Annotated in this window: 57 protein-coding genes and 5 tRNA genes (2 of these 62 cut by a window edge); 42 read left to right on the top strand and 20 right to left on the bottom strand. The window is 68.8% G+C overall.

Going from position 1 to position 55013, the window contains the following annotated elements:
- Positions 1–763, top strand: partial view of a YafY family protein gene (locus RAB71_RS17975; protein ID WP_010341069.1) — the 3' portion only. 209 nt of this gene lie to the left of the window's left edge; only the last 763 of its 972 coding nucleotides appear in the window; the start codon falls outside the window, past its left edge; its stop codon occupies positions 761–763.
- Positions 764–1004: 241 nt separating this feature from the next.
- Here RAB71_RS17975 and RAB71_RS17970 read toward each other — a convergent pair whose 3' ends face one another.
- Both RAB71_RS17970 and RAB71_RS17965 read right to left on the bottom strand, forming a co-directional pair.
- A complete protein-coding gene (locus tag RAB71_RS17970) occupies positions 1005–1421 on the bottom strand; it encodes a helix-turn-helix domain-containing protein (RefSeq protein ID WP_029561846.1) in 417 nt (138 codons plus the stop codon).
- A gap of 194 nt (positions 1422–1615) precedes the next feature.
- Positions 1616–2161: a lipocalin family protein gene (locus RAB71_RS17965; protein ID WP_234006666.1), complete on the bottom strand. Its 546-nt coding sequence runs from the start codon at positions 2159–2161 to the stop codon at positions 1616–1618.
- 167 nt (positions 2162–2328) lie between these two features.
- Between RAB71_RS17965 and RAB71_RS17960 the strand changes: the two genes are divergently transcribed.
- Positions 2329–2628, top strand: coding sequence for a hypothetical protein (locus RAB71_RS17960; RefSeq protein WP_104609526.1), 300 nt, complete (start codon positions 2329–2331; stop codon positions 2626–2628).
- Positions 2629–2697: 69 nt separating this feature from the next.
- Positions 2698–4803: a prolyl oligopeptidase family protein gene (locus RAB71_RS17955; RefSeq protein ID WP_010341221.1), complete on the top strand. Its 2106-nt coding sequence runs from the start codon at positions 2698–2700 to the stop codon at positions 4801–4803.
- Positions 4804–4965: 162 nt separating this feature from the next.
- On the opposite strand, the gene RAB71_RS17950 is transcribed toward RAB71_RS17955, so the two are convergent.
- Positions 4966–5193, bottom strand: coding sequence for an N-acetyltransferase (locus tag RAB71_RS17950; RefSeq protein ID WP_010341222.1), 228 nt, complete (start codon positions 5191–5193; stop codon positions 4966–4968).
- 14 nt (positions 5194–5207) lie between these two features.
- Between RAB71_RS17950 and RAB71_RS17945 the strand changes: the two genes are divergently transcribed.
- Positions 5208–5561, top strand: a complete 354-nt coding sequence (locus RAB71_RS17945; protein WP_234006602.1) for a hypothetical protein — start codon at positions 5208–5210, stop codon at positions 5559–5561.
- On the opposite strand, the gene RAB71_RS17940 is transcribed toward RAB71_RS17945, so the two are convergent.
- Complete coding sequence (locus tag RAB71_RS17940; protein WP_010341223.1) at positions 5486–6697, bottom strand: pyridoxal phosphate-dependent aminotransferase; 1212 nt, start codon at positions 6695–6697, stop codon at positions 5486–5488. The two genes, RAB71_RS17945 and RAB71_RS17940, sit on opposite strands and share 76 nt — an antisense overlap.
- Before the next feature lie 258 nt (positions 6698–6955).
- On the opposite strand from RAB71_RS17940, the gene RAB71_RS17935 reads away from it, so the two are divergent.
- The 10 genes from RAB71_RS17935 (at position 6956) to RAB71_RS17890 (ending at position 16748) form a co-directional block, all read left to right on the top strand.
- Positions 6956–9046 carry a S9 family peptidase gene (locus RAB71_RS17935; RefSeq protein ID WP_010341224.1) on the top strand — a complete coding sequence of 697 codons (2091 nt, stop codon included), beginning with the start codon at positions 6956–6958 and terminating at the stop codon, positions 9044–9046.
- Positions 9047–9576: 530 nt separating this feature from the next.
- Complete coding sequence (locus RAB71_RS17930; RefSeq protein ID WP_010341225.1) at positions 9577–9957, top strand: YbaN family protein; 381 nt, start codon at positions 9577–9579, stop codon at positions 9955–9957.
- A 61-nt stretch (positions 9958–10018) separates the two neighbouring features.
- On the top strand, positions 10019–10270 hold the full coding sequence (locus RAB71_RS17925) for a lipoprotein (protein WP_010341226.1): 252 nt from the start codon (positions 10019–10021) through the stop codon (positions 10268–10270).
- Positions 10263–11120, top strand: coding sequence for a diaminopimelate epimerase (dapF, locus tag RAB71_RS17920; RefSeq protein WP_010341227.1), 858 nt, complete (start codon positions 10263–10265; stop codon positions 11118–11120). Before RAB71_RS17925 ends, dapF begins: the two co-directional genes overlap by 8 nt.
- Positions 11117–11782: a DUF484 family protein gene (locus RAB71_RS17915; RefSeq protein ID WP_010341229.1), complete on the top strand. Its 666-nt coding sequence runs from the start codon at positions 11117–11119 to the stop codon at positions 11780–11782. The genes dapF and RAB71_RS17915 overlap by 4 nt, the downstream gene beginning before the upstream one ends.
- Positions 11783–12002: 220 nt before the next feature.
- A complete protein-coding gene (gene xerC / locus RAB71_RS17910) occupies positions 12003–12875 on the top strand; it encodes a tyrosine recombinase XerC (RefSeq protein ID WP_010341230.1) in 873 nt (290 codons plus the stop codon).
- A 40-nt stretch (positions 12876–12915) separates the two neighbouring features.
- Complete coding sequence (locus tag RAB71_RS17905; protein ID WP_234006601.1) at positions 12916–13215, top strand: DUF3079 domain-containing protein; 300 nt, start codon at positions 12916–12918, stop codon at positions 13213–13215.
- Positions 13216–13263: 48 nt separating this feature from the next.
- Complete coding sequence (gene hslV, locus RAB71_RS17900; RefSeq protein ID WP_010341232.1) at positions 13264–13815, top strand: ATP-dependent protease subunit HslV; 552 nt, start codon at positions 13264–13266, stop codon at positions 13813–13815.
- Between the two features lie 100 nt (positions 13816–13915).
- On the top strand, positions 13916–15283 hold the full coding sequence (hslU, locus tag RAB71_RS17895) for an ATP-dependent protease ATPase subunit HslU (RefSeq protein ID WP_010341233.1): 1368 nt from the start codon (positions 13916–13918) through the stop codon (positions 15281–15283).
- A gap of 385 nt (positions 15284–15668) precedes the next feature.
- A complete protein-coding gene (locus RAB71_RS17890; RefSeq protein WP_010341234.1) occupies positions 15669–16748 on the top strand; it encodes an NAD(P) transhydrogenase subunit alpha in 1080 nt (359 codons plus the stop codon).
- A 293-nt stretch (positions 16749–17041) separates the two neighbouring features.
- On the opposite strand, the gene RAB71_RS17885 is transcribed toward RAB71_RS17890, so the two are convergent.
- From RAB71_RS17885 to RAB71_RS17875, 3 genes are read right to left on the bottom strand one after another with little or no spacing between them, the layout of a single operon-like run.
- Positions 17042–17545, bottom strand: coding sequence for a DUF3106 domain-containing protein (locus RAB71_RS17885; protein ID WP_010341235.1), 504 nt, complete (start codon positions 17543–17545; stop codon positions 17042–17044).
- Between the two features lie 5 nt (positions 17546–17550).
- Entirely contained in the window at positions 17551–17958 is a 408-nt protein-coding gene (locus RAB71_RS17880) for a hypothetical protein (protein WP_010341236.1), read from the bottom strand.
- The gene (locus tag RAB71_RS17875; RefSeq protein WP_010341237.1) at positions 17955–18530 is read right to left on the bottom strand and encodes an RNA polymerase sigma factor; all 576 of its coding nucleotides are present in this window, start codon (positions 18528–18530) and stop codon (positions 17955–17957) included. Before RAB71_RS17875 ends, RAB71_RS17880 begins: the two co-directional genes overlap by 4 nt.
- 165 nt (positions 18531–18695) lie before the next feature.
- Here RAB71_RS17875 and RAB71_RS17870 point away from each other — a divergent pair, with 165 nt between their 5' ends.
- On the top strand, positions 18696–19007 hold the full coding sequence (locus RAB71_RS17870) for an NAD(P) transhydrogenase subunit alpha (RefSeq protein WP_010341238.1): 312 nt from the start codon (positions 18696–18698) through the stop codon (positions 19005–19007).
- A 104-nt stretch (positions 19008–19111) separates the two neighbouring features.
- Positions 19112–20581, top strand: coding sequence for an NAD(P)(+) transhydrogenase (Re/Si-specific) subunit beta (locus RAB71_RS17865; protein WP_029561863.1), 1470 nt, complete (start codon positions 19112–19114; stop codon positions 20579–20581).
- Positions 20582–20777: 196 nt separating this feature from the next.
- Here the strand turns inward: RAB71_RS17865 and RAB71_RS17860 are convergent, their stop codons facing one another.
- Positions 20778–21197, bottom strand: a complete 420-nt coding sequence (locus RAB71_RS17860) for a hypothetical protein (RefSeq protein ID WP_010341240.1) — start codon at positions 21195–21197, stop codon at positions 20778–20780.
- A 105-nt stretch (positions 21198–21302) separates the two neighbouring features.
- Between RAB71_RS17860 and sufT the strand changes: the two genes are divergently transcribed.
- The 3 genes from sufT to RAB71_RS17845 all read left to right on the top strand — a co-directional run bounded on the left by sufT (position 21303) and on the right by RAB71_RS17845 (position 25406).
- Positions 21303–21854, top strand: coding sequence for a putative Fe-S cluster assembly protein SufT (sufT, locus tag RAB71_RS17855; protein WP_010341241.1), 552 nt, complete (start codon positions 21303–21305; stop codon positions 21852–21854).
- Positions 21855–21963: 109 nt separating this feature from the next.
- Positions 21964–23064: a branched-chain amino acid aminotransferase gene (locus RAB71_RS17850; RefSeq protein WP_010341242.1), complete on the top strand. Its 1101-nt coding sequence runs from the start codon at positions 21964–21966 to the stop codon at positions 23062–23064.
- Between the two features lie 572 nt (positions 23065–23636).
- The gene (locus tag RAB71_RS17845) at positions 23637–25406 is read left to right on the top strand and encodes a S8 family peptidase (protein ID WP_081481910.1); all 1770 of its coding nucleotides are present in this window, start codon (positions 23637–23639) and stop codon (positions 25404–25406) included.
- A gap of 315 nt (positions 25407–25721) precedes the next feature.
- Here RAB71_RS17845 and ybaK read toward each other — a convergent pair whose 3' ends face one another.
- The 4 genes from ybaK to wrbA form a co-directional block, all read right to left on the bottom strand.
- Positions 25722–26195: a Cys-tRNA(Pro) deacylase gene (gene ybaK / locus RAB71_RS17840; RefSeq protein WP_010341244.1), complete on the bottom strand. Its 474-nt coding sequence runs from the start codon at positions 26193–26195 to the stop codon at positions 25722–25724.
- A 9-nt stretch (positions 26196–26204) separates the two neighbouring features.
- Positions 26205–26690: an asparaginase domain-containing protein gene (locus RAB71_RS17835; RefSeq protein WP_010341245.1), complete on the bottom strand. Its 486-nt coding sequence runs from the start codon at positions 26688–26690 to the stop codon at positions 26205–26207.
- 79 nt (positions 26691–26769) lie between these two features.
- Positions 26770–27126, bottom strand: coding sequence for a DUF2069 domain-containing protein (locus RAB71_RS17830; RefSeq protein WP_010341246.1), 357 nt, complete (start codon positions 27124–27126; stop codon positions 26770–26772).
- A complete protein-coding gene (wrbA, locus tag RAB71_RS17825; protein ID WP_010341247.1) occupies positions 27123–27719 on the bottom strand; it encodes an NAD(P)H:quinone oxidoreductase in 597 nt (198 codons plus the stop codon). The genes RAB71_RS17830 and wrbA overlap by 4 nt, the downstream gene beginning before the upstream one ends.
- Before the next feature lie 76 nt (positions 27720–27795).
- On the opposite strand from wrbA, the gene RAB71_RS17820 reads away from it, so the two are divergent.
- Positions 27796–29070, top strand: a complete 1275-nt coding sequence (locus RAB71_RS17820; protein WP_010341248.1) for a YihY family inner membrane protein — start codon at positions 27796–27798, stop codon at positions 29068–29070.
- Between the two features lie 5 nt (positions 29071–29075).
- Positions 29076–29708 carry a TlpA disulfide reductase family protein gene (locus RAB71_RS17815; RefSeq protein ID WP_234006642.1) on the top strand — a complete coding sequence of 211 codons (633 nt, stop codon included), beginning with the start codon at positions 29076–29078 and terminating at the stop codon, positions 29706–29708.
- Positions 29709–30162: 454 nt separating this feature from the next.
- On the opposite strand, the gene ppk2 is transcribed toward RAB71_RS17815, so the two are convergent.
- The 8 genes from ppk2 to hemA all read right to left on the bottom strand — a co-directional run bounded on the left by ppk2 (position 30163) and on the right by hemA (position 37269).
- On the bottom strand, positions 30163–30951 hold the full coding sequence (gene ppk2 / locus RAB71_RS17810) for a polyphosphate kinase 2 (protein ID WP_010341251.1): 789 nt from the start codon (positions 30949–30951) through the stop codon (positions 30163–30165).
- Complete coding sequence (locus RAB71_RS17805) at positions 30948–31292, bottom strand: helix-turn-helix domain-containing protein (protein ID WP_010341252.1); 345 nt, start codon at positions 31290–31292, stop codon at positions 30948–30950. Before RAB71_RS17805 ends, ppk2 begins: the two co-directional genes overlap by 4 nt.
- Before the next feature lie 13 nt (positions 31293–31305).
- Positions 31306–31824 (bottom strand): molybdenum cofactor biosynthesis protein B, encoded by a 519-nt coding sequence (moaB, locus tag RAB71_RS17800; RefSeq protein WP_010341253.1) that lies wholly within the window; start codon positions 31822–31824, stop codon positions 31306–31308.
- A 54-nt stretch (positions 31825–31878) separates the two neighbouring features.
- Entirely contained in the window at positions 31879–32454 is a 576-nt protein-coding gene (locus tag RAB71_RS17795) for an antibiotic biosynthesis monooxygenase (RefSeq protein WP_029561865.1), read from the bottom strand.
- 266 nt (positions 32455–32720) lie between these two features.
- Complete coding sequence (locus tag RAB71_RS17790; protein WP_010341255.1) at positions 32721–34433, bottom strand: tetratricopeptide repeat protein; 1713 nt, start codon at positions 34431–34433, stop codon at positions 32721–32723.
- 40 nt (positions 34434–34473) lie between these two features.
- The gene (locus RAB71_RS17785; RefSeq protein WP_010341256.1) at positions 34474–34926 is read right to left on the bottom strand and encodes a GNAT family N-acetyltransferase; all 453 of its coding nucleotides are present in this window, start codon (positions 34924–34926) and stop codon (positions 34474–34476) included.
- Positions 34923–36008: a peptide chain release factor 1 gene (prfA, locus tag RAB71_RS17780; RefSeq protein ID WP_010341257.1), complete on the bottom strand. Its 1086-nt coding sequence runs from the start codon at positions 36006–36008 to the stop codon at positions 34923–34925. Before prfA ends, RAB71_RS17785 begins: the two co-directional genes overlap by 4 nt.
- Complete coding sequence (hemA, locus tag RAB71_RS17775) at positions 35986–37269, bottom strand: glutamyl-tRNA reductase (RefSeq protein WP_041499938.1); 1284 nt, start codon at positions 37267–37269, stop codon at positions 35986–35988. The genes prfA and hemA overlap by 23 nt, the downstream gene beginning before the upstream one ends.
- 66 nt (positions 37270–37335) lie before the next feature.
- Between hemA and RAB71_RS17770 the strand changes: the two genes are divergently transcribed.
- The 21 genes from RAB71_RS17770 to rpoC form a co-directional block, all read left to right on the top strand.
- Complete coding sequence (locus RAB71_RS17770; RefSeq protein WP_010341260.1) at positions 37336–39006, top strand: tetratricopeptide repeat protein; 1671 nt, start codon at positions 37336–37338, stop codon at positions 39004–39006.
- Positions 39007–39068: 62 nt separating this feature from the next.
- Positions 39069–39653, top strand: coding sequence for a lipoprotein insertase outer membrane protein LolB (gene lolB, locus RAB71_RS17765; protein ID WP_236614876.1), 585 nt, complete (start codon positions 39069–39071; stop codon positions 39651–39653).
- Positions 39650–40516 carry a 4-(cytidine 5'-diphospho)-2-C-methyl-D-erythritol kinase gene (gene ispE, locus RAB71_RS17760; protein WP_010341262.1) on the top strand — a complete coding sequence of 289 codons (867 nt, stop codon included), beginning with the start codon at positions 39650–39652 and terminating at the stop codon, positions 40514–40516. Before lolB ends, ispE begins: the two co-directional genes overlap by 4 nt.
- 13 nt (positions 40517–40529) lie before the next feature.
- A tRNA-Gln gene (locus tag RAB71_RS17755) sits at positions 40530–40606 on the top strand.
- A gap of 135 nt (positions 40607–40741) precedes the next feature.
- Entirely contained in the window at positions 40742–41701 is a 960-nt protein-coding gene (locus tag RAB71_RS17750; protein ID WP_010341263.1) for a ribose-phosphate diphosphokinase, read from the top strand.
- 167 nt (positions 41702–41868) lie between these two features.
- Entirely contained in the window at positions 41869–42516 is a 648-nt protein-coding gene (locus RAB71_RS17745; protein WP_010341264.1) for a 50S ribosomal protein L25/general stress protein Ctc, read from the top strand.
- Between the two features lie 54 nt (positions 42517–42570).
- The gene (gene pth, locus RAB71_RS17740) at positions 42571–43155 is read left to right on the top strand and encodes an aminoacyl-tRNA hydrolase (protein ID WP_010341265.1); all 585 of its coding nucleotides are present in this window, start codon (positions 42571–42573) and stop codon (positions 43153–43155) included.
- A 73-nt stretch (positions 43156–43228) separates the two neighbouring features.
- Positions 43229–44320, top strand: a complete 1092-nt coding sequence (gene ychF, locus RAB71_RS17735; RefSeq protein WP_010341267.1) for a redox-regulated ATPase YchF — start codon at positions 43229–43231, stop codon at positions 44318–44320.
- A gap of 159 nt (positions 44321–44479) precedes the next feature.
- Positions 44480–44565, top strand: a tRNA-Tyr gene (locus tag RAB71_RS17730).
- 32 nt (positions 44566–44597) lie between these two features.
- Positions 44598–44671: transfer RNA gene (locus RAB71_RS17725), tRNA-Gly, on the top strand.
- 30 nt (positions 44672–44701) lie between these two features.
- A tRNA-Thr gene (locus RAB71_RS17720) sits at positions 44702–44777 on the top strand.
- Between the two features lie 45 nt (positions 44778–44822).
- A complete protein-coding gene (gene tuf / locus RAB71_RS17715) occupies positions 44823–46013 on the top strand; it encodes an elongation factor Tu (protein WP_043093035.1) in 1191 nt (396 codons plus the stop codon).
- A 165-nt stretch (positions 46014–46178) separates the two neighbouring features.
- Positions 46179–46254 (top strand) — tRNA-Trp (locus RAB71_RS17710).
- A gap of 50 nt (positions 46255–46304) precedes the next feature.
- Positions 46305–46718, top strand: a complete 414-nt coding sequence (secE, locus tag RAB71_RS17705) for a preprotein translocase subunit SecE (protein WP_010341346.1) — start codon at positions 46305–46307, stop codon at positions 46716–46718.
- A 13-nt stretch (positions 46719–46731) separates the two neighbouring features.
- A complete protein-coding gene (gene nusG, locus RAB71_RS17700) occupies positions 46732–47289 on the top strand; it encodes a transcription termination/antitermination protein NusG (protein ID WP_010341344.1) in 558 nt (185 codons plus the stop codon).
- A 200-nt stretch (positions 47290–47489) separates the two neighbouring features.
- Positions 47490–47918, top strand: a complete 429-nt coding sequence (gene rplK / locus RAB71_RS17695) for a 50S ribosomal protein L11 (RefSeq protein ID WP_010341342.1) — start codon at positions 47490–47492, stop codon at positions 47916–47918.
- Between the two features lie 3 nt (positions 47919–47921).
- Positions 47922–48620 (top strand): 50S ribosomal protein L1, encoded by a 699-nt coding sequence (gene rplA, locus RAB71_RS17690; RefSeq protein ID WP_010341341.1) that lies wholly within the window; start codon positions 47922–47924, stop codon positions 48618–48620.
- A 481-nt stretch (positions 48621–49101) separates the two neighbouring features.
- Positions 49102–49644 carry a 50S ribosomal protein L10 gene (gene rplJ, locus RAB71_RS17685; RefSeq protein WP_010341340.1) on the top strand — a complete coding sequence of 181 codons (543 nt, stop codon included), beginning with the start codon at positions 49102–49104 and terminating at the stop codon, positions 49642–49644.
- 63 nt (positions 49645–49707) lie between these two features.
- Positions 49708–50076, top strand: coding sequence for a 50S ribosomal protein L7/L12 (rplL, locus tag RAB71_RS17680; RefSeq protein WP_010341338.1), 369 nt, complete (start codon positions 49708–49710; stop codon positions 50074–50076).
- Between the two features lie 303 nt (positions 50077–50379).
- Positions 50380–54531, top strand: a complete 4152-nt coding sequence (gene rpoB / locus RAB71_RS17675) for a DNA-directed RNA polymerase subunit beta (RefSeq protein ID WP_010341337.1) — start codon at positions 50380–50382, stop codon at positions 54529–54531.
- A 130-nt stretch (positions 54532–54661) separates the two neighbouring features.
- Positions 54662–55013: the beginning of a DNA-directed RNA polymerase subunit beta' gene (rpoC, locus tag RAB71_RS17670; protein WP_010341336.1), read on the top strand. Its footprint extends 3866 nt past the window's final position; the window shows 352 of its 4218 coding nt (coding positions 1–352); its start codon is at positions 54662–54664; its stop codon lies off the right edge, out of view.

Genomic DNA, 55013 nt, shown 5'->3' with positions numbered 1-55013 from the left:
CGAGCTGCCGGGCCTGTGGCTGAGTTCGGAGGAGCTGCACGCGCTGCTGGCCTCGCAGCAACTGCTGGCGCGCACCGGGGGCGGGGTGCTGTCCTCGGTGCTGGCGCCGCTGCAGCAGCGCATCGAAAGCCTTCTCGCCGCCCAGGCCGGGGCGACCCACTGGCCGGTGGAGCGGGTGCGGGTGATCCCGCATCGCGGCCGCAAGCTCGACGAAGCCAGTTTCCGCACCGTCGCCTCGGCGGTGCTGGAGCGCAAGCGCCTGTCCTTCGACTACCGCGCCCGCTCCACCGACGAATCGACCAAGCGCACGGTGTCGCCGCAGCGCATCACCCACTACCGCGACAATTGGTACCTGGACGCCTGGGACCATGGCCGCGACGCGGTGCGCAGCTTCGCCGTGGACCGCATCAACCATGCGCGCCTGCTCGACCAGCCGGCGCAGGACGTGGCCGACGCCGAGCTGGATTCGCAGCTGGCGGCCAGCTACGGCATCTTCTCGGGTGCGCCCAAAGGTTGGGCCACCATTGTGTTCAGCCCCAAGGCCGCGCGCTGGGTCGCCGACGAGCATTGGCATTCCAAGCAGCAGGGCCGGTTCCTGGCCGATGGCCGCTACGAACTGAAGGTGCCCTACAGCGTCTCGCGCGAACTGCTGATGGACGTGCTGCACTACGGCTCCGATGCGGAGATCGTGGAGCCGCGCTCGCTGCGCGAGCAGGCCAAGGCGCTGCTGTCGCTGGCATTGAGCAACTACAGCGACGATTGAGGCGCCGCTGCGCGCGGCGCGATGGCCCGTGCAGGAATGGCTTCATCTGCGACCGGCGCGGCCGACAGGGCGCGTCGCGGCTGAAGCCGCTCCTACGGGGAAATTGGCGTCGCCGCCGAGGCGTGCACTGGTGCGGGAGGCAGTCGCTTGTCGCGCAACGCAGCAGCCGCCGTCGTAGGCGCGGCTTCAGCCGCGATCGTGGCATTGCCGCACCATGCCTATTGCATCCTGGAGGTCTCCCCTACGCCGCATCCAGCGGCGCGCCGCCGCCCAGGATCACGCCGATGTTGCGCTCGATCCAGTCCACCAGCGCGTGCACGTGGGCCGCGGCTTCCGCGCCGAGCGGGGTCAGGTCGTACTCCACGTGCGGCGGCACCACCGGATAGGCGGTGCGCTGCACCAGGCCATCGGCCTCCAGCGCCTGCAGGGTCTGCGACAGCATCTTCTCGCTGACGCCTTCCAGGCTGCGGCGCAGGTCGCCGAAGCGATGGGTGCCCTTGCGCAACGCCACCAGCACCAGCACGCCCCAGCGGCTGGTGACGTGGCTCAACACGGCGCGGGAAGGGCAGTTCTGCGCGAACACCTGGCCGCGCAGCAGGCTTGCGTCCGCGCAACTGCGCGGCGCTTCGTCGAGAGGTTCGGAGAGGACGCTGGCCACGCGATGCACCTGTCTGTGGGGGAGGGCGCTGCCGATCATACGGGCCGCGGCGGGCGCTTCGCTGAGCGAAGGATGATCATGGTGACGGTGCAGGCCACGCCGGTGCGATGGCGCGGCGGGCTCGGGCGTGCCGGAGTGCGTCGGCGCGGCGCGGTTGCGTGCGTGCGGCGCGTTGCCCGACTCTGGCGGCTGCCTCAGGGCTTGTTCGGCACTTCGAAGCCGAGTTTGCCGACCTGGTCGCGGCGCTGCGCCACGCGCTTGAGCTTGTCGATGTTGACCCCGTACTGGTGGTCCAGCTTGTCGACCAGTTCGCGGTACTGCTTGTGGCTCATGTCCGGCGAGCGTGCGAACACCCAGGCCAGGTCGCGGCCGGGGTAGTCGATCAGCGCCCAGGAATAGTCCGGCGCCACTTCCAGGATGCGGTACTTGGTGGGCACCATCCTGAAGAACCAGGTGGTCCAGCGGCGGTTGCCGGTGCCTTCCTTGACCGTGGCGCGCGAGTTGAGCTCCTTGACCGGCTCGTCGAAGCCGTTGCGGTACTCGTAGCGCACCGCGATCTTGCCGTCGTCCTTGAGGGTGTACTCGTCGCTGCTGGCGACGTGGCCGCGCTCGGCAAAGTAGGGGATGTGGGCGATCACATACCAGCGGCCCATGAAGCGCTGCAGGTCGATCGGCGGCTGCGCCGGCTCCTGTTCCGGATCCGGCGCCTTGGCGCGGGCCGTCGGCAATGGGACGGCCATGCCCAGCAGCAGCACGGAAGCGAACAGGGAAAGCAGGCGCATAGGAGATTCCGGGGCGAAGGGCGAACGCCGGTGAAGTATGCGCGTGCGCCATGTCAATGATGCGTCGCAGCCCCTGAGATGTCCCGGCGGCACCCTGCGCGCCTCGACTTCCAGGAGCTGCCGTCATGCCGATCGTTCCGTCCTCCCCGCGCCGCCACGTCCCGCACCCCGGCCTGCGTCGCCTGCTGCGCCAGGCGATCCTGGCCGGGCTGGCCCTGGTTCTGGTGTGGCCGGCTGCGCGCGGCCACAGCGAATGGCTGGGCTGGCGGCCGCTGTGGCTGCTGGGCATGCCGCTGAGCGCCTGGTGGGCCCTGCACCGGTTTCCGTTGCCGCCGCTGCGCCGCCTGTGGGGGCAGTGGCGGGCCCGGCCGCGGGCGCAGGCGCGGCGGCGTGGGCCGGCGGCGCGCGCGGCGCGTCCTGCCTGACCTTCGGCAGGGGAGGGTGGCGAGGACCGCATGCTAGGGTGCGGCGCTGTCCTTCCCGGATCCGAACCAATGTCCCCACTCGCACATGCCTGCCTGCTCGCCGGCCTGCTCACCGCCGGCACCGCCGCGGCCAAGGAAACCGCGATGCCCCAAGATCCCTATGCCTGGCTCGAAGACGTCACCGGCACCAAGGCGCTGGACTGGGTCAAGGCGCAGAACGCCAAGACCGAGGCGCGGCTGACCGAGACCCCGGCGTTCAAGGCCCGCGAGACCGGCATCCGCGAGGTGCTGGATTCTGACGCCAAGATCCCGGCCGTGCAGAAGATCGGCCCGTACTACTACAACCTGTGGAAGGACCGTGCGCACGAGCGCGGCCTGTGGCGTCGCACCACGCTCGAGGAATACCGCAAGCCCGAGCCGAAGTGGGAGACGGTGCTGGACCTGGACGCGCTGAACAAGGCCGAGGGCGAGAACTGGGTGTGGCACGGCGCCAACTGCCTGCGCCCGGACTACACGCGCTGCCTGATCGCGTTGTCGCGCGGCGGCGCCGACGCCGACGTGACCCGCGAGTTCGACCTGGGCAGCAAGCAGTGGATCAAGGACGGCTTCTTCCGTCCCGAGGCCAAGGGCGGGCTGAGCTGGATCGATGCCGACACCGTCTACCTGTACACCGACTTCGGCCCCGGCTCGCTGACCAGCTCCGGCTACCCGCGCATCGTCAAGCAGTGGAAGCGCGGCACCCCGATGAGCAGCGCCACGCTGGTCTACGAGGGCAAGCCGGACGACATGTACATCGCCGCGATGCACGACGACACGCCCGGCTACGAGCGCGATTTCGTCAGCCGCACGCTGGCCTTCTACAACGACGAGATGTACCTGCGCGGCGCCGATGGCCGCCTGACCAAGATCGACGTGCCCAATTCGGCCAACAAGGGCGTGCACCGCCAGTGGCTGACCCTGGAACTGCGCGATCCGTGGACGGTGGGCGGCACGACCTACCCGGCCGGTGCGCTGCTGGCGACCAGGTTCGACGACTTCATGGCCGGCAAGCGCGACTTCCAGGTGCTGTTCACGCCGACCGAGACCGCCTCGCTGGCGTCCTTCGCCTGGACCAAGTCGCGGCTGGTGCTGAACGTGCTCGACGACGTCAAGAGCCGGCTGTGGGTACTGACCCCGGGCGAAGGCGAGTGGGCGCGCACGGCGTTCCCGGTCGGCGACCTGGCCTTCGGCAGCACCAGCGTCGATGCCGTCGATGCCGACGAGAACGACCAGGTGTGGCTGACCTCCACCGACTTCCTGACCCCGACCACGCTGATGCTGGCCGACGTGCAGCGCGGGCCGAAGAGCATCGAGACGCTGAAGGCGATGCCGAGCTTCTTCGACGCGTCCAAGGACGAGATCGAGCAGCACTTCGCCGTGTCCAAGGATGGCACCAAGGTGCCGTACTTCCTGGTCCGGCCCAAGCAGCTCAAGGCCGACGGCAGCGCGCCGACCCTGCTGTACGCCTACGGCGGCTTCGAGATCTCGATGACCCCGTTCTACTCCGGCAGCCTGGGCCGCGCCTGGCTCGACCAGGGCGGCGTGTACGCGCTGGCCAACATCCGCGGCGGCGGCGAGTACGGCCCGCGCTGGCACCAGGCGGCGCTGAAGCAGAACCGGCACAAGGCCTACGAGGACATGGCGGCGGTGGCGCAGGACCTGGTCGCGCGCAAGATCACCTCGGCCAAGCACCTGGGCGTGCAGGGCGGCAGCAACGGCGGGCTGATGGCCGGCAACATGCTGATGCAGTACCCGCAGCTGTTCGGCGCGGTGGTGGTGCAGGTGCCTCTGCTGGACATGAAGCGCTACAGCCACCTGCTGGCCGGCGCCTCGTGGATGGCCGAGTACGGCAACCCGGACACCGACGACTGGAAGTTCATCCAGACCTTCTCGCCGTACCACCTGTTCGACCCGAAGAAGACCTATCCGCCGGTGATCTTCCTGACCTCCACCCGCGACGACCGCGTGCATCCGGGCCATGCGCGGAAGATGGCGGCGAAGATGATCGACGCCGGCAAGGACGTGACCTACTACGAGAACATCGAAGGCGGTCATGGCGGTGCAGCCAACAATGCGCAAGCTGCGCACATGCAGGCGCTGGCGTACAGCTTCCTGTGGGAGCGGTTGTCCAAGTGAGTGGTGCGGTCCGCGTCCCGGCTGGGGCGCGGACCATCTCCTGGCCTGGCGCGCCATCCAATGAGCGGTCGAGCCTGCGCGCAATGCATCGCGTTGCGTCACGATCGCGCCGGCATTGTCCGCGTTCTCAACGTGATCTCAGGCCGTCGCCGCAGCGGGTGCTCAGGCCCCGTCGGCCAACGACTTGACCAGGGTCAGCGAACGGACTTCATAACCCAGTTCTTCGTAAACGTGCAGTGCGTGGGTGTTGAAGGCCCAGACATTCAGGCGCATTTCGACACCGCCGCGCAGCGCCACCCACGCGTGCGCACGCTGCATCAGCGCCGGGCCGATCCCCTGGCCGCGATGGCGTTGGGTGATGCCCACGCTGCCCACCCGGCCGAAGCGCATGGGCTGCAGCAGTGATGCGATTCCGACACCATGCCGACCGTGACGAAACCGACGAGGACGCCCTGCGCTTCGGCGACGATGGTGGTGGCATTGTCCTGGCCGATGCTGCGCTTCCAGTGCGCCACGTCGCGGTCCGCATCACCCGGGCCGGCGAAGATGTGGGGAAACGCGTCATGGTGGACAGCGTTCACTTCCTCGCCGAGCGCGCAGATGGCAGCCAGATCGGATTCGATGGCTTCGCGACAGATGAGCAAGGCTGGCTTCACTCGCGTTTCCCCCGCCGCTGGTCGCCTCAGCGCGCCCAGCGCTCCAGCCCGCGCGCGATCCGCGCCACCGCTTCCTGCAGCCGCGGCAGGCTCTGGGTGTAGGCGATGCGCACGTGCTGGCGAGCGCGGTGGCGGCCGAAATCCACACCTGGGGTGAACGCGACGTGCTCGGTCTCCAGGAAGTGCGCGCAGAAGGCCTGCGCGTCGTCGGTGAAATCCGACACGTCGGCGTACAGGTAGAACGCGCCCTCCGGTTCGACGTCGATGCGGAAGCCGAGCGCACGCAGCGCCGGTAGCAGGTAGTCGCGGCGCTGGGCGAACTCGGCGCGGCGCGCTTCCAGGATCTGCAGTGTTTCCGGCAGGAAGCAGGCCAGCGCCGCGTGCTGGGCGATGCTGGGCGCGCTGATGTACAGGTTCTGCGCCAGCTTCTCCAGCGACGGCACTGCCGCGCGCGGCGCCACCAGCCAGCCCAGGCGCCAGCCGGTCATGCCGAAGTACTTGGAAAAACTGTTGAGCACGTAGGCGTCGTCGTCGACCTCCAGCACGCTGGGTGCGTCGATGCCGTAGCTCAGGCCATGGTAGATCTCGTCCACCACCAGGTGCCCGCCGCGGGCGTGCAGCGTCTGCGACAGTGCGGCCAGTTCGGCGCGCGACAGCACGGTGCCGGTGGGGTTGGCCGGCGAGGCCACCAGCGCGCCGACGCTGTCGGCGTTCCAGTGCCGCTGCAGCAGCTCCGGGGTCAACTGGTAGCGGCTGTCCGGGCCGACCGGCACCAGCTGCGCGGCGCCTTCGACCAGGCGCAGGAAATGGCGATTGCACGGGTAGCCGGGGTCGGCCATCAGCCAGTGGCGGCCGGGATCGACCAGCAGCGCGCTGGCCAGCAGCAGCGCGCCGGAGCCGCCGGGGGTGATCAGGATGCGCGCCGGGTCCAGGTCGACGTCGTGGCGCTGCCGGTAGAAGTCCGCCAGCGCCTGGCGCAGGGCCGGCAGGCCGCGCGCAGCGGTGTAGCGGGTATGGCCGGCAGCCAGCGCGGCCTGGCCGGCGGCGACGATCGGCGCGGCGGTGGTGAAGTCCGGCTCGCCGATTTCCAGGTGGATCACGTCGTGGCCGGCGTGTTCCAGTTCGTTGGCGCGGGCCAGCAAGGCCATCACATGGAAGGGTTCGATCTCGCGGCTGCGCTGGCTGTAGCCGGACGCGGCGGGCGAGGCGCTGAGGGTGTCGCCGGGAAGGGAAGCCATGCCGCCGATGATAGAGGAGCGTGCTTTCGTGCGTGTTAGCGATGTCGGGCGGGTTGCGAAACGGCGGCGCCGTGCCGCATCGCACCCATGCCGCTCGGCACGCTTGCCACGGCGCAGCGTTGCAGGGAGACTCGGCCGGCACTGCGCGGCGTCCGCCCGCTGCCGCTGCCCGCGCGGGTAGCGCGTCCCGTTGCGTTACCGCCGCCGGAGCCCCATTAGATGCCCCACCGCCCCTTGCTAGCGAGCCTTGTCCTGCTCATGACCGCCTCCTTCGCTTCCTCCGCCTCCGCCGCCGCGGCCACCCCGCCGCATCCGGCCAAGCAGCCGCACGCGGTCAAGGCGCCGTTCGGCGCCGTTCGCCAGGACGCCTACTACTGGCTGCGCGACGACACGCGCAAGAACCCGCAGATGCTGGCCTATCTCAATGCCGAGAACGCCTACGCGGATCAGGTGCTGAAGCCGCTGCAGCCGCTCGAAGACCGGCTGTACCAGGAGATCGTCGGCCGCATCAAGCAGGACGACAGCAGCGTGCCGTACCGCGAGCGCGGCTACTGGTACTACACCCGCTACGAGAGCGGCAAGGACTACCCGATCCAGGCGCGCCGCAAGGGCAGCATGGAGGCGCCGGAGGAGATCCTGCTCGACGTCAACGCCATGGCCGCCGGCAAGGGCTACTTCAGCGTCGGCGACGCGGCGGTCAGCCAGGACAACCGCATCCTGGCCTGGACCGAGGACGACGTGGGCCGCCGCCAGTACGTGGTGCGCTTCAAGAACCTGGACACCGGCGAGGTCTATGCCGACCGCATTCCCGGCGTGTCGCCGGACGTGGTCTGGGCCGACGACAACAAGACCCTGTTCTACGTCGAGAACGACCCGGAGACGCTGCTGACCGTGCGGGTCAAGAAGCACGTGCTTGGCACGCCCGCCGCGCAGGACGCACTGGTGTACGAGGAGAAGGACGACAGCTTCTACATGGGCGTGGGCCGTACCCGCGACGACAAGTACATCGTCATCGGCGTCGAAAGCACCGTGTCCTCCGAGCAGCGCTATGCGCCGGCCGCCGATCCGCAGCGCTTCACCGTGCTGGCGCCGCGCGAGCGCGACGTCGAGTACCACGCCGACCACTTCGACGGCCGCTGGGTGATCCGCACCAACTGGAAGGCCAAGAACTACGCGCTGATGACCGCGCCCGACGGCGCCACGTCGCGCAGCCAGTGGCAGAGCTGGCTGCCCTACGACGAGAAGGTGTTCATCGACGGCTTCGAGCTGTTCGACGGCTTCACCGCCATCGCCGAGCGTTCCGACGGCCTGGAGCGGATCCGCCTGCACTTCGCCGACGGCAAGGAGGAGTACGTCAAGGCCGACGAGCCGGCGTATTCGATGGGCCTGTCGATCAATGCCGAGCCGGACACGCCGTGGCTGCGCTACAGCTACACCTCGCTGACCACCCCGGCCACCACTTACGAACTCAACACCCGCACCGGCGAGCGCAAGCTGCTCAAGCAGCAGCCGGTGATCGGCTACGACGCCAGCAAGTACCAGACCGAGCGCGTCTGGGTGACCGCGCGCGACGGGGTCAAGGTGCCGGTGTCGCTGGTTTACAAGAAAGGCTTCAAGAAGGACGGCAGCGCCGCGCTGTACCAGTACGCCTACGGCAGCTACGGCATGTCCACCGATCCGGCGTTCAACCTGCCGGTGGTGAGCCTGCTCGACCGCGGCGTGGTCTACGCCATCGCGCACATCCGCGGCGGCCAGGAAATGGGCCGCGATTGGTACGACCAGGGCAAGCTGCTGCACAAGAAGAACACCTTCACCGACTTCATCGACGTCACCCGCGGCCTGGTGCAGCAGGGCTACGCCGCACCGGATCGCGTCTCCGCGGCCGGCGGCAGCGCCGGTGGCCTGCTGATGGGCGCGGTGGCGAACATGGCGCCCAAGGACTACCGCGTGCTGGTGGCGCAGGTGCCGTTCGTGGACGTGGTCACCACCATGCTCGACCCGAGCATCCCACTGACCACCAACGAGTACGACGAGTGGGGCAATCCGGAGCAGAAGGCGTACTACGACTACATGCTCAGCTACTCGCCCTACGACAACGTCACCCGCCAGGCCTATCCGGCGATGTACGTCGGCACCGGCCTGTGGGATTCGCAGGTGCAGTACTGGGAGCCGGCCAAGTGGGTGGCCAAGCTGCGCGAGAACGACACCGGCAACCAGCCGATCGTGTTCCGCGTCAACATGGAAGCCGGCCACGGCGGCAAGTCCGGCCGCTTCCGTCGCTACCGCGAAATGGCCGAGTCCTACGCCTTCATGCTGGACCAGTTGGGCGTGGAGCAGCCGGCCAAGTGAGGGCTGCAAGCATCGGCTGGCCTGCGGGCCGGCCGATGTACTGGTGGGGCGGCTGACGTCAGGCCTGCCCATCCCCATGCTCGGTCGGATGGCGGATGGCGGATGGCCTGTGGCGTCCCGCGTCGCGGCTGAAGCCGCTCCCACAAGGGAGTCATACGGTGGAGTCGAGCCTGCAACGGTTCGGTCATCGGATGTGCCATGACGTGCAGCAGCGCTGGCGGCATGGCAATGCCTTGTGGGAGGGACTTCAGTCCCGACTGCGCGGAGATCGGATAGCCGAAGGCTTCGATCATCGCGGCTTAAGCCGCTCCTACAGCGGCACATTGCTTGGTTCCACTGCGCGAGAAAGTCGGCACCTGCGCTGATGGCGTGGCAACGCCCTGTGGGAGGGGCTTCAGTCCCGACTGCAGCGAGATCGAACGCCCCGATGGCGCCCCGCGTCGCGGCTGAAGCCGCTCCTGCAGCCACCCAGCGTCGCGCCAGTACCGGGTCGACGTCTGCCTGCACCTGCGCAGGCTTATCATGCCGCGATGCGCACGCACTCCCGTTTCCGCTGGGCCTGGTGGCTGCTGGCCTACGCCAGCCTGGCGACCGGCATCGTCGGCATCTTCGTGCCGGGCTTGCCGACCACGGTGTTCGTGCTGATCGCCGCCTACGCCGCCGCGCGTGGTTCGCCGCGGCTGCGCCGGCGCCTGCTGCGCGATCCGCGCTTCCGCCGCAGCATCCGCGACTGGGAGCGACATGGCGCGGTCAGCCGGCGCGGCAAGTGGATGGCGACGCTGGCCATGGCCGCGTGTGCGCTGGTGTTGCTGCTGTTCGTGCATCGGTTGTGGGTGCAGGTGCTGGCGATCGGCTGCATGAGCGCGGTGGCGCTGTGGCTGTGGTGGCGGCCGGAACCGCCGCGCGCGTGAGCGCGTCGCGGCGTGCGACCGCGGCACAGCCGGTTCATGGCGGTATGGCTATACTCGGGGCATGAGCACATCGTCCTCTTCTCCGATCCGTCTCGTCCTCTCCGCCGCTGCGCTGCTGGCCCTGGCCGGCTGCGGCAACAAGGGCCCGCTGGTGATGCCGCAGAAGCCGGTGCCGGTGGAAGCCGCGCCTGCCACGCCCGCGCCGGACGCGACGCCGCCGGCGACCACCGATCCCGCCGGGCAGGCGCAGCCGGTGGACGGGCAGCGCCCGCCGGCCAACGACACCACCACGCCCACCAATGGGAATGAGTGAGGCCCGCCACGCCGCGCGCCTGCGTTTCAGCAAGATGCAGGGCGCGGGCAACGATTTCGTGGTGCTCGACCTGCGCGACGGCACTCCGCCGCCGGACGCCGCACTGGCGAAGCGTCTGGCCGACCGCCACTTCGGCGTCGGTTGCGACCAGATCCTGACCATCGAGGCGCCGCGCGATGCCGCGGCCGTGGCCAGCTACCGCATCTGGAACACCGACGGCAGCGCCGCCGGACAATGCGGCAACGGCGCGCGCTGCGTCGCGGCCTGGCTGGTACGCGACGGCAATGCGCCGGCCACGGACGATTTCGTCATCGAAAGCCCCGCCGGCAGTCACCACATCACCCGCAGCGCCACCGGCGAATTCGCCGTGGCGATGGGCGTGCCGCGCTTCGCCCCCGAAGATGTGCCGCTGGTCGGCTTCCCGCGTGCGCGCGAGGAGTACGTGCTGCCGCTGCAGGGCGGCAGCGTGCGCTTCGGCGCGGTGTCGATGGGCAACCCGCATGCGGTGCTGGAAGTGGGCCTGGTCGATGCGGCGCCGGTGGAACGCCTGGGGCCGTTGCTGCAGCAGCACGCCTCGTTCCCGGATTCGGTCAACGTCGGCTTCGTGCAGGTGATCGACCGCGGCCACCTGCGCCTGCGCGTGTACGAGCGCGGTGTCGGCGAGACGCTGGCCTGCGGCAGTGGCGCCTGCGCGGCGGCCGCGGTGATGATGCAGCGCGGCCGGGTCGAGCGCGACGTGCGCGTCAGCCTGCCCGGCGGCGAGCTGCGCGTGCAGTGGCCGGACGACACCGCACCGGTGGTGATGTCCGGGCCGGCGACGTTCGTCTTCGATGGAGAATGGATCCGATGAGCGACAGCCACGACAAGCTCGGTGCGCACGAGGTGGCGGCGTGGCTGCGGCGTCATCCCGGCTTCCTGAAACAGTTTCCCGACCTGGCGCTGACCCTGGTGGTACCGCGCGACGACGGCCCGACCGCGTCGCTGGCCAGCTACCAGCTGGAGGTGCTGCGCGACAAGAACCGCGAACTGTCGCGGCGGCTGGCCGACCTGGCCGCCAATGCGCAGGTCAACGAACGGCTGGCGGTGCGTACCCACCAGTTGACCCTGGCGTTGATGCGTCAGCACAGCGCCGCCGACAGCGTGCGCGCGATGGCCGCGTCGCTGCAGGAGGATTTCCAGGGCGACCTGGTCAGTATCGTGCTGCTGCAGCCCTTGCCCGGCCTGGAGCAGGCGCCGTGGCTGCAGGTGCTGGCGGCCGACGATGCGCGGTTGGCGCCGTTCCGCGATTGCCTGAAGGATGGCGAGCCGATCTGCGGCCGCCTGCAACCGGAAAAGCAGGCGCTGCTGTACGGCGAGCGCGTGGACGAGGTGCAATCCACTGCGCTGCTGCCGCTGCCGGGCCTGGGCCTGATCGCGGTGGGCAGCCGCGACCCGAACCGGTTCTATCCCGGCATGGGCACCTTGTTCCTGCGCATGATGGGCGAAGCGCTGGCGGTGGCGTTGCAGCGATGAGCCGGGCCGGGACGCGGAGCCCCGGGCCCGCAACCCGGGACGACCTTGCCGCCGCTGCGGTGCGCCTGCGCTGCGCCGCCGCCGTGGTCCGTCCCGCACGCTGTCCCGCCGCTGCTGTCGCGACATGGCAGCGGGCACGCCAGCGAAACTCCCTCGCAAGGCGATCGCCTTGCGCTGCGAGGACAGCGACCCGACATCCGGCGCACCTCGGTCGCGTCGCATGATCCCGGCTTTCCTCGCCTACCTGCAGGTCGAGCGGCGCATGTCCGCGCATACCCTGGACGCGTACCGGCGCGACCTGGCGGCGCTGGAGGCGTGGGCGGCGGCCAACCTGCTCGGCGAACCGGCCGCGCTCGATGCCGCGCAACTGCGCAACTTCATCGCCGCCGAACACCGTCGCGGGCTGTCGCCCAAGAGCCTGCAGCGGCGCCTGTCGGCGTGCCGCAGTTTCTATGCGTGGCTGCTCAAGCACGGCCACATCGCCACCAGCCCGGCCGCGGCACTGCGCGCACCGAAGGCGCCGCGCAAGCTGCCGCAGGTCCTCGACGCCGACGAGGCGGTGCGCCTGGTCGAAGTGCCGACCGATGCGCCGCTGGGCCTGCGCGATCGCGCGCTGCTGGAGCTGTTCTATTCCTCCGGCCTGCGCCTGAGCGAACTGTGCGCGCTGCGCTGGCGCGATCTGGATTTCGTCGCCGGCATGGTCAGCGTGCTGGGCAAGGGCAACAAGCAGCGGCTGGTGCCGGTCGGCTCGCATGCGCGCAGCGCGCTGCTGGCGTGGCGCGAGGAGAGCCGGGGCGAGGCCGCGGCACCGGTATTTCCGGGGCGCGGCGGGGCGCCGATCGGTGCGCGTGCGGTGCAGATCCGGATCAAGCAACTGGCCGGGCGCCAGGGCCTGTTCAAGCATGTGCATCCGCACATGCTGCGGCACAGTTTCGCCAGCCACATCCTGGAATCCTCCGGCGACCTGCGCGGCGTGCAGGAACTGCTCGGCCATGCCGACATCGCCACCACGCAGATCTACACCCACCTGGATTTTCAGCACCTGGCCAAGGTCTACGACGCGGCGCACCCGCGCGCCAAGCGCAAGTCCTGAGCGCTGCATCGCGACTGCACGGTTGCCATCGCGCCCGCGCTTGTTCTGGATCAAGGCGAGTCGGCAAAAGCGGGACGACACTGCCCTCCCGCGTTGCGAGGGCGCATCGATGGCCAAACCCTTTCCGCTGGCGCCGCGCCACCCCGAACGGCTGTGCTGGGGCTGCGACAGCGATTGCGCGGCTCAGGATCTGGCCTGCGGCAACGGCGCCGGGCGCACCCCGCATCCGATCGAAACCGACGGCGAGGATTGGTACCTCGCCTGGGGTATCGCCGTCGATCTGGCGCGGCCGGCGCATGCCCGGCTCGGCGATGACCCGTCCGCTCACGGCGACGCTTGAACCGCGCGCCGCCAGCCCCCACACCTGAGTCATCGCTCCGGAGGCCGCATGGATCCCAGTCAGAACCCCAATGTTTTCCACGCCACCACGATCCTGTCGGTGCGCCGCGATGGCCGCGTCGCCGTGGCCGGCGACGGCCAGGTGACCCTGGGCCACACCGTGATGAAGGGCAATGCGCGCAAGGTGCGCCGGCTCGGCCGCGAGGGCCAGGTGCTGGCCGGATTCGCTGGCGCCGCTGCCGACGCGTTCACCCTGTTCGAGCTGTTCGAGGCCAAGCTGGAGAAGCACGGCCAACTGACCCGCGCCGCAGTCGAACTGGCCAAGGATTGGCGCACCGAGCGCCGCCTCGGCAAGCTCGAGGCGCTGCTGGCGGTGGCCGACAAGGAGACCTCGCTGATCATCAGCGGCACCGGCGACGTGATCGAACCGGAGGACGGCATCATCGCCATCGGCTCCGGCGGCTCCTATGCCCTGTCGGCCGCGCGCGCGCTGCTCGGCCACACCACGCTGGACGCGCGCACCATCGCCGTCGAAGCGCTGAACATCGCCGGCGACATCTGCATCTACACCAATCGCAATGTGGTGGTCGAAGAGCTGTGATTCGGGAGTCGGGATTGGGGATTCGCAACAGCGCTCCTGTCCCTGTGCCTGACATTGCATCGATCGTTCCTACTCCGCTTCTACGAATCCCCAATCCCCAATGCCAAATCCCGATAGTTCAACCATGACCCCGCGCGAGATCGTGCAGGAGCTGGACCGCCACATCGTCGGCCAGCACGAGGCCAAGCGCGCGGTGGCAATCGCGCTGCGCAACCGCTGGCGGCGCATGCAGTTGCCCGATGCGCTGCGCAACGAAGTGATGCCGAAGAACATCCTGATGATCGGTCCCACCGGCGTCGGCAAGACCGAGATCGCGCGGCGCCTGGCGACGCTGGCCAATGCGCCGTTCGTCAAGGTCGAGGCCACGCGCTTCACCGAGGTCGGCTACGTCGGCAAGGACGTGGAGCAGATCGTGCGCGATCTGGCCGATACCGCGGTCAAGCTGTACCGCGAGCAGGCCAAGACCCGCGTGCGCACGCAGGCCGAGGAACGCGCCGAAGACCGCGTCCTCGATGCGCTGCTGCCGCGGCGCAGCGCCGGCATCGGCTTCGATCCGGAAGCCGCGCGCAACGAACCGTCGGCGCAGGACAGCGACACCCGCAGCAAGTTCCGGCGCATGCTGCGTGCCGGCGAACTGGACGAGCGCGAGATCGAACTGGATGTCGCGGTCAACGTCAGCATGGACATCATGACCCCGCCGGGCATGGAGGAAATGGGCCAGCAGCTGCGGCAGATGTTCTCCAACCTGGGCGGCGGCAAGTCGCAGTCGCGCAAGCTGACCATCAAGGCTGCGCGGCCGCTGCTGATCGAGGAAGAGGCCGGGAAGCTGGTCAACGAGGACGACGTGCGCGCCGCGGCGATCGAGGCCTGCGAACAGCACGGTATCGTGTTCATCGACGAGATCGACAAGGTGGCCAAGCGCAGCGAGGCCGGCGCCACCGGTGGCGACGTCTCGCGCGAAGGCGTGCAGCGCGATCTGCTGCCGCTGGTGGAAGGGTCCAACGTCAGCACCAAGTACGGCACGGTCAAGACCGACCACATCCTGTTCATCGCCTCCGGCGCGTTCCATCTGGCCAAGCCCAGCGATCTGATTCCGGAGCTGCAGGGCCGCTTCCCGATCCGGGTGGAGCTGTCGGCGCTGTCGAAGGACGACTTCATCCGCATCCTCACCGAGCCGAAGGCGGCGCTGACCAAGCAATACGAAGCGCTGCTGCTGACCGAGGGCGTGAGCCTGCGCTTCACCGACGACGCCATCGCGCGCCTGGCGGAGATCGCGTTCCTGGTCAACGAGCGCCAGGAGAACATCGGTGCGCGGCGCCTGCACACCGTGCTCGAGCGCCTGCTCGACACGCTGAGCTACGAAGCCCCCGACCGCGATGGACAGAGCGTCACCGTGGACGCGGCCTATGTCGACGCGCACCTGGGCGAACTGGTGCAGGATCCGGACCTGAGCCGGTACATCCTGTAGGCCCAGGCGCGATCCACAACGGCAGGCGCCTTGCTGGCATCTGCCGGTGTGCCGCCCGACTCAAGTCGGCATGGCGTTGCCGCGTTCGTCTTCCACCGCGACGAGGCGGCAGGTCGCGCCTGCGGTGGTTCCCCGTTGGCGACCGCATGTCGCCGCTGTACATGTTCCCGGCCGGCCAGTCCCATCCCGATGCGGTGATGCGCCCGGGTGCATCGGGAGATGTCTCGCCCTCAAACATCCGCGTGGAGCGCGGCTGATGCCAGCGCATCCGAGTTTCCGACATGCCGACCCGCCGACCCGCGCCGCCTGGCGGGGGCGAGCCTCCACCCGGCGTGCGGACGCTGTAGGATCGGCGCGGACGACGGACTCAGGCACGGGGATTCGCATGGCAGTGCAGGTGCTGGTGGTGAAGGAATCGGCGCAGGGCGAACGCCGCGTGGCGGCCACGCCGGAGACGGTCAAGAAACTGGTCGCGCTGGGCGCGCAGGTGCGGGTCGAGCCGCAGGCCGGCGTATCGGCCGGGTTCGTCGACGACGCGTATTTAGCCGCCGGCGCCAGCCTGGCCGATGCCGACAGCCCGGCGCAGGCGGATCTGGTGCTTTGCGTGCAGCCGCTGCCGGCGCTGGCGCTGGAGCAGTTGAAGGAGGGCGCCGGCGTGGTCGGCATCCTGCAGCCGCAGGCCGATCCGGCGCGCGCGGCGGCGCTGCAGGCGCGGCAACTGGTCGCCTTTCCGCTGGAGCGGCTGCCGCGTACCACCCGTGCGCAGGCCATGGACGTGCTCAGTTCGCAGGCCGGCATGGCCGGCTACAAGGCCACCCTGATCGCCGCGCAGCTGGCGCCGCGCTTCTTCCCGATGCTGACCACCGCGGCCGGCACCATCCGCCCGTCCAAGGTGCTGATCGTCGGTGCCGGCGTGGCCGGCCTGCAGGCCATCGCCACCGCCAAGCGCTTGGGCGCGCAGGTGGAAGGCTTCGACGTGCGCCCGGAAACCCGCGAGCAGATCGAGTCGCTGGGCGGCAAGTTCCTCGACCTGGGGGTCAGCGCCGCCGGCGAGGGCGGCTACGCGCGGCAACTCACCGACGACGAACGCGCGGAGCAGCAGCGTCGCCTGGCCGAGCACCTGAAGGGCATCGACGTGGTGGTGTGCACCGCCGCGGTGCCGGGGCGGCCGGCGCCGAAGATCCTCAGCGCGGCGATGGTCGCCGGCATGAAACCGGGCAGCGTGGTGGTCGACCTGGCCGCCGAGACCGGCGGCAACTGCGAACTGACCCGGCCGGGCGAGACCATCGAACACGCCGGGGTGACCATCGCCGGTCCGCTGGACCTGGCCAGCATGGGCGCGGTGCATGCCAGCGAGATGTACGCGCGCAACGTCTACAACTTCGTCGCGCTGTTCCTGAAGGACGGCGCGATCGCCTACGACTGGAACGACGAACTGCTGGCGAAGACGCGCTGGACGGCGTGAGCGCGGCCGCGATGGTGGGCGCCGGCTCGGTCGGCGCTGATCTGCTGGCACGGTCGCCCGTGTAGGGGCGGCTTCAGCCGCGACGGGCGCTACCGAAACGCCGCGTCGCGACTGGAGGGCGACTTCCGTAGGAGCGGCTTCAGCCGCGACAGCCTTCCCGGTAAACCCGGTCGCGGCTGAAGCCGCTCCTACGCGAGGTGATTTCTGCGGCGCTGGAGTCCATGCGCCCGAACATGGCGACGCGACAACGCGCGCGCCACGCGCATCAGGCCTGGACCGGCGCCGCGGTTCGCTTACCTGGAAGCATCCGGCGGCGGCCGCTCGTCCGGGCCGGCATTGGCGCGGATCCAGGCGGCGCGTTGCGCCGGCGTCATCGCTTCCCAGCGGTCGCGCAGCGCCTTGCGCTGCTCCGGCGGCAGCGCACGCATGCGGTCGAACAGCACTCGCGCCTCCTCGCGCTGTCGCGGGTTCATGTCCTCGTAGCGGCGGGCACCCTTGCGCGCTTGCTCGCGTTGCTCCGGGGTCATCGACTGCCAGCGCTGCGCATGCTCGAACATGCGCCGGCGTTGCTGCGGGGTGTCGTTCCAGCGCTGGCGCAGGGGCGCGATCAGCAACTCGCGCTGCTGCGGGCTCAGGTGTTCCCAGTCGGGCAGCGGCGGACCGGTATCGTCGTCGCGATCTGCGGCGAAAGGCGGTGGCGGAGGCGGCGGCCCCGGCGGGGGCGGCGCGGCGAAGGCCGCGACGGCGCTGCCGGCCAGCAGCGCCAGCACCAGGGAATATCGGATCAGGCGAGTCATCGGGTTCATTCCATTGCCAGCGAGGTATCGGAACCCAGCCACAGGTACAGGTCGGGATTTTCGTCCAGCATCGCGGTCGCGCTCGCGGCCTGGTCGCTGTCGGTGCTTGCGCTGGCGCCCGTCGGCGTCGGCGCCACCGCAGTCGTGCCGGCGACGGCGCTGGCGCTGGTGATCGGTACCGACGGTGCCGGGCGCAGCAGCAGGTGCACGCCCAGCGCCGCACCGAGCAGTGCCGGCACCGCCGCCAGCAGCCAGCCCCGGCGCAGGAATGGCGCCGTGCGCGTCTGGCTGGCCTGCTGGCGCGCGGCGCGCAGCCGCGCCAGGGTCGGCGCGGGCAGGGCCTGCAAACTGGCCTGGTGGACGGCACGCAGGCGCGCGTCGAAGTCCGCGGAGCGGATGGGATCGGATGTCATCGGACGTCCTCCAGTTGTTTCTGCAGCGCCTCGCGGGCGCGCGACAGATGGGTTTTCACCGAGCCTTCCGAGCAGCCCATCGCGCGTGCGGTGGTGGCCACGTCCAGCTCCTCCAGCACGCGCAGGGTGAACGCCTCGCGCTGCCGGGCCGGCAGTGCGCGCAGTGCCGTCACCAGGCGCGCATGGGTCTGCCGACGCTCGTGCTGCTCGGACGGATTGGGGCCGTCGTCGGCCCAGTCCGGCGGGCTGTCCGCGTCGCGTTCGCTGGTCGGTGCCCAGAAGCGCAGGCGGAAATTGCGGCGGCGCTGCAGGTCGATGATGCGCCGGCGCAGGATGCTCCAGAACAGCGGCGTCCATTCCTGCGCCGGGCGCTCGCGGTAGGCCAGCAGCTTGATCATCGCGTCCTGCACCGCATCCAGCGCGTCCTCGCGCTGGCGCAGGCCGGCTTCGGCGAAGCGGAATGCGCGCGGCCCGATCTCGGCCAGGAACGCGTCCAGCGACGCCGGCAGCGGGCGCTGCGCGGTGTCGGCATCGGTCGACGGCGGTGCGAGGGCGGGCGTACTCACCAGCACAGCTTAGCTTCCTGGCGGGGGGATGCCGTGGTTAACGCGCCGCGGCGGCCGCGGTTGACCTGCCTATCGCCGCGGGCCTGGTGGAACGGCACGGCGGCATCGCACAGCGGTTCAGCAGACGGTTATGATGCGGCGGACGGGCGCGGCGCCCGGGAGAACAGTGCGATGAGCGACGGGTTCGTGGCCTTGTACATCTTCATGCTGGCGGCCATCGCCGGGCATGTGATCATCTCGCGGGTGCCGGTGATCCTGCACACCCCGCTGATGTCCGGTTCCAACTTCATCCACGGCATCGTCCTGATCGGCGCGATGGTGGTGCTGGGCCATGCCGACACCACCCTCGAAAAGGCCATCGGCTTCGTCGCGGTGCTGCTCGGCGCCGGCAACGCCGCCGGCGGCTACGTGGTGACCGAGCGCATGCTCGACATGTTCAAGTCCAGCAAGCCGGACGCCGCCAAGACCAAGGCGAAGGATTGAATGCGCGGCAGTGGCGCCTCGCCGCGGCGCTGGCCGTGGCCGCCTTGCTCGCGTTGCTCGGCATCGCACTGGTCTTTCTTTCCTACTTGCTGCCGCTCGGGCAGATGTCCTTTTTCGGAGCACGCCTGCTGATGGAACTGTTGCCGATCCTGATCAAGAGCAGCTACCTGGTCGCCGCCACCCTGTTCCTGCTCGGCCTGCAGCGCATGGCCTCGCCCAGGACCGCGCGCAGCGGCATCCGCTGGGCCGGCTTCGGCATGCTGCTGGCGACCGCCGCCACCTTCCTGCTGCCGGGCCTGCACAACCTGCCGTTGATCGTGCTGGCTATCGCGCTCGGCACCGCGGCGGCATGGATCTCGGCCAAGAAGGTGGCGATCACCGACATGCCGCAGATGGTGGCGCTTTACAACGGCATGGGCGGCGGCTCGGCGGCGGCGATCGGCGCGGTGGAACTGCTGCGCTTCTCGTTCCTGATGCGCCGTGACACCACCCACTGGAGCGAGGCCGCGATCGCCGCGCTGGCCGCGCGCCAGCCGGATGCGACCACGCTGGCGCTGGCGGTGATCGGCTCGGCGATCGGCGCGGTATCGCTGTCCGGCTCGATCATCGCCTGGGCCAAGCTCGACGGGCGCCTGGACAAGCGCGTCACCTTCCCCGGGCAGCAGGCGTTCAACCTGCTGGTGTGCGTGGCGATGCTGGGCGTCGGCGCGTGGGCCGCGATCAGCCTGAGTCCGCTGGCGATCGTGCTGTTCTTCGTGCTGGCGCTGGCCCTGGGCGTGCTGATGACCCTGCCGATCGGCGGCGCCGACATGCCGGTGGTGATCTCGCTGTACAACGCCTTCACCGGCCTGGCGGTGGCGTTCGAGGGCTATGTGCTCGGCAACGAGGCGCTGATCATCGCCGGCATGATGGTCGGCGCGGCCGGCATCCTGCTGACCCGGCTGATGGCCAAGGCGATGAACCGGCCGATCCGCGGCGTGCTGTTCTCCAACTTCGGCGGCGGCGGCCAAGCGCAGGCGATCGCCGGCAGCCAGAAGCCGATCGAGGCCGGCGACGTGGCGGCGATGATGGCCTACGCCGAGCGCGTGGTGATCGTGCCCGGCTACGGCATGGCGGTGGCGCAGGCCCAGCACAAGATCTGGGAGCTGGCGCAGCGGCTGATCGAGCGCGGGGTCAAGGTCAAGTTCGCGATCCACCCAGTGGCCGGGCGCATGCCCGGGCACATGAACGTGCTGCTGGCCGAGGCCGGCGTGCCGTACGACCTGATCGCCGACATGGACGACATCAACCCCGAGTTCGCCAGCACCGACGTGTCGCTGGTGATCGGCGCCAACGACGTGGTCAACCCGGTGGCCAAGACCGACCCGGCCAGCCCGATCTACGGCATGCCGATCCTGGACGTGGTCAATTCCAGGAACGTCATCGTCATCAAGCGCGGCAAGGGCACCGGCTTCGCCGGCATCGAGAACGCGCTGTTCTATGCCGACAACACCCGCATGCTCTACGGCGACGGCGCCGAGGCGGCCGGCGCGCTGGTCAGCGAACTGAAGGCGCTGGACGGCGGCGGCCACTGAGCCGTTGCAGGCGGGCAGGGGTGACGTAAGCCGGAGTCGTAGGAGCGGCTTCAGCCGCGACCGGACCTTACCGGTAACGCCCATCGCGGCTGAAGCCGCTCCTGCAAAAAGCGATGCGCTTCAGCGCGAGGGCGGATGATCGGGATGCCCTCAGGCCGCGCCACGCCAGCGGCGTCCGCTGCGCCCCGGCCTTGGCTCAGCGCGCGCTGAAATACGCCGCGGCCACGCCGATGCCCAGCCACAGCAGATCGCCGGGGCTGTTGGCCAGCAGGGTCAGGGTCCAGGCGTAGTGGGCGCCCATCTTCAGCGACGAGTCCCACACGTTCAGGCCCAGCCCCGCGCCCATCTGCGCGGCGGCGATGCCCCAGTTGGCGGCGACGATCACCAGGACCGTGGCGACCATCGCCACCGCGATGCGCAGCGGCCCGCGCGGCAGGCCGCCCAGGCGCAGCATCCAGGCGATCTCCAGCGCCACCACTACGGCCATCCAGCCGGCCTGGCGACCCAGCGACAGCGCCACCAGCAACCAGGCGATCAGTGCGGTGAAACAGCCCATGGCGAGCAGCAGGGGCCACAGCCAGTGCGAGGACCTGGCCGGCGTGGAGGAAGGCGGCATTCGATGTTCCCGGAGAAGGCGTACAGGATACTTCCGGCGCGCGCCCCGCGCACTCGGATAAACTGCACGACTTGCACCGGCGGGGCCTGGCCCCATATCGCCCCCATGTACTCACGCAGCAGCGAACCTGTCCAATTCGAACGCGATTGCGCCGCGGTGATGGTGCCGCAGGGCGACGCGGTGACCCTGCCGGCCGGCAGCTATGGCTATATCACCCAGGCCCTGGGCGGCAGCTACACGGTGTTCGTGGAGGGCAACCTGTTCCGCATCGCCGGCAAGGACGGCGACGCCATCGGCAAGGAGCCGCCGCCGGGGCTGGAACTGCCCGAGGGCGCCGGCGACGAGCAGGTGGAAGCCCTGATCTGGCAGCAGTTGCGCACCTGCTTCGACCCCGAGATCCCGTTCAACATCGTCGATCTGGGGTTGATCTACGACGTGACCATGCACGCGCGCGACGATGGTCAGCGCACCGTCGAGGTCAAGATGACCCTGACCGCGCCGGGCTGCGGCATGGGCGAGATCCTGGTCGATGACGTGCGCAGCAAGCTGGAGATGATCCCGACCATCGCCGAGGCCGACGTCGAGCTGGTGTTCGATCCGCCGTGGGGCCGGCATATGATGTCCGAGGCCGCGCGTCTGGAAACCGGCATGCTCTGACCCGCGCGCGACGCCTCGCGCGTCGCGGCGGAGCCCGATCGGGCGCCGCCGCTGCCGTCGCCACGACGCTGCGGCCCTGGCCATCCCTCGACTACCACAGGAATTCCCGGTGTCCGCTACCGAGCCGTCCACGCAGTTCCGCCTGACCCCGTCCACCGCCGCGCGCAGCGCCGAGGCGCGCGCGCAGATCCTCGCCGCGCCGGGCTTCGGCAACTATTTCACCGACCACATGGTCGCCATCGAATGGAGCCGCGAGCAGGGCTGGCACGACGCCGAAGTGCGCGCCTACGGCCCGCTGGCGCTGGACCCGGCCGCCTCGGTGCTGCACTACGGCCAGGAGATCTTCGAAGGCATCAAGGCCTACCGCCATGCCGACGGCTCGATCTGGACCTTCCGCCCGGAGGCCAATGGCAAGCGCCTGCAGCGCTCGGCGCAGCGCCTGGCGCTGCCGGAGCTGCCGGTGGAGCTGTTCGTGGAATCGCTGCGGCAGCTGATCGCGGTCGACGCGGCCTGGGTGCCGTCGGCGCCGGAGACCAGCCTGTATTTCCGTCCGTTCATGATCGCCAACGAGGCCTTCCTGGGCGTGCGCGCCGCGCAGAAGGCCGGCTACTACGTCATCGCCAGCCCGGCCGGCGCCTATTTCGCCAAGGGCGTGGCGCCGGTGGCGATCTGGCTGTCCACCGACTACGCGCGCGCCGCCAAGGGCGGCACCGGCGCGGCCAAGTGCGGCGGCAACTACGCTGCCTCGCTGCTGCCGCAGCAGCAGGCGCAGGCACAGGGCTGCTCGCAGGTGCTGTTCCTCGACCCGGTCGAGGGCAAGTACATCGAGGAACTGGGCGGCATGAACGTGTTCCTGGTGATGCGCGATGGCAGCCTGGTCACCCCGGCGCTGTCGGGCAGCATCCTGGAAGGCATCACCCGCGACAGCATCCTGCAACTGGCCCGCGACCGCGGCATGCAGGTGGTGGAGCGCCAGGTCAGCATCGACGAGTGGCGCGACGGCGTGGCCTCGGGCGAGATCGCCGAGGTGTTCGCCTGCGGCACCGCTGCGGTGGTGACCCCGATCGGCCAGCTCAAGGGCAAGGACTTCGCCGTGGGCGACCTCACCGCCCCCGCCGGCCCGGTGACCCTGTCGCTGCGCCAGGAACTGACCGACATCCAGTACGGCCGCGTCGCCGACCGCCACGGCTGGCTGGTGCGGCTGGGCTGAGCCGAACGCCCAACGCTGGGGCGGCTGTCGGCCGCCCTGGCGAATGGACCTCATGCCCCTTGGCGCATGATCCGACAGCGTTGGCCATCACCGGCGAGGTCCGCGCTGGTGCGCCGGGGCGTGCGATGTGTCGCCGCCCCCGCTTCCGCGCCTTCCCGGGAGTCCGCTCCCCGGACATTTGGTGTCCGTCCCGATGATGGGCTGCCATGCAGGCGACCTCTGTCGTCTGTATCCACTGTCTCCTTTTTTTGTCCCGTGTGTCGCGCGGGAGCCAAAAAGCTGCCCCTGATTTGCCAAGTTTGGCGTCTTTCTATGTTGCACCGCAGCAAAAATGAGGTGCAGTTCTCTTTGTGACATCGACGATTGTTGCATTTCCTCGTTTTGTACAACGGATTTCCGTCACGTCCTGCTCCATACGCGCTTGTACTGAGCTAGCGTCGATGAATGGTCGGCAACACGCCATCCGACCGGGCTCGCAACGCACGCCAGGTTCAGGTTTCGACCGGACCGGTGCGGCGCGGAACACCGCCATCAGGCGGCTACTCAACCGAAAGGAAGTCCGAATGTCCGAAATGTCGCATCGTGGGTCGCGCCAGCGTCCGTGGCTGGTCGTGCTGGGCGCCTCCGCTCTCACCTCGCTGCTGTTGGCCACCCCAGCCTTCGCCGGTGACGTGAACCTCTCCGGCCTGTCTTCCGAGCCGACCGTACAGCGCTTCATCGTCAAGACCCGCGATGCCGCGCCGGTCAGCATCTCCAGCGCCTCCGCGGCCGCTGCGGCGCCCTCGGCGGCGCTGCGCGCGACGCTGCAGTCGGCCGCCGCCGCGCTGCCGGCCAAGAACGGCCGTGCGCTCGGCCTGACCCCCCTGCGCCGCCTGGCGGTGGGGCCGGAAGTGGTCAAGGCCAGCCGTCCGCTGGACCGCGCCGAGGCCGAGACGCTGATGCGGCAGATCGCCGCCGACCCGAACGTCGAGTACGTCGAGGTCGACCAGCGCATGACCATCGCGCTGACCCCGAACGATCCGCGCCTGGGCGACCAGTGGGCCTTCGGCACCACCAACGCCGGCATCAACGTGCGCTCGGCCTGGGACAAGGCCACCGGCGACGGCGTGGTCGTGGCGGTGATCGACACCGGCATCACCAGCCACCCCGATCTCAACGCCAACGTCCTGCAAGGCTACGACTTCATCAGCGATGCGGATGCCGCACGCGACGGCGACGGCCGCGACAGCAACCCGGCCGACGAAGGCGACTGGGCTGCCGCCGGCGAGTGCTACTCCGGCTCGCCCGCCTCCAATTCCAGCTGGCACGGCACCCACGTGGCCGGCACCATCGCCGCGGTCACCAACAACGGCACCGGCGTGGCCGGCACCGCGTTCAAGGCCAAGATCCTGCCGGTGCGCGTGCTCGGCAAGTGCGGCGGCTACACCTCCGACATCGCCGATGCGATCACCTGGGCCTCCGGCGGCACCGTCAGCGGCGTGCCGGCCAACCAGAACCCGGCCGAAGTGATCAACATGTCGCTGGGTGGCAGCGGCACCTGCTCGACCACCTACCAGAACGCCATCAACGGCGCGGTCGGTCGCGGCACCACGGTGGTGGTGGCGGCGGGCAACAGCTCGACCAACGTGTCCAGCTCGGTGCCGGCCAACTGCAACAACGTGATCGCGGTGGCCGCCACCACCTCGTCGCGGGCCAAGGCCAGCTACTCGAACTACGGCGCGGGCATCGACATCTCCGCACCGGGCTCGAGCATCCTGTCCACGCTCAACGACGGCACCACCACTCCGGGCAACCCGAGCTACGCCTCCTACAACGGCACCTCGATGGCGACCCCGCACGTGGCCGGTGTGGTCGCGCTGATGCAGTCGGTGGCGCCGACCGCGCTGACCCCGGCGCAGGTGGAGAGCACCATCAAGAACACCGCGGCCAGCTTCTCCTGCTCGCAGGGCTGCGGCGCCGGCCTGCTCGACGCCAACGCCGCGGTCACCGCGGCGCAGAGCGGCGGCAGCGGCGGTGGTGGCGGTGGTGGCAGCAGCAACGAGCTGCAGGACGGCGTGGCGGTCACCGGCCTCAGCGCCAGCAGCGGCTCCTCGCTGAACTACACGGTCAAGGTGCCGTCCGGCGCCAGCAGCCTGGTGGTCACCACCTCCGGCGGCAGCGGCGATGCCGACCTGTACGTGCGCTTCGGCAGCGCGCCGACCGATTCGGCCTACGACTGCCGTCCGTACAAGAACGGCAACAACGAAAGCTGCACCTTCAACTCCCCGCAGGCCGGTACCTACTACGTGCGGGTGAAGGCGTACAGCACGTTCTCCGGGCTCAGCCTGAAGGCCGACTACTGAGGCACTCCGTCGCGGCGGTCGCTTGACGGCCGCCGCGCACCTCCCGGTGCCGGATCGCAGTGGTCGGCCAGGATGATGCCGATGCTGCCACTCTCGGTCGCCCCGCGCTTCGGCGCGGGGCTTTTTTATGGGTGAACGGCGCGCGCTGTCGCATGGCGCGGCATGGCGCTACGTCCTGCCGCCCATCGCTACGGTCGTGGTGTGGATCCGCTCGCCGGCACGACCGCGTGGATCCGGGTACCCGCCAATGCCACGGCGCAGGCGCCGTCCGGCACGGCGATGGGCAAGGTCATGCCACCCGCGCCGACGCTGCCATCACTCGCACAGATCACAGGCACGCGCCTGCAGCGCGTTGAGTACCTGCGCGGCGTCCATCTCCAGCAGCAGGCCGCGTTGCCCGGCGTTGAACCACACGCTGCCCGCACCCAATGCCGATTGCTCGATCAGCACCGGCGCCGGTCGCTGCTGGCCCAGCGGACTGATGCCGCCGACCTTGTAGCCGGTGCGGCGCTCGGCTTCGGCGGCCTCCATCATCCGCGCCGCCTTGCCGCCCGCGGCGGCGGCCAGTTTCTTCAACTGCACGCGGCGGTCGGACGGGACCACCACGCAGACCGCGCGCGTATCGACCCAGGCCATCAGGCTCTTCAGCACCCGCTCCGGCGGCAGGCTCAGCGCCTGCGCGGCCTGCAGGCCCTTGGCGCCGGCTTCGGCTTCGTAGTCGTAGGGATGCAGCCGGTAGGCGATGCCGGCCGCATCCAGCGCCTTGGTCGCGCGCGTGGCCTTGGACATCGCGGTCGCTCAGGCGGCTTCGAAACGATTCGCCGCCACGTTCTTGCGCACCTTCTGCGGATCCCAGATGCGCCCGTTCATGGCGATGTAGACGCCGGCCGGCAGCGACTGCACCGCGCCGACCGCGCAGCCGATGTTGAACTCGGCGTCGGAGCCGCGGAAGCGCGCCGGGTTCAGCGCGCCGGTCATCACGATGGTCTTGCCCTCGATCGCCTGCAGCACCTTGCCGGTCTGCACCATCGAGTCGGTGCCGTGGGTGATCAGCACATGCCGCGCCGACTGCGCGGCGATGGTGGCGCGGATCAGTTCGCGGTCGTCGTCGGTGATGTGCAGCGAATCCTTGCGGATGATCGGGATGACGGTGAAGCGGAAGGTCACGCCCAGTTCCTTGAGGATCTGGCCGATCTGCGGGTCGCCGATCTGGTAGTCGGACTTGTCGTCGAAGTAGATCTTGTCGATCGTGCCGCCGGTGGTGACGATCAGGAGTTCTTCCATTGCCGTTCCTAGAAGCGTGTCGGGACGCGGCGGTGGCCGCGCAGGCCGTCCATGATACCGGGCGCGGCGGGGCGGCCGCTCAGTCGCGCCCGGCCGCGCCGCGGCGGCGGGCGAAGCGTGCGCGGATGCCCGGTGCGCTGGACAGGCCCACCACCAGCAGTGCCAGCAGCAGTTCGGCCCAGCCGTAGCCGCGCTGCGGTGCGTGGCTCCAGGCGGTCATCACCCCGTGGCTGAACCACAGCAGCGCGCCGACGCCGCTCCAGAAGCGCGCCAGCGCCGCGCCGCGCAGCACGCCCACTGCCAACAGCAGCGGCGGCAGCGCGAACACCAGCAGGGCGGCCAGGCGGTGGCGATCGTCGTGGAACCAGGCCGCGAACAGCGCCGCCAGCGCCAGCAGCGTCGTCCCCAGCGCCACCCGCAGGCGCCCGCCGCTCATGGCCCCGCCAGTCGCTGCGCGATCTCGGCCAGGCGCCGGCCGAGCGCACGCGCCAGCTGCGCTTCTTCCTCGCTGGGCTGCGGATCGTCGTCGGCGCCGGCGACGTGGCTGGCGCCGTACGGCGTGCCGCCGCTGCGGGTGCTGCTGAGCAGCGGTTCGGTGTAGGGAATGCCGACGATCAGGCAGCCGTGGTGCAGCAGCGGCAGGTGCATCGACAGCAGGGTGGCTTCCTGGCCGCCGTGCAGCGACGCGGTCGAGGTGAACACCGCCGCCGGCTTGCCGGCGAGGGTACCGCTGGCCCAGTCGGCGCCGAGGCCGTCGATGAAGTGCTTGACCGGCGCGGCCATGTTGCCGAAGCGGGTCGGGCTGCCCAGCGCCAAGCCCACGCACTCGCGCAGGTCGCTGGCGTCCACGTACGGCGCGCCGCTGTCGGGCACCGGCGGTGCGCTGGTCTGGGTGACCGCGGCCACCGGCGGCACCGTGCGCAGGCGCGCGGCCATGCCCGGCACCTCGCCGACGCCGCGCGCGATCTGCCGCGCCAGGCGCGCCACCGAGCCGCCGCGGCTGTAGTACAGGACCAGAATCTCGGCCATGCGGCCCTCTCGTGGATCGAAACGGCCGCCAGTATCGACGATGCCGGCGTCCATGCGCATCGGGTACCCTTGCCCGATGCAGCCGCTGGACACCGTCAATCTCTGGGCCGATCGCCTGCGCGACCGCGCGCGCATGCGCAGCTTCGCCGGTTTCCTGTGGCGGCGCTTCATCGACGACCGGCTGTTCCAGGCCGCGGCCTCGCTGGCCTACACCACCATCTTCGCGTTGGTGCCGCTGGCGGTGGTGGTGTTCGGAGTGCTGTCGGCGTTCCCGGTGTTCGACAAGTGGAGCGACCAGCTCAGCGACTACATCTTCTCCAACTTCGTGCCGGCGGCGGCGCGTTCGGTGGAGTCCTACCTGCGGCAGTTCTCGGCCAGCGCCGGGCAACTGACCACTGCCGGCGTGATCGCGCTGGTGGTCTCGCTGCTGATCACCCTCAACAGCGTCGAGCAGACCTTCAACCAGATCTGGCGGGTGGTGTCGGCGCGGCCGCAGCTGACCCGCTTCCTGGTGTACTGGACCGTGCTGACCCTCGGCGCGCTGCTGGCCGCGGCGTCGCTGGCGGTGTCGGCGCGGTTCTTCGCGCTGCCGCTGTTCAAGACCAGCGAGGGCCGGCTGCTGGCGCAGGTGGTGCTGAGCGTGGCGCCGGTGCTGATCGAGTTCGTCTGCATCACCCTGGTGTACCGGGTGGTGCCGCACCACACGGTCAAGCTGCGCCACGCGGTGCCCGGCGCGCTGCTGGCGGTGCTATTGCTGGAGCTGGTGAAGTGGGGCCTGAGCCTGTACCTGGGCAGCTTCCAGTCGTACCAGCGCATCTACGGCACGGTCGCGTTCGTGCCGATCTTCCTGCTGTGGATCTACCTGAGCTGGATCGCGATCCTGCTCGGCGCCTCGGTGTCCTCCTCGATCGCCGCCTTCCGCTACCAGCCGGCCTCGATGCGCCTGCCGGCCGGCTACGAGATCTATGGCCTGCTGCGCCTGCTCGGGCGTTTCGCGCAGGCGCGCAAGCAGGGCAGCGGACTGCAGGAGGACCAGATCCTGCAACTGGAGCCGATGCTGACCGACTCGCTGATGCAGCAACTGCTGTGCGAACTGGAGCGCATCCGCCTGCTCCGCCGCACCGAGCAGGGCGACTGGCTGCTGGCCCGCGACCTGAGCGACCTGCCGGTGGCCGAGCTGTACGAGAATTGCCAGCTGCGCATCCCTGTCGTCGAGACCTACCTGCCGTGCCGCGACGACGCCCTGGGCCAGGCGGCGTGCCGCGCGCTGGACGAACTGCGACTGCCGTTGCGCGACGTGCTCAAGCGTCGCGTCGGCGACCTCTACACCGAGATCGGAGACCTTGCATGACCGTCATGCGCCTGTTGTTCCCGCTGTTCGCCGCCGCCGCCCTGCTGGCCGGGTGCGACCGCCAGCCCACGCCCAAGCCGGCCGACGGCGCTGCGACCACCGCGCCGTCCACCGCGCCGAACGCACCGTCCGCCCCGGCAACGCCGGAGGCGCCCGCCGCACCGGCGGCCGGACCGTCGGTGGTGCAGGAGACCCGCCCCGAGCCGACCCTGAAGATGAAGGCGGTGGACGGCCGCGAGTACGACCTGGCCGCGCACCGCGGGCAGTGGGTGGTGGTGAATTTCTGGGCGACCTGGTGCGCGCCGTGCCTGAAGGAGATGCCGGAGCTGTCGGCGCTGCACGTGATGCGCGACAACATCGAGGTGGTGGGCCTGGCCTACGAGGACATCGAGCCGGCGGAGATGCAGGCGTTCCTGAAGCAGCATCCGGTCGCCTATCCGATCGTCATCGTCGACACCTATGCGCCGCCGGCCGACTTCGCCACCCCGCGAGGCCTGCCGATGACCTACCTGATCGCGCCCGACGGCAAGCTCGCCAAGCAGTTCCTGGGGCCGGTCACCGCCAAGGACATCGAAGGCGCGATCGCCGCCGCCGGTGGCCCGGCGCCAGGGCAGGGCAAGGGGAAGGCGGCGGGCTGAGGGTGTCGGTGGCCTGGGTGGCGCGGCCGCCGCCCGGGATTGGGCATTCGGGATTTGGGATGCGCGCTTCCGTGCGTGCGCATGGTGTCGCCCTCCGACCGCCGCTGGCCGCGGGGCCGCCGTAGGAGCGGCTTCAGCCGCGACTCGGAAAGCCGACCCGTGCTGGCGCTGCGGGTGCGCCCGCACCGCCCTCCGATGTGTCGGAAGCGCAGAGCTTTCCTTGTGGGAGGGACTTCAGTCCCGACGCCTTTGCGATGAGAGGCTTGGACGGCTTCGCCCGTCGCGGCTGAAGCCGCTCCTACCGGAGGCAGGACCCGCTTTGCATTCGCTGAGCCGCGATCCAGCGTAGGAGCGGCTTCAGCCGCGACCCGTTTCCCCGAAGCGGCTAACCGCGCGCGCCCACAACGTGCGATCACACGACGACCGCACGCACGCTTCACCCAATCCCGACGCCCTAATCCCCATTCCCGACGTCATACGACGGAATCGGCTGCAGCAATCCGAACTTCTCCTTGTGCAGCTTGTGCTTCAGCGGCGGCAGGTCCAGGTCCGGTTCGTGCAGGCGGGTTTCCGGCAACTGGTCGAGCAGGTGCCGGATCAGGGTCAGGCGGCCGCGTTTCTGGTCGTTGAAGTCGACCAGGGTCCACGGCGCGTAGTCGCGGTGGGTGGCTTCCAGCATCGCCTCGCGCGCGCGGGTGTAGTCGGCGTACTGGCTGCGCGATTTCAGGTCCACCGGCGACAGCTTCCAGCCCTTCAGCGGGTCGTGCAGGCGCTCGGCGAACCGCTTTTCCTGCTGCGCCTGGTCCACGCACAGCCAGTACTTGAACAGGCGGATGCCGTCGTCCACCAGCAGCCGCTCGAACATCGGCGTCTGGCGCAGGAAGGCGTGGTATTCGGCGTCGCTGCAGTAGCCCATGACCCGTTCCACGCCGGCACGGTTGTACCAGCTGCGGTCCATCAGCACGATCTCGCCGGCGGCCGGCAGGTGTGCGATATGGCGCTGGAAATACCACTGCGTGGCTTCGCGGTCGGTCGGCTTGGGCAGGGCGACGACGCGGCACTGGCGCGGATTCAGGTGTTCGGCGATGGCCTGGATCGCGCCGCCCTTGCCGGCGGTGTCGCGGCCTTCGAACAGCACCAGCACGCGCTCGCCGCTGTGCTGCACCGCCTGCGCCATCGCGGTCAGTTCCAGCTGCAGCGGTTGCATCAGGGCCTTGTACTGCTTGCGCTTGAGGTGACTCATTTGCTGCTCCGCTTGCGGGTACCGGTGCCGGCCATGCTGCGCGCCACTTCCAGCAGCGCGCCCTGCTGGCGGGCGTCGAGGGCGCGGTAGGCCTGCAGCAGATCGTGTTCGCCGCGGGTGCGCGCCGGGTCCAGTTGGCTGGCCAGTTCGCCGAGCAGGGCACCGGCGGGGACGCCGAAGGTGCGCGCCAGCGCGGTGAGCTGGGCGCGTCCGGGCAGCTTCTCACCGGCCATCCAGGCCTTGACCGTGGCCGCGCCGGCGCGGGGGATGGCCGCGGCGATGTCCGCGGCGCTCATGCCGCTGGCCTTGGCCAGCAGGCGCAACGTGGTGTCCAGGGGCATGCGGGAGTCCAGGTCATTCCTTCAGCCGCGGGCGCAGCGTGGCCAGGTTGCAGGGACGGGTGCGGGCATCCAGTTGCGCGGCGATGATCCGCTCCCAGGCGGTGCGGCAGGCCGAGGTGGAGCCGGGCAGGCAGAACAGGAAGGTGGCGTTGGCCATGCCGGCGAAGGCGCGCGACTGCAGCGAGGAGGTGCCGATCTCCTCGACGCTGATCGCACGGAACAGCTCGCCGAATCCCGGCATCTCCTTGTCCAGCAGTGGCAGCAGCGCCTCGGGCGTGGAATCGCGGCCGGTGAAGCCGGTGCCGCCGGTGACCAGGATGCCGTCCACATCGGGGTCGGCGATCCAGGCCGAAACCGTGGCGCGCATCCGGTAGCGATCGTCCGGCAACAGCGCCCGCGCATGCAGACGATGACCGACGCCCTGGAGGGCGGCGACCAGGTAGTCGCCCGAGCTGTCCTGCTCAAGGGTGCGCGTGTCCGAGACAGTCAGCACGCACAGGTTCAAGGCGATGAAGTCGGTGTTGGCGCTCATGCCGGCAGCCTAGCCGCTCGCCCGGCCGGCGTACAGCCTGCCTGCGCCGGCGCTTCAGCCGCGGCTGCGCTGGGCTAGGTCCATGCCTGGCAGGACCAGGGCACGTGGCCGGAAGCGGCTGACGCGCGCGGCGCGATCGGCGGCCAGCGGCAGGCGCTCGGGTTCGCGTTGCAGTGCACGACGCTGCGCATCCGCGCTGTGCCACTCGGTGCACTCGAGCAGGGTGCGGCCGTCGTCGGACAGGTACAGATGCGCGGCGATCAACCCGCGCAGCGCGTGCGGGCCATCCTGCAGCGCGGCGAAGGCGGCATCGGCGCGAGCCTGCGCCTGTGCGGCATCGCGTATCGGCACGCGTGCGACCACCACACAGGACGCTGGTCGCCGCGGATCGGACACGCCGCTGCGGATGCGCTGGTAGCGGCGCAGCGTCCGTCGCAGCGCCGGCAGGCTTGCATGCAGCAGTCCATGCAGTTCCGGGGCCGCGTCGTAGCAGCAGCGCGCGTACAGCAGGTCGGGGGCATCGCCCAGCGATTCCATCCAGGTCAGGGCCTGCAGGCGGTGGTCGCACAGGCCGCGCACGTAATCTAACAGTGCGGTCCGGTCAGGAATGGGGGCCTCGGCAAGCAGCATGCTGCGCGCGGGTGTGGGAGGAGGGGGCAGGGGAGTGGGAGACGACAGCGACATCGCGGGATCTGCACGGGGAGCGTGCATGCAGTGTCGGACCTCAAGTTAACTAGAGGTCAAGCAGCGAGACCGATCCGAGTGGAAGTGGGCATTCAGACCTTGCGTCTTGCGCTCGCCGCCAGCGCGATGTGTCGTGGCATTGCACGCGCCAAGCGCTCAAGAATGTGATGTCAGGGGGCCATCGGCGGTGCAGCGCATCCGCAAGCGATCGATCAGGCCGAGGCTCCGCCTTGCCAACCGTGGCGGGCCGCGGTGTCGCGCAGCAGCGCGGCGAACTCGTCGGCAAAGCCCTGCATGTCGAACAGGCCGCTGTCCGCGCGCCGTGCGTGCAATCGTTCGCGCAATGCCTGCAGCGCCGCGGGATCGCGCCCCAGGCGCACCGCGGTGGCGACGAACGCCGCGTCGTCGGCGGCATTCATCTCGTCCAGGCCGAGGTGATGGTTGAGGCTGCCGGCCACGCGCGCGGCGAAGGTGCTGCCGGGGCAGGTCAACACCGGGCAGCCGGCCCACAAGGCATCGGATGCGGTGGTGTGGGCGTTGTACGGATGCGTGTCCAGGAACAGGTCGGCGTGCCGGTAGCGCGCCAGATAGTCCGGGTGCGCCAGCTTGGGCATGAAGCGCAGGCGTGTCGGGTCCACGCCGGCCGTCGCGGCGGCCGCACGTAGCCGGTCATCGGCTTGGCCCGGGCCGGACAGCAGCCACAGCACGCTGTCGGGCACCTGCCGCAGCACCTCCAGCATCCGCGCCATGCTGCGCGGGCCGAGCTTGTAGCTGTTGTTGAAGCAGCAGAACACGGTGCCGCGCTCGGGCAGGCCGCAATCGCGGCGCGTGGGCGGGGTGCCGACGACGCGGGTGTCGTCGGAGGGCTGGAACGCGCGCGGCAACCGCAGCACCCGCTCGCTGTAGTGCGCGTCCAGCGCCGGCGGCAGCGCGTAGGCGTCGCCGACCACGTAGTCGATCCATGGCGCGCCGGAGGTGCCGGGGTAGGCCAGCCAGTTCAATTGCACCGGTGCCGGACGCAGCGCCAGTACTTCCGGCGTGCCGCCGCCGCCCCAGCCGCGCAGATCGAACAGCAGGTCGATGCCGGCGTCGCGGATCTGTTGCGCGGTCTGCCGATGCGGCTGCCCGACGACCTCGTGCCACGCGTGTGCGGCCGACTGCAGGCGTGCACGCAGCGCGCTGCGGTCGTCGCCGTTGAGCGCGAACAGGTGCACCTGCAGGTCGGCATGCGCACGCAGGCGCTCGAACAGGGCGACGGTCAACAGCCCGGTGGGATGCGCGCCGAAGCCGTTGGACAGGAAGCCGATACGCAACGCGCCATCACGGCGCACCTGCGCGGCCGGCAGCGGCGCGACGGTGCGCGCCAGCGCCTGGGCGCGGTTGCGCGCGCAGCGCAGTTGTTCGTCCGCGCCCGCGTCCTCGTTGAGGAAGGCGAACGGTTCGATCGCCGGGTGTCCTTGCCGCACCGCGCTGCGCACCTGCTGCGACAGCGCGTCCAGCCCGCGCCAGTCGCACAGCTTGCGGCGCCAGTTCAGCAGGTAGGCGGCGATCGATGGCTCCTGCGGCAGCAGGGCGTGCGCATGTGCGTAGGCCTGCGCCGCGGCTTCGGCCTCGCCGTTGTCCTCCATCGCGTGGCCCAGCCACACCGCGATGCCCGGGTGCTGCGGAGCTTGCTGCAGCGCTTCGCGCAACGCGTGCGCGGCCTCGGCATGGCGGCCCTGGGTCCAGCGCACCCGGCCCAGGCGCGCCAGCGCCTCCGGATGATCGGGGCGCAACTGCAGCGCGCGCAGCGCGGCCTGCTCGCCGGCCGCCACCGCGCCGGCGCCGAGTTCGGCGTCGGCGAGCATTACCCAGGCCAGGAAGTCCTGCGGATCGCGCCGCACTGCGGCCTGCAGTTGCAGGCGTTCGTCGATGCCGCCGTTCATGCCGCCGTGGCGGCCGCGACCGACCGCGGGCGATGCGCGCTCATGGCACCAGCGTCTTGACGTAGTGCTGCGCGCTCAGCTCCTGCTGCCAGCCGCAGGCGCGGTACAGGGCCTGCGCGGCGAGATTGTCCTGCGCCGTCTCCAGCACGATGCGCACCGCGCCGTCGTCCGCGGCGTGGCGTTCGGCGGCATGCAGCAGCGCCTGCGCCACGCCGTGGCGGCGGTGCGCAGGCGCCACGTACAGATCGTTGAGGATCCACAGCCGTGCCGCCCGCACCGAGGAGAAGGACGGATACAACTGCACGAAGCCGGCGGCCTGCGCATCGCGCTCGGCCAGCAGCACGACCGACTCGGCGCGGGCCATGCGCGCGGCGAGGAAGGCGTGCGCAGTCGCCGCATCCGGCGCCTGCCCGTAGAACTGCCGGTAGGCATCGAACAACGCCGCCAGGACCGTCAGGTCGTGCGCATCGGCCTGGCGTACGCGCACGCTCATGGGCTGTCGCTCAGGCGCGCCAGTTCGTCGACCTGGTGCTCGTGGCTCAGGCGCCCGATCAGCGCATCCAGGTCGCCCTCGATCACGTTCGGCAGGTCGTACAGGGTCAGGCCCTCGACGCGGTGGTCGGTGATGCGGCCCTGCGGGAAGTTGTAGGTGCGGATGCGCTGGCTGCGATCGCCGCTGCCGACCTGCAGCTTGCGGTCCTGCGCCTCGGCCGCGGCCTGCTTGCTGCGCTCGGCCTCCAGCAGCTGCGCCTTGAGCCGCTTCAGCGCCTTGTCGCGGTTGGCGTGCTGGCTGCGCTCGGTCTGGCACTCCACCACCACGCCGCTGGGCACGTGGGTGATGCGGATCGCCGACTCGGTCTTGTTGACGTGCTGGCCGCCGGCGCCGGAGGAGCGGAAGGTGTCGATCTTCAGGTCGGCTGGGTTGATCGCGATCTCCTCCACGTCGTCGGCCTCGGGAATGATCGCCACCGTCGCCGCCGAGGTGTGGATGCGGCCCTGCGACTCGGTCGCCGGCACGCGCTGCACGCGGTGCGTGCCGGATTCGAACTTCAGCTTGGAGTAGGCGCCGCGGCCGACGATGCGCGCCACGACTTCCTTGTAGCCGCCGTGCTCGCCGGGGCTGTCCGATTCCACTTCCACCTTCCAGCCTTGGCGTTCGGCGTAGCGGGCGTACATGCGGAACAGGTCGCCGGCGAAGATCGCCGCCTCGTCGCCGCCGGTGCCGGCGCGCACTTCCAGGAACAGGTTGCCGTCGTCGCGCGGATCGCGTGGCACCAGCAGCAGCGCCAGTTCCGCGTCCAGCTCGGCCAGGCGCGCTTGCGCGGCCGCGATTTCCTCCTCGGCCAGCTCGCGCAGTTCCGGATCGGCGCGCATCGCCTCGGCCGAAGCCAGGTCGGCCTTGGCTGCGGCTTCGGCGGCCAGCGCGGCGGCGACCGGCTCCAGTTGCGCGAATTCGCGCGAGTAATCGCGGAAGCGCGTGTTGTCGCTCACCACCTCGGGGTCGGACAGCAGGCGTTCGAGTTCTTCGCGACGCTCGGCCAGCGCCTCCAGCTTACGGCGCAGGGTCGGTGTCATCGGTCTTCAGGATCGGGTGGAAATAGCCCGGCTTCTCCGGGAACAGGCGCTCGGCGGCGCGCGCCAGCTCGGCGTCGCCGCGCAGCGCCGCCTCGCGCAGCGCCGCGGTGGGCGGGTGCAGCAGTCGGTTGGTCAGGGTGTTGGCGAGGAACTCCAGCACCTCGTCGGCCGGCTTGCCGTGCGCCAGTTGCTGCCGCGCCTTGGCCAGCACGTCGTCGCGGGTGCTGTCGCCGTGCGCGCGCAGGCGCTTGAGCGGCGCCTGGCGGGTGCTGGCCTGCAGCGCCTCCATGTAGCGCACCACCTGCAGGTCGATGATCGCCTCGGCCGCCTCGGCGGCCTCGCGGCGGCCGCGACGGTTGTCCTCGACTGCGCGCTCCAGGTCGTCGACGGTGTACAGGTAGGCGTCGGCCAGGTCGGCCACGGCGGCCTCGATGTCGCGCGGCACCGCCAGGTCGAACAGCAGCATCGGCTTGTGCTTGCGTGCGCGCAGCGCCTGTTCGACCTGCGCCCGCGTCACCACCGGCTCGCGCGCGGCGGTGGCCGAGAACACCACGTCGGCTTCGTGCAGGTGGCGCTCCAGCTCGCTCAGTGGCAGCGCCACGCCGCCGTGGCGGCTGGCCAGTTCCTGTGCGTGGGCGAGGGTGCGGTTGGCGATAAGCAGGCGCCGCACGCGGCCCTCGCTGAGATGCTTGGCGGCCAGCTCGATGGTCTCGCCGGCGCCGACCAGCAGCACGGTCGATTCGCTGAGCCGGGCGAAGGAGCTCTGCGCCAGGCGCACCGCGGTGGAGGCGACCGAGACCGGATTGGCGCCGACCCGGGTGTCGGTGCGCGCGCGCTTGGCCACCGAGAAGGTCTGCTGGAACAGCCGGTCCAGGCGGCTGCCCATCGCCCCGTGCTCGCGCGCCAACGACCAGGCGTCCTTCACCTGGCCGAGGATCTGCGGCTCGCCCAGCACCATCGAGTCCAGCCCGGTAGCGACGCGGAACAGGTGCCGCACCGCGTCCGCGTCCTGGTGCTGATACAGATAACCGTGCAGGCCGGCGGCATGCGAATCCAGCCAATCGGCCAGGTGCTGCGCATCGCCGGCGATGGCGTACAGCTCGGTGCGGTTGCAGGTGGACAGTAGCGCCGCCTCGGCGACGTCGGGCAGCGCGCGCAGCGATTGCAGCGCGCGCGGCAATGCGTCGCCGGCGAATGCCACCCGTTCGCGCAGGTCGACCGGCGCGGTCTGGTGGTTCAATCCGAGCACCCACAACGTCATCTGTTCAGTTGCTTGCGATAAGCTGCTGGCCATTCAGGGCCCCATTTTACGGCCCGGCCGCTTCCGATGCCCGCATTGATTCGCATCCGTACCATTCTGCTGCTGTCCGCAATCGCCGCCGTGACTGCACCGGCCGCGGCCAAGGCGCCGAGTCCCGCCCAGGACGTGATGACGCCGGTGCTGGCCGGCGAGTTCGCCCTGCAGGCCGGGCAACTGGCCGACGCCTCGCGCTGGTACCTGCAGGCCGCCAACGACAGTCCCGGCGACGCCGGCCTGGCCGAACGCGCCACCCGCATCGCCATGCTCGCCAACGACAGCGCCGCTGCCACCCAGGCCCTGGCGCTGTGGCGGCAGCGCGCGCCCGAGTCGCTGGCCATGCGCAGCGCCGAGGCCTCGCTCGCCCTGCGCAGCGGCAACCTGCGCCAGGCGCGCAGCCTGCTGGTGGCCCTGCTGCGCGACAAGGACCCGCGCGGCTGGCGTTTCGCGCTGATCGCCCTGGTCAGCGGCAACCGCGATCCGGAGGTGGCGGCCAAGGCCCTGGATCAGTTGCTCGACGCCAATGCCATCCCCGACCAGCTCGAGGCCTGGCAGGAGTTCGGGCGCCTGGCGCTGCGCCTGGACCAGCCCAAGCTGGCCGAGCGCATCGTCGACCAACTGGTCAAGCGCTTCCCGCAGGAGCCGCGGGTGGCGCTGCTGCATGCCACGCAGCTGCAGCAGGCAGGCAAGACCGAGCAGGCGCGTGCGCTGCTGCAGGGCGTGGAGCCCAAGGTGGAGGGCGACCCGGAACTGCGCACCGCGCTGGCCTATGCCTACGACGCCATCGGCGACACCGCCGCCGCAGCGCGGGTCCTGGCGCTGGGGCCGCAGACCACCCAGAACTATGGCCTGCGCGCTTCGATGCTGGCCAAGCTGCAGGACAACGCGGCCCTGACCACGCTGTACGACGAACTGCGCAAGGGCGCCGACCGGCCCGATCCGGAGCGGCGCCTGCTGCTCGGCAAGATCGCCGAGTTCCTCAAGCGCAACCAGGAGGCGGTGGACTGGTACCGCGGCGTGCCGGGCGGCCCGCTGCGCAGCGAGGCGCGGCTGCGCGCCGCCGGCGCGTTGTACGCGCTCGGCCAGAAGGACGCGGCCTTTGCCGAGGCGCGCGCGCTGCAGGACGACGCCGAGGCCGACGATGCCGCGCGCCGCGACGCCTATGTGCTGGAGGCGGAACTGCGCCAGCGCAGTGGCGACGACGCCGGCGAACTGCAGGTGTTCGAGCGTGGCCTGGCCGCGTACCCGGACGACAACGCGCTGCTGTACGCGCGCGGGCTGTCGTGGGAACGCCGTGATCGCATCGATCGCGCCGAGGCCGACCTGCGCAAGATCCTGGTCACCGAGCCGGAGAACGTGGCCGCGCTGAACGCGCTCGGCTACACCCTGGCCGACCGCACCAAGCGCTATCGCGAGGCGCTGCAGCTCATCGACCGCGCGCGCACCGCCGATCCCGACAATGCCGCGATCATCGACAGCTATGGCTGGGTGCTGTACCGGCTTGGCAAGACCCAGGAAGCGCTGGTGCAACTGCGCCGCGCCTGGAGCCTGGTGAAGGATCCGGAGATCGCGGCGCATATCGGCCAGGTGCTGTGGGAGCAGGGCAAGCACGACGAGGCCAACAAGTACTTCGACGAGGCGCGCAAGCTCGATCCGGACAATCGCGCGCTGCGCCGCGCCCTGGAACAGGTGGCACCGTGAGGGCTGGTCTGCGCACCGCCTGGGCGCTGGCCGCCGGGCTGTCGCTGGCCGGTTGCAGCGCGGTGCCGACCCGCACGCCGGCGCCGGCCGTCGCTGCGCCCGATGCCGCTGCGCAACAGGCCGAGGCGGCGCGCGCGCAGTGGCTGCAGGCGCATCCGGACTGGTCGTTCCAGGGCCGGGTGGCGATCACCAAGGGGCGCAACGGCGGCAGCGGTCGCATCGACTGGACCCAGCGTCAGCGGCAGTACGAAGTGCAGCTCAGTGCGCCGGTGACCCGGCAGAGTTGGCGCCTGATCGGCGACAGCCACTCCGAGGCCGGGCGCCTGGAGGGGCTGGAAGGCGGGCCGCGCGACGGCGAGAACGCCGAACAACTGCTGCTGGAGGCGACCGGCTGGGAGATCCCGGTCAACTTGCTGCCGGACTGGGTGCGCGGGCTGGTGGCGACCGACGCGCAGGCGCCGGAGCGGGTCGACTACGACGCGCAGGGCCGGCCGCACACGCTGCGGCAGATGGGCTGGGACATCGAATTCCAGGACTGGTACCCGCCCAGCGACGGCCGTCCGGCGCTGCCGCGGCGCATCGAGGCGCGCAACGGCGACGCCAAGGTGCGGCTGCTGGTCGACGCCTGGAGCGTGCCCGCGCCATGAGCGGGGCCGTCGATGACGGGGGCTGGTCGTCCTGGCCAGCCCCGGCGAAGCTGAACCTGTTCCTGCAAATCACCGGTCGCCGGCCGGACGGCTACCACCAGTTGCAGACCGTGTTCCGCCTGCTGGACTGGGGCGACACGGTGCACCTGCGGCCGCGCGAGGACGGCGTGGTGGCGCGGATCGGGCCCTCCGTCGCCGGCGTCGCCGAGGCCGACGACTTGCTGGTGCGTGCTGCGCGGCTGTTGCAAAAAGCGGCGAACGTCGCGCAAGGTGTCGATATCCGCGTCGAAAAGCGCATTCCGGCAGGCGGCGGCTTCGGCGGCGGCTCGTCCGATGCGGCGACCGCGCTGGTGGCGCTGAACGCGCTGTGGCGCGCCGGGCTGGACGAGGATGCCCTGGCCGAACTCGGCCTGTCGCTGGGCGCGGATGTGCCGGTGTTCGTGCGTGGACGCGACGCCTGGGCCGAGGGCGTGGGCGAGCAACTGACCCCGATCGCCCTGCCCCCAGCCTGGTACGTGCTGGCCGATCCGGGCGTGCACGTGCCCACCGCGGCGCTGTTCCAGTCCCCGGATTTGACGCGGGATGCTGCGCCCGCGAAAATAGCGGACTTCGTTTCAGGTTTCCTGCTCGGTAACGCGTTCGAGCCGGTCCTGCTTCGCCGCGAACCGGCCGTCCAGGCCACGTTCCAGGCGCTTGCGCAGATCGGTACGCCACGCCTGACCGGGTCGGGGAGCGGTTGTTTCGTCGAGTTCGCCGATCGCGCTGCCGCCGTGCGCGCGCTGGCGGACTTGCCGGACGGGATGCGCGCCTGGGTGGCAGGCGGCGTCCCGCGTTCGCCGCTGCTCGACGCGCTGGAGGCTTGACACAGGTTTACGCAGGGGCGTCGCCAAGAGGCCCAAGGCACCAGGTTTTGATCCTGGCATTCGTAGGTTCGAATCCTACCGCCCCTGCCATTATGCGAGTCCCTCGCAAAAGCCCGCACATCCATGTGCGGGGATTCAACAGGTAGAAGCATCGCTCCTCCTGGCTTCCTGATCCACGTCGTTATCGTCGCCACACGCTCTTTGCAGCCACCCGAGAGACCCCTCATGCAAGACCAACGCAACCTGCTGGTGTTCTCCGGCAACGCCAACAAGCCCCTGGCCAAAAGCATCTGCCGCGAGTTGGGCGTGCGCCCCGGCAAGGCGATGGTCTCCAGCTTCTCCGACGGCGAAGTGCAGGTGGAGATCGAGGAGAACGTGCGTCGGCAGGAAGTGTTCGTGATCCAGCCGACCTGCGCGCCCAGTGCAGAGAACCTGATGGAACTGCTGGTGATCATCGACGCGCTCAAGCGCGCCAGCGCCGCCAGCGTCACCGCGGTGGTGCCGTACTTCGGCTATTCGCGGCAGGATCGGCGCATGCGCTCCTCGCGCGTGCCGATCACCGCCAAGGTCGCGGCGAAGATGTTCAGCGCGGTCAACGCCGACCGCGTGCTGACCGTGGACCTGCACGCCGACCAGATCCAGGGCTTCTTCGACATCCCGGTCGACAACGTCTACGCCTCGCCGCTGCTGCTGGCCGACATCTGGCGCGCCTACGGCACCGACAACCTGATCGTGGTGTCGCCGGACGTGGGCGGCGTGGTGCGCGCCCGCGCGGTGGCCAAGCGTCTGGACGATGCCGACCTGGCGATCATCGACAAACGCCGCCCGCGCGCCAACGTGTCCACGGTGATGAACATCATCGGCGACGTCGAAGGCAAGACCTGCGTGCTGGTCGACGACATCGTCGACACCGCCGGCACCCTGTGCGCCGCTGCGGCCGCGCTGAAGGAGCGCGGCGCCCTGAAGGTCGCCGCGTACTGCACGCACGCCGTGCTGTCCGGCCCGGCGGTGAGCAACATCACCAATTCGCAGCTGGACGAACTGGTGGTCACCGACACCATCCCGCTGTCGGAGGCCGCCCGCGCTTGCGGCAAGATCCGCCAGCTCAGCGTCGCCGAACTGCTGGCCGAAACCATCCGCCGCATCGCCTTCGGCGAGTCGGTGAGCTCGTTGTACGTGGATTGATCAAGAGCCGGGATTGGGGATTCGAAATTCGGGATTCGCAACAGCGCCGCTTCGGCCAATCCCCAATCCCGAATCTCCAATCCCGGCTTTCCAACGACTCTTCTGGTCGCGGAAGAGTCCTTCAAACCGCCGCGAGGCGGTTCATTCAACCAAGGTAGTAAACGCAAATGGCAACCACGCATGAAATCAAGGTGCAGCGCCGCGAAGTCGAGGGCAAGGGTGCGAGCCGCCGCCTCCGTCGCGACGGCCTGATCCCGGCGATCGTCTACGGTGGCGATCTGAAGCCGGTCAACATCCAGCTCGACCACAACGAAGTCTGGCTGGCCAGCCAGAACGACTGGTTCTATTCGTCCATCCTCAGCCTGAGCCTGAACGGCGACGTGCAGAAGGTGCTGCTGCGCGATATGCAGCGTCACCCGTTCAAGCAGCTGATCATGCACATCGACTTCCAGCGCGTGAACGACAACGAGGCCCTGCACGCCTCGGTGCCGCTGCACTTCATCAACGAGGACGTGTCCCCGGCCGGCAAGTCGGCCGAAGTGGTCGTCACCCACGAGCTGAACGAAATCCAGGTCGTGTGCCTGCCGAAGGACCTGCCGGAGTTCGTCGAAGTCGACCTGGCCTCGCTGTCGGTCGGCGACGTGATCCACCTGTCCGACCTGAAGCTGCCGGCGGGCGTCGAGCTGCCGGAACTGAAGCTGGGCAAGGAGCACGACGTGGCGGTGGTCATCGCCAAGCACGGCCGTGTCGAGGAGGAGCCGGAAGCCACCGACGCGGCGGCCGCCGCCGAGCCGGCCAAGAAGGACGGCAAGTAATCGCCTGCGCGGCGTCCGGGCCATCGGTCCGGACGCCGCGGCGATGCATTGCGCATGACTGGTCTGCGTCTCATCGTCGGCCTGGGTAACCCCGGCGCCGAACACGCGAACACCCGGCACAACGCCGGGTTTCGTTTTGTCGACGCGTTGGCCGAGCGGGCCGGCGCGCGCTGGAGCGTGGACGCCAAGCTGTTCGGCGAGACCGCCAGGGTCGAGGTCGCGGGGCAGTCGGTGTGGCTGCTGAAGCCGGCCACCTTCATGAACCTCAGCGGCAAGTCGGTGACGGCTGCCTTGCGCTTCTGGAAGATCGAACCGGCGCAGGCGCTGCTGGCGCACGACGAACTGGATCTGGCGCCGGGCACGGCGCGGCTCAAGTTCGACGGCGGCCACGGCGGCCAGAACGGACTGCGCGATACCATCCGCCTGCTCGGGCATGCAGGCTTCCACCGCCTGCGCATCGGCATCGGCCATCCCGGCCACAAGGACAAGGTGGTGCCGTGGGTGCTGGGACGCGCCGGCAAGGACGACCAGGTCCTCATCGATCGCGCCATCGACGACGCCATCGACGTGCTGCCGCTGGCCGTGCAGGGCGACTTCAACGAGGCGATGAAGCGGTTGCATACGAGCAGGGATTCGTGATTGGGGATTGGGGATTCGTGGCCGCGCGGCTGGCGAATCCCCAATCCCGAATCCCAAATCCCGGATCACACACATGGGCATCAAATGCGGCATCGTCGGCCTGCCCAACGTCGGCAAGTCGACCCTGTTCAATGCGCTGACCAAGGCGGGCATCGCCGCGGCCAACTTTCCGTTCTGCACCATCGAGCCCAACGTGGGCGTGGTGCCGGTGCCGGATCCGCGCCTGAACGCGCTGGCGGCGATCATCAATCCGCAGAAGGTCGTGCCGACCGCGGTCGAGTTCGTCGATATCGCCGGCCTGGTCGCCGGTGCGGCCAGCGGTGAGGGCCTGGGCAACAAGTTCCTGGCGCACATCCGCGAGGTCGATGCGATCACCCACGTGGTGCGCTGCTTCGAGCATGGCGACATCATCCACGTGAACAACAAGGTCGACCCGGTCTCCGACATCGAGACCATCGACACCGAGCTGGCCCTGGCCGACCTGGACAGCGTGGAGAAGGCGCTCAATCGCGCCGAGCGTTCGGCCAAGGGCGGCGACAAGGACGCGGCGGCGCGCAAGCCGGTGCTGGCCAAGCTGCAGGCCGCGCTGGCCGAGGGCAAGGCAGGTCGCAACGCCGGGCTGGACGAGGAGGAGAAGGCGCTGGTGCGCGATCTGTTCCTGCTCACCCTCAAGCCGGTGATGTACATCGCCAACGTGCTGGAAGACGGTTTCGAGAACAATCCGCACCTGGACGCGGTGCGCGCGCATGCCGCGGCCGAGGGCGCCGAGGTGGTGCCGGTGTCGGCGGCGATCGAGGAAGAGCTGTCGCAGCTGGACGACGCCGACCGCGACGCGTTCCTGGCCGACCTGGGCCTGAGCGAGCCGGGCCTGAACCGAGTGATTCGCGCCGGCTACACCCTGCTGGGGCTGCAGACCTATTTCACCGCCGGGGTGAAGGAAGTGCGCGCCTGGACGGTCAAGGCCGGGTCGACCGCGCCGCAGGCCGCGGCGGTGATCCACACCGACTTCGAGAAGGGCTTCATCCGCGCCGAAACCATCGCCTACGACGACTTCATCAAGTACAAGGGCGAGGCCGGCGCCAAGGAAGCCGGGCGCCTGCGCCTGGAGGGCAAGGAGTACCGTGTGCAGGAAGGCGATATCTTGCATTTCCGCTTCAACGTCTGATGCGTGCGCGTGTCCTGGCCGGGCGCGCGCGAGCTACGACGATTTCCTGCGACATCGCGTCAAAATACTGTTGACAAGGCGAGGATGTCAGGGAAGAATAGCGGGCTGTTTCACCCCTCTCTGATTTCGGCTTCGCAGCCGGGTTCGAGTGGGTAAGTTGGAGGGATACCCAAGCGGCCAACGGGGGCAGACTGTAAATCTGCTGGCTTACGCCTTCGGTGGTTCGAATCCACCTCCCTCCACCAGTTATTTTGTTGTGGCAGTGCGGCATCCCGTAGCGGGAGTAGTTCAACGGTAGAACCTCAGCCTTCCAAGCTGATGGTGCGGGTTCGATTCCCGTCTCCCGCTCCATTGAACGCGCTTGTGTCACAATAGAACAACGCTCACGTAGCTCAGTCGGTAGAGCACCTCCTTGGTAAGGAGGAGGTCGAAGGTTCGATTCCTTTCGTGAGCACCATATTCAGTCGTCAAATCTTTCTACGATCACCGAGAAGAAGCAGCCATGGCCAAGGGTAAGTTCGAGCGCACCAAGCCGCACGTCAACGTCGGCACCATCGGTCACGTCGACCACGGCAAGACCACGCTGACCGCGGCGCTGACCAAGATCGGCGCAGAGCGCTTCGGCGGCGAGTTCAAGGCGTACGACGCGATCGACGCGGCGCCGGAAGAGAAGGCGCGCGGCATCACGATCTCGACCGCCCACGTGGAATACGAATCCCCGACGCGCCACTACGCGCACGTGGATTGCCCGGGTCACGCGGACTACGTCAAGAACATGATCACCGGTGCGGCGCAGATGGACGGCGCGATCCTGGTGTGCTCGGCCGCTGACGGCCCGATGCCGCAGACCCGCGAGCACATCCTGCTGTCGCGCCAGGTCGGCGTGCCGCACATCGTGGTGTTCCTGAATAAGGCTGACATGGTCGACGACGCCGAGCTGCTCGAGCTGGTCGAGATGGAAGTGCGCGAGCTGCTGAGCAAGTACGACTTCCCGGGCGACGACACCCCGATCATCCACGGTTCGGCCCGTCTGGCGCTGGAAGGCGACCAGAGCGAGATCGGCGTGCCGGCGATCCTGAAGCTGGTGGACGCGCTGGATTCGTTCATCCCGGAGCCGCAGCGCGACGTGGACAAGCCGTTCCTGATGCCGGTGGAAGACGTGTTCTCGATCTCGGGCCGCGGCACCGTGGTGACCGGCCGTATCGAGCGCGGCATCATCAAGGTGGGCGACGAAATCGAAATCGTCGGCATCCGTGCGACGCAGAAGACCACCGTGACCGGCGTGGAAATGTTCCGCAAGCTGCTGGACCAGGGCCAGGCGGGCGACAATGCGGGCCTGCTGCTGCGCGGCACCAAGCGTGACGACGTGGAGCGCGGCCAGGTGCTGTGCAAGCCGGGTTCGATCAAGCCGCACACCGAGTTCGAAGCCGAGGTGTACGTGCTGTCGAAGGACGAGGGCGGCCGTCACACCCCGTTCTTCAAGGGCTACCGTCCGCAGTTCTACTTCCGCACCACCGACATCACCGGTGCGGTGCAGCTGCCGGAAGGCGTGGAAATGGTGATGCCGGGCGACAACGTCAAGATGGTGGTGACGCTGATCAACCCGGTGGCGATGGACGAAGGTCTGCGCTTCGCGATCCGCGAAGGCGGCCGTACCGTCGGCGCCGGCGTGGTGGCCAAGATCATCAAGTAATGCCCTCTGGCGGCTGCGGCCGCCAGGCTCGACGGCAGGACGGCGGCCTCGGTCGCCGGAATCCGACGAGGTGCAGGCGGCTCCGGCCGCCGGGTTCAGCGAAGGGCGGGCCGGAACCTTCGGTCCGCCTTCGCCGTCTCAGGGAAGTGCAGTCGTTCTTACTACACGCCAGTAGCTCAATTGGCAGAGCAGCGGTCTCCAAAACCGCAGGTTGGGGGTTCGAGTCCCTCCTGGCGTGCCAATCTGCCGCTCCCTATCCAGTGACCTCGGTCGCATAGCAGCAAGAGTCGGATGAACAGCAAGATCGAGCATTCCAAAGGCCCCGCCGCATCTTCCGGCGGCGATATCGTCAAGTACGTCATCGCTGCGCTGCTGGTGGTTGCCGGCCTGTTTGTCTGGTTCTGGTTCGGCGAGCCGAGTCGCGCGACGCAGCTGGGTAGCTGGTCCGGGCCGCTGCGTGCGCTGGCGGTGGTGATCGGCCTGGTGGCCGGTGCCGCGGTGTTCCTGCTGACGGCCAAGGGTCGTGAAGGCCGCGAGTTCCTGTCCGAGTCCCGTTTCGAACTGCGCAAGGTGGTGTGGCCGACCCGTCAGGAAGCCATTCGCACCACCTGGGTGGTGATCGTGGTGGTGATCATTCTGAGTCTGCTGCTGGGCGGGTTCGATTTCCTGATCCAGAAGCTGATGCAGTGGTTCGTGAGTCGTTGAGGAGAGTGCAGCAGTGAAGCGTTGGTATGTCGTTCACGCCTATTCAGGCTTCGAGAAGTCCGTGGCGCAAGCGCTGCGCGACCGTATTGCGCGTGACGAGATGCAGGAGCGCTTCGGCGACGTGCTGGTCCCCACCGAGGAAGTGATCGAGATGCGCTCCGGCCAGAAGCGCCGTTCCGAGCGCAAGTTCTTCCCCGGCTACGTGCTGGTCCAGATCGAGACCCACGACGAAGGCGGCATTCCGCGCATCGACAACGAAAGCTGGCACCTGGTCAAGGAAACGCCGAAGGTGATGGGCTTCATCGGCGGTACCGCCGATCGTCCGCTGCCGATCCGCGACGAAGAGGCTGATGCGATCCTGCAGCGCGTTCAGGATGGCGTGGAGAAGCCGCGTCCGAAGGTGCTGTTCGAGCCGGGCCAGATGGTCCGCGTTACCGACGGTCCGTTCAACGACTTCAACGGCGTGGTCGAGGAAGTCAATTACGAGAAGAGCCGCCTGCGCGTGGCAGTGCTGATCTTCGGCCGCTCCACCCCGGTGGAGCTGGAATTCGGCCAGGTCGAGAAGGCCTGAGCCCGCGCCGGCGCGGCTGCGCCGGGCGCCAAAATCTCTGCTATACTGCGCGGCTCCCTGTCCAGGCAAGCCGCCGGGCAGAACGGAAGCCGCCGCGAGGCGGCTTTCTGCGCACTTCAAAAACGTGATGGCGGGACACGTGATTTTCCCGTCGCGATGGGGAGCCTGCGGTTTAGGCGCTAGCACCCGGAGACACTAAAATGGCAAAGAAAGTCGTCGGTTACATCAAGCTGCAGGTGAAGGCCGGTCAGGCCAACCCCTCGCCGCCGGTCGGTCCTGCGCTGGGTCAGCGCGGTCTGAACATCATGGAATTCTGCAAGGCGTTCAACGCCGCCACGCAGAAGCTGGAGCCGGGCCTGCCGACTCCGGTCATCATCACGGCCTACTCGGACCGTACCTTCACCTTCGTCACCAAGAGCACCCCGGCCAGCGTGCTGCTGAAGAAGGCCGCGGGCGTCAGCTCCGGCTCCAAGCGCCCGAACACCGAGAAGGTGGGCAAGGTGACCCGCAAGCAGCTCGAAGAGATCGCCAAGGCGAAGGAAGCCGACCTGACGGCGGCGGAGCTGGAAGCGGCGGTACGCACGATTGCGGGTTCTGCCCGCAGCATGGGCCTGACGGTGGAGGGTTAAGCAATGGCACAGACCAAGCGACAGAAAGCGATCCGTGCTGCCGTGCAGCCGGGCAAGGCGTATTCGATCGACGAAGCGCTGAAGATCGTCAAGACCACCAGCAAGGCCAAGTTCGTCGAAGCCGTCGACGTGGCCGTGCGTCTGGGCGTGGATGCCAAGAAGTCCGACCAGCAGGTGCGCGGTTCCACCGTGCTGCCGGCCGGTACCGGCAAGAGCGTGCGCGTGGCCGTGTTCGCCCCCGCTGGCGCCAAGGCTGACGAGGCGCTGGCCGCCGGTGCCGACGCCGTCGGCATGGACGACCTGGCCGAGAAGATGCAGGGCGGCGACCTGAACTACGACGTGGTCATCGCCACCCCGGACGCGATGCGCGTCGTCGGCAAGTTGGGCACCCTGCTGGGCCCGCGCGGCCTGATGCCGAACCCCAAGGTCGGCACCGTGTCCGCCAACCCGGCCGAAGCGGTGAAGAACGCCAAGTCGGGTCAGGTGCGCTACCGCACCGACAAGGCCGGCATCATCCACTGCACCATCGGCAAGGCCAGCTTCGAAGACGAAGCGCTGAAGAACAACCTGCAGGCGCTGCTGCTGGACCTGGTCAAGGCCAAGCCGGCGACCTCGAAGGGCACCTACCTGCAGAAGATCTCGGTGAGCTCGACCATGGGTCCGGGCGTCACCATCGATCAGGCCTCGCTGTCCCTGAAGTAATCGCAACACGGCGCCGCCCGTCAGGTGCGGCGCCGGTTTCACCCTTTTGAAGGCGTCGCCCGGGGCAACCCGACGCGAAGCCGTCAAAGACCGCAGGCGCGGTCTGCGCATACCGACGACGGGCACGGAAGCTCGACACGGCAAGGAGTCGCCGTCGGTACAGCGGGATCGCTTAATCAGCCCCTCGGGGCCAGCCGGCGTAGATGGTGCCGCCTTTCTGGAGTTTTTCTGGTGCAGGCCAGCCCGGTGTTCCGGGCGCGCTCACTCCAGGTCTGGAACGGCCACCAACTGGGATGCCATGCGGCATCCCCGGCATCCAGGAAGGAGGCCGCCCAGGACCGCAAGCGGCAGGAGCCGCGAGCGGAGTAAGTTTGAAGCAGGGATTCGGGATTCGGGATTGGGGATTGGCAAGAGCGGCGGTATCGCTCCCGACACATCCCAGGTCGCGCATTTCAACTCCCGGCTTTAACGGAGGAGTGCAATGGCTCTCAATCTGTCCCAGAAGCAAGAAGTCGTCGCCGAACTGGCCGACGTCGCCGCGAAGGCCCACTCCTTGGTTGCTGCCGAGTACGCCGGCATCACGGTCTCGCAAATGACCGCGATGCGCAAGAAGGCGCGCGAAACCGGTGTGTACTTGCGTGTTGTCAAGAACACCCTGGCTGCGCGTGCCGTTGCCGGTACCGAATACGAGTGCGTCCAGGACGCGCTGGTCGGTCCGCTGCTGTATGCGTTCTCGACGGAAGAACCCGGCGCTGCCGGTCGTCTGATCAAGGAATTCGCCAAGGGTAACGACAAGCTGCAGGCCAAGGTCGTGTCGCTGGGTGGTCAGCTGTATCCGGCCGCTCATCTCGAGGTGTTGGCGTCGCTGCCGACCCGCGAGCAGGCGCTGGCCATGCTGGCACGCGTGCTGGCCGAGCCCGCGAGCATGTTCGCCCGTGCGGTCAAGGCCGTGGGCGACAAGCAGGGTGGCGGCGACGCCGCGCCTGCCGACGCCGAAGCGGAAGCCCCGGCCGAAACGGCTTAAGTTCGCGACACCTGAAACGGTTCACTAGAACCTCATCCAGAAAAAATTCCAAAGGTAATCACAATGTCCCTGTCTAACGAGCAGATCGTCGACGCAATCGCCGAAAAGACCCTCATGGAAGTGATGGAGCTGGTCAAGGCCATCGAAGACAAGTTCGGCGTCTCCGCCGCCGCCCCGGTCGCCGCTGCCGGCCCGGCCGTGGCCGCTGCCCCGGTCGAAGAGCAGACCGAGTTCAACGTCATCCTGATCGACGCCGGCGCCAAGAAGGTCGACGTCATCAAGGCCGTCCGCGCCATCACCGGCCTGGGCCTGAAGGAAGCCAAGGACCTCACCGAGGCCGGCGGCGTCCTGAAGGAAGCCGTGTCGAAGGAAGACGCCGACAAGTTCAAGAAGGACCTGGAAGCCGCTGGCGCGAAGGTCGAAGTCAAGTAAGCAGTCCCTTGCATCGCCAGCCGTTCAAGGCGATGCACTGAAGGCTGGGGGCGAAAGCCCCCGGCCTTTGGCCGTTTCAGGCGGGAACCGGGAATCGGGAATGGAGAATCGGAACAGCCACGCTACGTGCGCTCCACGATTCCCCTTTCTCCAGTCCCCATTCCCCGCTTCACCACCGAGTTGGTAGTTGGAAGTAGCGGGAGAAGGCGTGCTGGTGCCGGCAATACCAGCGACTTCCAACTGACAATTTATGTTCACTCAGGGCCGCGGACGCGTGGCCCGCATCAGCCAAGGTGATACCTCATGACGTCTTATTCGTTCACCGAAAAGAAGCGTATCCGCAAGGACTTCGGCAAGCAGCGCTCGATCCTCGAAGTGCCGTTCCTGCTCGCCATCCAGGTGGATTCCTACCGCGAATTCCTGCAGGAGAACACCGACCCGAACAAGCGTTCGGACCACGGCCTGCACGCGGCCCTGAAATCGGTGTTCCCGATCTCCAGCTACAGCGGCAACGCGGCGCTGGAGTACGTCGGCTACAAGCTCGGCGAACCGGTGTTCGACGAGCGTGAATGCCGCCAGCGCGGCATGAGCTACGGCGCGCCGCTGCGCGTGACCGTGCGCTTGGTGATCTACGACCGCGAGTCCTCGACCAAGGCGATCAAGTACGTCAAGGAGCAGGAGGTCTACCTCGGCGAAATCCCGCTGATGACCGACAACGGCACCTTCATCGTCAACGGCACCGAGCGCGTCATCGTCTCGCAGCTGCACCGCTCGCCGGGCGTGTTCTTCGATCACGACCGCGGCAAGACCCACAGCTCGGGCAAGCTGCTGTACAGCGCCCGCATCATTCCGTACCGCGGCTCCTGGCTGGACTTCGAGTTCGACCCGAAGGACGCGCTGTTCACCCGTATCGACCGCCGCCGCAAGCTGCCGGTGTCGATCCTGCTGCGCGCGCTCGGCTACTCGAACGAGGAGATGTTGTCCGAGTTCTTCGAGATCAACACCTTCCACATCGACCCGAAGGAAGGCGTGCAGCTGGAGCTGGTGCCCGAGCGCCTGCGCGGCGAAACCCTGAACTTCGACCTGGCCGATGGCGACAAGGTCATCGTCGAAGCCGGCAAGCGCATCACCGCGCGCCACGTCAAGCAGCTCGAGGCCTCCGGCATCGCCGCGCTGGCCGTGCCCGACGAGTACCTGGTCGGCCGCATCCTGTCGCACGACGTGGTCGATGCCTCGACCGGCGAACTGCTGGCCAGCGCCAACGACGAGATCAGCGAAGATCAGCTGACCGCGTTCCGCAAGGCCGGCGTCGACGCCGTGGGCACGCTGTGGGTCAACGACCTGGATCGCGGTCCGTACCTGTCCAACACCCTGCGCATCGATCCGACCAAGACCCAGCTCGAGGCGCTGGTCGAGATCTACCGCATGATGCGTCCGGGCGAGCCGCCGACCAAGGACGCCGCGCAGAACCTGTTCCACAACCTGTTCTTCACCTTCGAGCGCTACGACCTGTCCACGGTCGGCCGCATGAAGTTCAACCGCCGCGTCGGCCGCAAGGAAGTCACCGGCGAGTCGGTGCTGTACGACAAGAAGTACTTCGGCGAGCGCAACGACGAGGAGTCCAAGCGCCTGGTCGCCGAGCACGGCGACAGCTCCGACATCCTGGACGTGATCAAGGTCCTGACCGAGATCCGCAACGGCCGTGGCGTGGTCGACGACATCGACCACCTGGGCAACCGTCGCGTGCGTTCGGTCGGCGAAATGGCCGAGAACGTGTTCCGCGTGGGCCTGGTCCGCGTCGAGCGCGCGGTCAAGGAGCGCCTGTCGATGGCCGAGTCCGAAGGCCTGACCCCGCAGGAACTGATCAACGCCAAGCCGGTGGCTGCCGCGATCAAGGAGTTCTTCGGCTCCTCGCAGCTGTCGCAGTTCATGGACCAGAACAACCCGCTGTCGGAAGTGACGCACAAGCGTCGCGTCTCCGCGCTGGGCCCGGGCGGTCTGACCCGCGAGCGCGCCGGCTTCGAAGTGCGCGACGTGCATCCGACCCACTACGGCCGCGTCTGCACCATCGAAACCCCGGAAGGCCCGAACATCGGCCTGATCAACTCGCTGGCGGTGTACGCCCGCACCAACCAGTACGGCTTCCTCGAGACGCCGTACCGTAAGGTCGTGGACGGCCAGATCACCGACGAGGTCGAATACCTGTCGGCGATCGAGGAGAACGAGTACGTCATCGCGCAGGCCAACGCGCTGCACGACGCCAAGAGCCGCCTGACCGAGCAGTTCGTGCCGTGCCGCTACCAGGGCGAGTCGCTGCTGAAGCCGCCGGCGGAAGTGCACTTCATGGACGTGTCGCCGATGCAGACCGTGTCGATCGCGGCCGCGCTGGTGCCGTTCCTGGAGCACGACGACGCCAACCGCGCGCTGATGGGTGCGAACATGCAGCGCCAGGCCGTGCCGACGCTGCGCGCGCAGAAGCCGCTGGTCGGCACCGGCATCGAGCGCGCGGTGGCGCGCGACTCGGGCGTGACCGTGAACGCGCGCCGTGGCGGCGTGATCGAGCAGATCGACGCCGGCCGCATCGTGGTCAAGGTCAACGAGGCCGAGATCGGCGGCGGTACCGACGCGGGCGTCGACATCTACAACCTGATCAAGTACACCCGCTCCAACCAGAACACCTGCATCAACCAGCGTCCGCTGGTGAACGTGGGCGATGTGATCGCGCGCGGCGACGTGCTGGCCGACGGTCCCTCGACCGACATCGGCGAGCTGGCCCTGGGCCAGAACATGCTGATCGCGTTCATGCCGTGGAACGGCTACAACTTCGAAGACTCCATCCTGCTCTCCGAGCGCGTGGTGGAAGAGGATCGCTACACCACGATCCACATCGAAGAGCTGACCTGCGTGGCGCGCGACACCAAGCTGGGGCCGGAGGAAATCTCCGCCGACATCCCCAACGTGTCCGAGCAGGCGCTGAACCGTCTGGACGAGAGCGGCGTGGTGTACATCGGTGCCGAAGTGCGCGCCGGCGACATCATGGTCGGCAAGGTCACGCCGAAGGGCGAGAGCCAGCTGACCCCGGAAGAGAAGCTGCTGCGCGCGATCTTCGGCGAGAAGGCCTCGGACGTGAAGGACAGCTCGCTGCGCGTGCCGCCGGGCATGGACGGCACCGTCATCGACGTGCAGGTGTTCACCCGCGACGGCATCGAGAAGGACAAGCGCGCCCGCCAGATCGAGGAAAACGAGATCAAGCGGGTCAAGAAGGACTTCGACGACCAGTTCCGCATCCTGGAAAGCGCGATCTATGCGCGTCTGCGTGGCCAGCTGATCGGCAAGGTCGCCAACGGCGGTCCGAACCTGAAGAAGGGCGACACCATCAGCGACGCCTACCTGGACGGCCTGAAGAAGTCCGACTGGTTCGCGCTGCGCATGAAGGACGAGGACGCCTCCGAGGCGATCGAGCGCGCGCAGAAGCAGATCCAGGCGCACGAGAAGGAGTTCGAGCGTCGCTTCGCCGACAAGCGCGGCAAGATCACCGCCGGCGACGATCTCGCCCCGGGCGTGCTGAAGATGGTCAAGGTGTTCCTGGCGGTGAAGCGCCGCATCCAGCCCGGCGACAAGATGGCCGGTCGCCACGGCAACAAGGGTGTCGTGTCGATGATCCAGCCGATCGAGGACATGCCGTACATGGCCAACGGCGAGACCGTGGACATCGTGCTGAACCCGCTGGGCGTGCCGTCGCGTATGAACATCGGTCAGGTGCTGGAAGTGCACCTGGGCTGGGCCGCCAAGGGCCTGGGTCGCAAGATCCAGAACATGCTCGAGGCCCAGGCCAAGGTTGCCGACCTGCGCAAGTTCCTGGCGCAGATCTACAACCACGATCAGAAGCTGGGCGAGGACCGTGTGGATCTGGACCAGTTCAGCGACGCGGAACTGCTGGCGTTGTCGAAGAACCTGACCGACGGCGTGCCGATGGCCACCCCGGTGTTCGACGGTGCGACCGAAGCCGAGATCAAGCACATGCTCGAACTCGCCGACCTGCCGATCAGCGGCCAGACCCAGCTGTACGACGGCCGCACCGGCGAGGCGTTCGATCGCCACACCACGGTGGGCTACATGCACATGCTGAAGCTGAACCACCTGGTCGACGACAAGATGCACGCGCGCTCCACCGGCCCGTACTCGCTGGTCACCCAGCAGCCGCTGGGCGGCAAGGCGCAGTTCGGCGGCCAGCGCTTCGGCGAAATGGAAGTCTGGGCGCTGGAAGCCTACGGCGCGGCCTACACCCTGCAGGAAATGCTGACGGTGAAGTCCGACGACGTGCAGGGCCGCAACCAGATGTACAAGAACATCGTCGACGGCGAGCACGAGATGGTCGCCGGCATGCCGGAGTCCTTCAACGTGCTGGTGAAGGAAATCCGCTCGCTGGCGATCAACATGGAACTGGAAGACTGAGGGCAGGGAATGAGGAGTCGGGACTAGGAAACCGCCCGGGCGTTTGCCCACAGGCCGCCGGCGTTTCCTGTCCCGCCTCTCCGCTTCCAACGATTCCCTATTCGCTATTCCCGATTCCCGGAGAAATCAAATGAAAGACCTGCTCAACCTCTTCAACCAGCAGCGCCAGACGCTGGACTTCGACGCGATCAAGATCGCGCTGGCCTCGCCGGACCTGATCCGTTCGTGGTCCTTCGGCGAAGTGAAGAAGCCGGAAACCATCAACTACCGCACCTTCAAGCCCGAGCGCGACGGCCTGTTCTGCGCCGCCATCTTCGGCCCGATCAAGGATTACGAGTGCCTGTGCGGCAAGTACAAGCGCATGAAGCACCGCGGCGTGGTCTGCGAGAAGTGCGGCACCGAAGTGACCCTGGCCAAGGTGCGCCGCGAGCGCATGGGCCACATCGATCTGGCCTCGCCGGTCGCGCACATCTGGTTCCTGA

Origin of the sequence: Xanthomonas sacchari (assembly GCF_040529065.1) — a bacterium.
Taxonomy (GTDB): domain Bacteria; phylum Pseudomonadota; class Gammaproteobacteria; order Xanthomonadales; family Xanthomonadaceae; genus Xanthomonas_A; species Xanthomonas_A sacchari.
Note: the sequence above shows the minus strand (reverse complement) of the source record. Positions and strands in the feature narration are given on the sequence as shown.

Coding starts and splice junctions, on each gene's coding strand:
- RAB71_RS17965 (WP_234006666.1), bottom strand. CDS start 2,161: ATGGCCGTCCCATTGCCGACGGCCCGCGCCAAGGCGCCGGATCCGGAA.
- RAB71_RS17960 (WP_104609526.1), top strand. CDS start 2,329: ATGCCGATCGTTCCGTCCTCCCCGCGCCGCCACGTCCCGCACCCCGGC.
- RAB71_RS17955 (WP_010341221.1), top strand. CDS start 2,698: ATGTCCCCACTCGCACATGCCTGCCTGCTCGCCGGCCTGCTCACCGCC.
- RAB71_RS17950 (WP_010341222.1), bottom strand. CDS start 5,193: ATGCGCTTCGGCCGGGTGGGCAGCGTGGGCATCACCCAACGCCATCGC.
- RAB71_RS17945 (WP_234006602.1), top strand. CDS start 5,208: ATGCGATTCCGACACCATGCCGACCGTGACGAAACCGACGAGGACGCC.
- RAB71_RS17940 (WP_010341223.1), bottom strand. CDS start 6,697: ATGGCTTCCCTTCCCGGCGACACCCTCAGCGCCTCGCCCGCCGCGTCC.
- RAB71_RS17935 (WP_010341224.1), top strand. CDS start 6,956: ATGACCGCCTCCTTCGCTTCCTCCGCCTCCGCCGCCGCGGCCACCCCG.
- RAB71_RS17930 (WP_010341225.1), top strand. CDS start 9,577: ATGCGCACGCACTCCCGTTTCCGCTGGGCCTGGTGGCTGCTGGCCTAC.
- RAB71_RS17925 (WP_010341226.1), top strand. CDS start 10,019: ATGAGCACATCGTCCTCTTCTCCGATCCGTCTCGTCCTCTCCGCCGCT.
- dapF (WP_010341227.1), top strand. CDS start 10,263: ATGAGTGAGGCCCGCCACGCCGCGCGCCTGCGTTTCAGCAAGATGCAG.
- RAB71_RS17915 (WP_010341229.1), top strand. CDS start 11,117: ATGAGCGACAGCCACGACAAGCTCGGTGCGCACGAGGTGGCGGCGTGG.
- xerC (WP_010341230.1), top strand. CDS start 12,003: ATGATCCCGGCTTTCCTCGCCTACCTGCAGGTCGAGCGGCGCATGTCC.
- hslV (WP_010341232.1), top strand. CDS start 13,264: ATGGATCCCAGTCAGAACCCCAATGTTTTCCACGCCACCACGATCCTG.
- hslU (WP_010341233.1), top strand. CDS start 13,916: ATGCCAAATCCCGATAGTTCAACCATGACCCCGCGCGAGATCGTGCAG.
- RAB71_RS17890 (WP_010341234.1), top strand. CDS start 15,669: ATGGCAGTGCAGGTGCTGGTGGTGAAGGAATCGGCGCAGGGCGAACGC.
- RAB71_RS17885 (WP_010341235.1), bottom strand. CDS start 17,545: ATGACTCGCCTGATCCGATATTCCCTGGTGCTGGCGCTGCTGGCCGGC.
- RAB71_RS17880 (WP_010341236.1), bottom strand. CDS start 17,958: ATGACATCCGATCCCATCCGCTCCGCGGACTTCGACGCGCGCCTGCGT.
- RAB71_RS17870 (WP_010341238.1), top strand. CDS start 18,696: ATGAGCGACGGGTTCGTGGCCTTGTACATCTTCATGCTGGCGGCCATC.
- RAB71_RS17865 (WP_029561863.1), top strand. CDS start 19,112: ATGTCCTTTTTCGGAGCACGCCTGCTGATGGAACTGTTGCCGATCCTG.
- RAB71_RS17860 (WP_010341240.1), bottom strand. CDS start 21,197: ATGCCGCCTTCCTCCACGCCGGCCAGGTCCTCGCACTGGCTGTGGCCC.
- sufT (WP_010341241.1), top strand. CDS start 21,303: ATGTACTCACGCAGCAGCGAACCTGTCCAATTCGAACGCGATTGCGCC.
- RAB71_RS17845 (WP_081481910.1), top strand. CDS start 23,637: ATGTCGCATCGTGGGTCGCGCCAGCGTCCGTGGCTGGTCGTGCTGGGC.
- ybaK (WP_010341244.1), bottom strand. CDS start 26,195: ATGTCCAAGGCCACGCGCGCGACCAAGGCGCTGGATGCGGCCGGCATC.
- RAB71_RS17835 (WP_010341245.1), bottom strand. CDS start 26,690: ATGGAAGAACTCCTGATCGTCACCACCGGCGGCACGATCGACAAGATC.
- RAB71_RS17830 (WP_010341246.1), bottom strand. CDS start 27,126: ATGAGCGGCGGGCGCCTGCGGGTGGCGCTGGGGACGACGCTGCTGGCG.
- wrbA (WP_010341247.1), bottom strand. CDS start 27,719: ATGGCCGAGATTCTGGTCCTGTACTACAGCCGCGGCGGCTCGGTGGCG.
- RAB71_RS17820 (WP_010341248.1), top strand. CDS start 27,796: ATGCAGCCGCTGGACACCGTCAATCTCTGGGCCGATCGCCTGCGCGAC.
- RAB71_RS17815 (WP_234006642.1), top strand. CDS start 29,076: ATGCGCCTGTTGTTCCCGCTGTTCGCCGCCGCCGCCCTGCTGGCCGGG.
- ppk2 (WP_010341251.1), bottom strand. CDS start 30,951: ATGAGTCACCTCAAGCGCAAGCAGTACAAGGCCCTGATGCAACCGCTG.
- RAB71_RS17805 (WP_010341252.1), bottom strand. CDS start 31,292: ATGCCCCTGGACACCACGTTGCGCCTGCTGGCCAAGGCCAGCGGCATG.
- moaB (WP_010341253.1), bottom strand. CDS start 31,824: ATGAGCGCCAACACCGACTTCATCGCCTTGAACCTGTGCGTGCTGACT.
- RAB71_RS17795 (WP_029561865.1), bottom strand. CDS start 32,454: ATGCTGCTTGCCGAGGCCCCCATTCCTGACCGGACCGCACTGTTAGAT.
- RAB71_RS17790 (WP_010341255.1), bottom strand. CDS start 34,433: ATGAACGGCGGCATCGACGAACGCCTGCAACTGCAGGCCGCAGTGCGG.
- RAB71_RS17785 (WP_010341256.1), bottom strand. CDS start 34,926: ATGAGCGTGCGCGTACGCCAGGCCGATGCGCACGACCTGACGGTCCTG.
- prfA (WP_010341257.1), bottom strand. CDS start 36,008: ATGACACCGACCCTGCGCCGTAAGCTGGAGGCGCTGGCCGAGCGTCGC.
- hemA (WP_041499938.1), bottom strand. CDS start 37,269: ATGACGTTGTGGGTGCTCGGATTGAACCACCAGACCGCGCCGGTCGAC.
- RAB71_RS17770 (WP_010341260.1), top strand. CDS start 37,336: ATGCCCGCATTGATTCGCATCCGTACCATTCTGCTGCTGTCCGCAATC.
- ispE (WP_010341262.1), top strand. CDS start 39,650: ATGAGCGGGGCCGTCGATGACGGGGGCTGGTCGTCCTGGCCAGCCCCG.
- RAB71_RS17750 (WP_010341263.1), top strand. CDS start 40,742: ATGCAAGACCAACGCAACCTGCTGGTGTTCTCCGGCAACGCCAACAAG.
- RAB71_RS17745 (WP_010341264.1), top strand. CDS start 41,869: ATGGCAACCACGCATGAAATCAAGGTGCAGCGCCGCGAAGTCGAGGGC.
- pth (WP_010341265.1), top strand. CDS start 42,571: ATGACTGGTCTGCGTCTCATCGTCGGCCTGGGTAACCCCGGCGCCGAA.
- ychF (WP_010341267.1), top strand. CDS start 43,229: ATGGGCATCAAATGCGGCATCGTCGGCCTGCCCAACGTCGGCAAGTCG.
- tuf (WP_043093035.1), top strand. CDS start 44,823: ATGGCCAAGGGTAAGTTCGAGCGCACCAAGCCGCACGTCAACGTCGGC.
- secE (WP_010341346.1), top strand. CDS start 46,305: ATGAACAGCAAGATCGAGCATTCCAAAGGCCCCGCCGCATCTTCCGGC.
- rplK (WP_010341342.1), top strand. CDS start 47,490: ATGGCAAAGAAAGTCGTCGGTTACATCAAGCTGCAGGTGAAGGCCGGT.
- rplA (WP_010341341.1), top strand. CDS start 47,922: ATGGCACAGACCAAGCGACAGAAAGCGATCCGTGCTGCCGTGCAGCCG.
- rplJ (WP_010341340.1), top strand. CDS start 49,102: ATGGCTCTCAATCTGTCCCAGAAGCAAGAAGTCGTCGCCGAACTGGCC.
- rplL (WP_010341338.1), top strand. CDS start 49,708: ATGTCCCTGTCTAACGAGCAGATCGTCGACGCAATCGCCGAAAAGACC.
- rpoB (WP_010341337.1), top strand. CDS start 50,380: ATGACGTCTTATTCGTTCACCGAAAAGAAGCGTATCCGCAAGGACTTC.